This window comes from Blastococcus sp. SYSU DS0541, assembly GCF_054050875.1.
On sequence record NZ_JBJHAD010000007.1, the window covers coordinates 111,461 to 169,131 of the forward strand.

Below are 57,671 nucleotides of genomic sequence, written 5' to 3' on the forward strand. Positions count from 1 at the left end.
CCGAGCTGGGCCGCGCGATGTCGGAGGGCCGGCTGACCGTCGCCGAGTACGACGAGCGGCTCGCCCGGGCCTACGCGGCCCGCACGTTCGGCGAGCTCGCCGAGCTCACCACCGACCTGCCCGCGCCGGCCCCGCAGCCGGCCCCGCAGCCGGCAACGGCGCGGTCGGCGCACCCGGTACCCGCGTGCGGCAGCCGGGGGTACGGGGGCCTCAGCCACCAGCAGGTCGCCTGGGGGTCGTGGTCCAGCACCGCGGTGATCGTGCTGCTCGTCTGGGGGATCACGTCGCTGGCGTCGGGCGAGTTCCTCTACTTCTGGCCGTTCTGGGTGATCGTGCCCTGGGGCGCCTTCTTGCTGATGGGCCAGGCGTTCGCCGGCGGTCGCGGCGACACCGACGAGAAGCGCCCGCACGCGGTGCACGGCCGCTGACGGGGAGCACCAGGTCCCGCCCCGACCAGCCGCCGAGCGTGACGGCGCACGGGATCGTCCTGACCGGCGCACGCCACGGCGGCCGCCCGCTCACCCCTCCGGGTGCCGGAGCCCTCAAGGTCCCCGAGAGTGATCCCGACAGCTCACCCGTGTCCGCTCCACCGAGCTCGCTGACGTCCACCGCCGTATCCGCGCCCGTTGCGGACCCGGCACGCGTGGCCGCGGTCAGCAGCTACCGACTGGCCGGACACGACGCCGTCGCCGAGCTGGACGCCCTCGTCGCGCACATGGCCCGGGCGCTGGACGTGCCGATCGCGACGATCAACCTCGTGAGTCCCGACCTGCAGTGCTACCCCGCCGAGCACGGGGTGGGCGTGCCGCGCACCCATGTGCGTGACGAGGTCTCCTTCTGCGCCCATGTCGTCGCCGGACGGGCGCCGATGACGGTCCCCGACGCCCGGGTCCACCCGCTCTTCTCCGCCAACCCTCTGGTCCGGGCCGGGAGCATCGCCGCCTACGCCGGCGTGCCCTTGATCGACGAGGACGGGTTCGTCCTCGGTGCCCTGGCCGTCTTCGACCACAGACCGCGCGCGTTCACCGACGCCGACCACGACGTGCTGCACACCCTCTCCGGGCTGGTCCGCGTCGTGCTCTCCCTGCGGCGCCGGGCGGCTGCGCAGGCCTGGAACGCCCGGCTGCTGGCCGCCCAGGGCCGTGCCCTGGAAGAGATGACCACCGGTCGGCCGCTCGCGACCACCCTGGACCTGCTCGCGGCCACCGCACGCGATCTCGCCGCGGATGCCGACCAGCAGCAGCTGCAGGTGCTGCGGCGGACCGTCGACCGGCTCTCCGCCCTCGCGACCGAAGCCGCCCAGTGGCGGAGCACGACCGAGCGCATGGCCCGGCAGGACCCCCTGACCGGCCTGGCCAACCGGAACTGCTTCACCGAAGCCGGCGCCGCAGCGCTCGCCGGGGGCGGGGCGGTGCTCTTCATCGACCTGGACCGGTTCAAGGACGTCAACGACCGCGGCGGCCACGCCCTCGGTGATCAACTGCTCATCCGTCTGGCGGGTGCGCTCCGCGAGCGGGTGACGACCGTCGCCCCCGACGCCGTGATCGGCCGCCTCGGTGGGGACGAGTTCGCCGTGGTCCTCCCCGGGACGGACCGCACGGCCGCCAGGCAGCTGGGCCACGACCTCCTCCACGTCCTCAGGGACGAGGTCCGGGTCGGGCGGAGAACCGTCCTGGTCTCGTGCAGCATCGGGGTGGCGATGGCGGCACCGCGTGCGACGTTCGACGACGTCCTCCGCGCCGCCGACAGTGCCATGTACGCGGCAAAGGACGCCGGCCGGGGACGCGTCCACACCGTCAACTGCTCCTGACGGCAGCCGGGACCACCCCGACGACGCCCGGTGCTCGCCCTCCGGCGCCTGCCCCGTCGATCGACGAGGCCGGAGCTCCGCGGGGTCGGGACCGGGCTCCGGCCCGCAGCGCGTCATGACCGCGGCGTGCGGCGGCACCCTTGCGGAGGAGGCCGGCGGCTCAGGGTCTCAAGCAGGAACGCGATCGGCCGATACCGGCTGAGAAGGCCGGAGCCCGGGCTGACCGTCAGCGCCGGGCCGGAGAGGACGGGAGGGCACCGTGGACGAGGCGACACCACTGGCGGGAACCTCCACGATCACCACGCGGCTGCTGCTGCGGGTGGTGGCGGCGCGGGGCGGCGAGGGTGCCGTCGACCGGGTGCTCGAGCGTGCAGGTCTGGCGGACCGGCGGACGTTCCTGCAGGGCCTCCGAGGGCGGGTGTCGTACCCGGAGAAGCTGCGGCTGTTCGACGCAGCCGCCGAGGAGCTCGGTGACCCGCGGATCGGGCTCGCCCTGGGCGAGGCCGCCATGTCGGACCCCGCAGTCATGGCGCTGCGGCGCGTGCTGACGACCTTCGGGACCACCGCGGGGCTGCTCCGACAGGTCTCGCGGATCTCCACCCGCCTCGACACCTCCGCGGTGTTCCGCTGCGAGTCCGCCACGGACGCCGCGGCACGGCTGACCTGGCGGGTGCTGCCGCCGCACCACCCCGGACGCGTGGACTGCGACTACAACATCGGGGTGCTCCGCAAGGCCCCGGTGCTCTTCGGCCTCCCGCCGGCGGTCGTCGAGCACTGGGCCTGCCAGGTCGACGGTGCCCCGCGGTGCGAGTACACGGTCACCTGGCAGGAGCCACCCCTGCCGTCCCGGTGGGGTGGCCGCGGCCGCAGGCGCCGCCCGGCGCCCCACGCGCCGGTCGCGGACGCGGCGGAACGGCTGCACGACCTGCAGGAGGCCACCACGGACCTGCTCAGCGGGGACTCCCTCGAGGAGACCCTCGACCGCGTCGCCGCACGTGCGGACCGCGCCGTGCACGCTCCCGGCTACGTGCTCGACGTCCGACTGCCCCACGGCAAGCGGCACGTGCGCTCCCGTGGCCTGGGCTCCTCGGTGCTGGCCGCGCTCGGGGAGCGACGGCTCGAGGTCGGATGCCGGGAGGTCGGCGGCACGGCCGTGCTGTCCGTGCCGGTCACCTCCGCGACGCGGGACTACGGAGTCCTCGCCGTCGTCGCCTGGCCCGGCCAGGAGCCCTTCCCGGGCGACGTCGAACTGCTCACCGCCTACGCCCGGCACGCGGCAGCCGCCATCGAGATGTCGGCATCGCTGACCGAAGCACGCGAGCAGGAGGAGACCGCACGACTGCTGCTCAGCGTCGCGCGGTCGCTCGCCGGCCGGCGGGAGGCACGTGAGGTCGCCCAGACCGTCGCCGACGCCGTCCCGGCGCTCTGCGGCGCCGACCGCTCCGCGGTCGCCCTGTGGGATCCCGGGATGCAGGCGGTCTGGATCGCCGGCCTGAGCGGCTGGCCGCCGGGGCCGGCCGAACACCTGGCCGGATACGTGACCACCACGGAGGAGAGCCCCGAGCTGTGCGAGCTGATCGCCGTCGGGGCGCCCATGCTGGTCGACCGGTCGAGCTCGGCCTGGGCCGACGAGGTGCTGGGCCACTTCGGCGTCACCGCTCTGGGCGGGGTGCCGATCAAGGTCGACGACCGGCTGGTGGGGATCGTCCTCGCTCACTGGGTCGACAGCACACCGCCGACCGCCCTGGGCGAGGGGACCACCGAACGCCTGTGGGGCCTGGCAGGCCTGGCCGGCGTGGCCCTGGACAACACGCACCTGCTCGACGAGATCCGGCACCGGGCCGCGCACGACCCGCTCACCGGCCTGCCGAACCGCGCCCTCCTGCACGCGCGCACGAAGAGGGAGCTGAGCCGTCCCGGTGACCCGGCCGGCCGCACCGCCCTGCTCTTCTGCGACGTCCGCCGGCTCAAGCGCGTCAACGAGAGCCTCGGGCACGGCGCCGGCGACGAGGTGCTCCAGGAGGTCGCCCACCGGCTGCGGTCAGCGGTCCGCGACCACGACACGGTCGCCCGGTTCAGCGGCGACGAGTTCGCCGTCCTGCTGCCCGGCACGTCCGAGCCCGGCGCCCGGGAGGTGGCCGACCGGGTCCACCGGTCCCTGGCGGCCGCGGTGCGGGTGGGACACGACGAGGTGTTCGTCGACCTGGTCATCGGCGTCGCCGTGGCGGAGTCGTCCGGGGGCGTGCGCGACGGCGCCGCCGACGACATGGCACAGGACCTGCTGCAGCGCGCCGAGGAGGACATGCACCGCTGCAGGACCGGTCCCGCGGCGCCGGAGGAGAACGGGCAACGGACCCGGGAGCGCCTGCGCCTGGAGACCGATCTGCACGGCGCGGTCACCCGCGGGGAGATCGGCGTCCACTTCCAGCCGCAGATCGACCTGGCCGACGGTCGCATCGTCGCCGTCGAGGCGCTGGCGAGGTGGCAGCACCCGGTCCTCGGGAACATCCGGCCCGACGTCTTCGTCCCCCTCGCCGAAGCCAGCGGCCAGATCCAGGACATCGGCGGTCACGTCCTGCTCGAAGCCTGCCGGACGCTCGCGGCCTGGCGGGCCGACGGACTCGACCTCGAGGTCGCCGTGAACGTCTCCACCGTCCAGCTCACCGATCCCGGTTTCGCCGGGTCCGTGATCGGCGTCCTGGCCGAGACCGGGCTGCCCGCGCGGTCGCTGACCCTGGAGGTCACCGAGAGCCAGGTGCTGACCGAGGTGGCCACCCGCCACGGCCACCTGGAGCACCTCCGCGCCCTCGGTGTCGGGATCTCCGTGGACGACTTCGGGACCGGGTACTCCTCGCTGGCCCAGCTCCAGCGGCTGCCGGTGAGCGAGCTGAAGATCGACCGGTCCTTCACCGCTCAGCTCATCGGGTCGGCACCCTCCTCGCCGCTCGTCGCCGGGATCATCGGCCTCGCCCACGGCCTCGGCCTGCGTGTCGTGGCCGAAGGCGTGGAGACGTGCGCCCAGTCCGGGGCGCTGCACGGCATGACCTGCGACCGGGTCCAGGGCTACCTCTACGGCCGTCCTGCCGAACCCGCTGCCGTACGCGAGCTCCTGCTCCAGCAGGCGGGCAGCGTCCCCGTGCTTCGGTGACCGGAAGACCCGCCCCGACACGGCAGCGGCCCCCGGGAGATCCCGGGGGCCGCTGCCGTACGCCTGGTGGGCAAGGGGGGAGTTGAACCCCCACGTCCTTTCGGACACACGGACCTGAACCGTGCGCGTCTGCCATTCCGCCACTTGCCCTGGCGAGGGAAGACAGTAGCAGCCGCGGACGGCTCCGCCGCCGAGGGGGTTCCGACCTCGGCACGCGGGAGACGACGTGCGGGGCGTCGCACCTTCCTGGGCGGTCAGCCGCCTCCGGCCCGGCTACGATCACGGATGGCAGAGTGGGACGTCCGGCGAGCGCAGAGGAGCGACTGTGGGTGTGCTGCAGCGCTTCGAGCGCCGGCTCGAGGGGATGGTCGGCCTCGCCTTCGCCCGCCTCTTCAAGGGCAAGGTGCACCCCGCCGAGATCGCCAAGGCGCTCCAGCGCGAGGCCGACGAGCAGCGCTCGATCGTCGGTGAGGGTCGCGTGCTCGCGCCCAACGTCTACGTCGTCCGCCTCGGCGAGACCGACTTCGAGCACCTGGGCCAGTGGTCCGACCAGCTGGCCGGCGAGCTCGCCGACATGGTCACCGAGCACATCGAGGACGAGGGCTACCAGGTCTTCGACAAGGTCACCGTCGAGCTCGAGAGGGACGACGCGCTGACCACCGGCGTCTTCGAGGTCAGCTCCCAGGTCGCCGACCCGGCGCGCCCCCACGCCCGCGCCGACGCGCCCCCGATGGCCTCCGCGCCGGTGCCGGGCCACCCGCCGCTGCCCCCGCTCCCGGCGCTGCGCGGGCGGATGGCCACCGACACCGGCAAGCAGAACCCCTCCGTGCTCGGCCGCGCCGGCTCGCGCACGTCGACGACGCACGTGCTCCTCGTCGACGGCCCGGGCACGCGCCACGAGCTGACCACCGGGCGCAACGTGATCGGCCGCGGCACCGAGGCCGACATCCGCATCCCCGACACCGGCGTCAGCCGCAAGCACGTCGACGTCGTGCTCGACGGGGACGTCGCGACGGTCGAGGACCTGGGCTCCACGAACGGCACCCTCGTGAACGGCCGGCGCGTCAACCGCCAGGCGCTCAGCGACGGCGACGTCATCCGCATCGGCCACTCGGTGCTCGTCTACCGGCAGGACGGGGCGTGACCGGGTCCGTGCGGTCACAGCACTCCGGCATCCGGGAGCACGCCCTCCGCCGCGGTGCCGGGCAGGTGCCTGCGGGGGTGCGGCCGTGACCGAGCTCGTCGTCCAGATCTTCCGCTTCGGGTTCCTCCTGCTGCTGTGGTTGTTCATCTTCGCCGCCTTCCGCGTGGTCCGCGCCGACCTCTTCGGCGGCCGTCCCGGCCGGGTGGCCACCGTGCCGCCGCGGGCCTCCGCGCCCAAGAAGCGCGGGCACCGCGGCCCCAAGTCCCTGGTCGTGACCGCCGGCCCGCTGACCGGCACCAAGATCACCCTGGGTGACCAGCCGATCCTCATCGGCCGGGCCGACGACTCGACCCTGGTGCTCACCGACGACTTCGCGAGCTCCCGGCACGCCCGCCTGACCAACCGGGGCGGCCAGTGGTACGTCGAGGACCTCGGTTCCACCAACGGCACCTACCTGGACCAGCAGCGCGTGCAGGGCCCGCTGCAGGTCACCCCCGGCCAGCCGATCCGCATCGGCCAGACCGCACTGGAGCTGCGTTCGTGACGCTGGTTCTCCGCTACGCCGCGCGTTCCGACCGCGGCCTCATCCGCGGCAACAACCAGGACTCGGTCTACGCCGGGCCCCGGTTGCTGGCCGTGGCCGACGGCATGGGCGGCCACGCCGCCGGTGACATCGCGAGCAAGGTGGTCATCGCCGCCCTCGAGCACCTCGACGACGACACCCCGACCGGCGACATGCTGCAGTCCATGCGCGCCGCGGTCCACGAGGGCAGCGAGCACCTCCGCGAGGTCATCCGGGAGTCACCGCAGCTCGAGGGCATGGGCACCACGCTCACCGCGATCCTCTTCGCCGGCGGCCGGCTCGCGCTCTGCCACGTCGGCGACTCCCGCGCCTACCTGCTCCGCGACGGCGAGTTCAGCCAGATCACGCACGACGACACCTTCGTGCAGACGCTGATCGACGACGGCCGCATCACGCCGGAGGAGGCCAACCACCACCCGCAGCGCTCCCTGCTGCTGCGCGCCCTCAACGGGCAGGAGGTGGAGCCGGACCTCTCCATGCGCGAAGCCCGCGCCGGCGACCGCTACCTGCTCTGCTCCGACGGCCTCTCCGGCGTCGTCAGCGAGGAGACCCTCGCCGACGCGCTGCAAAACCCGGACCCCGAGGCCACGGCCGACCGCCTGGTCGAGCTGGCGCTGCGCAGCGGCGGACCGGACAACATCACCGTGATCGTCGCCGACGTCCTGGAGGACACCGGCGGCAACGGCCGGTTCGACCCGGTCGTGGACGGCGCCGCGGGCGACAACGTCGGCCAGCGCGAGGTCGACCCGCGCTCCGCCGCCGGCCGGGCGGCCCTCGCCGACCAGGCCTCCGCTCCCCCGCCGACACCCACACTGCCGACGGGCGGCGGCCCCTCCGCCCGCCGCCGCCCGATGCGCATCCTCCTGGTGGCGGGGGCCCTTCTCACCGTGCTGGTGGCAGGGGCGATCGGCATGTACGTCTGGGCGCTCAACAACTGGTTCGTGGGCGTGAACGGTTCCGGCGACGACCAGCAGGTCGCCGTCTTCCGCGGGCTCGACGTCTCCCTCCTGGGGGTGGACCTCCACCGGCTGGACCGGGGCACCGACCTCGCGCTGGCCGACCTGACCTCGGCCGCCCGCAACCGGGTGCTCGGCAGCATCACCGCGGACGACTCCGAGGACGCCGAGCGGATCGTCGACGCGCTCGCCGACCAGCGGCTGCCGCTGTGCCGGTCGACCGACACCGCCGCGGCGCCCCCGGACTCGCCGACGCCCCCGGTCGCCGCACCGACCACCGCCCAGGAGCCCGCCCCCGGCGACGCCGCCCTGCCCGAGGTGCCCGCGCCCGGGGAGACGACGGACACCGCCTCGTCGGCACGGACGGCCTCGTCGCCCGTGCCGGGGGTGGACTGCCGGGAGGCCGACTAGTGAGCGCCGCAGGCACGGGTTCCCCACCGGAGGTGTGTTGATGCCCGGGCCCGTCACCGACCCCGGCGGCACCGCGGCCACGACGCCCACCCGGCGGGGCACCGAGGCGCTGCTGCTCGCCTTCGCCGTGCTCATCACCGTCGTCGCCCAGGTGATCGTCGACCTCACGGTCACCGGCGAGCTGCGCCCGCAGATGGCCGGCTTCAGCGTGTGGATCACCGCGCTCTGGGTCGTGGCCCACCTCGTCGTCCGCAGGTGGGCCTCCTACGCCGACCCGCTGCTGCTGCCGTCGGTCGCCCTGCTCGTCGGGCTGGGGCTGGCGGTGATCCACCGCCTGGACCTGGCGGCCGAGCAGGTCGGCAGCACGGTCACGCGCGAGGACGCCCCCGTGCAGCTGGTGTGGGCCACCCTCGGCGTCACCCTCTTCGTGGCGGTGCTCGTCGTCGTCCGCGACCACCGGACGCTGTCCCGGTTCGCCTACACGCTGGCGCTGCTCGGGCTGGTGCTGCTCGCGCTGCCCGCCGTCCTCCCCGCCTCGATCTCGGAGGTCAACGGCGCGAAGATCTGGATCCGGGTGGCCGGCTTCTCGATCCAGCCGGGCGAGTTCGCCAAGATCTGCCTCGTCGTCTTCTTCGCCGCCTACCTGGTGGACAAGCGCGACGTGCTCGCCCTGGCGAGCAAGAAGGTTGCCGGGCTGGAGCTGCCGCGCGGCCGCGACCTCGGGCCCGTGCTGCTCGCCTGGATGGTGTCGATCCTCGTCCTGGTCTTCGAGCGCGACCTGGGCAGCTCCCTGCTGCTGTTCGGCATCTTCGTGGTGATGCTGTACGTCGCCACCGAACGGGCCAGCTGGCTGTTCATCGGCCTGGGCCTGTTCGCCGGTGGAGCGTTCATCGCGTACCAGATCTTCGGCCACGTGCGGGCGCGCGTGGACACCTGGTTGGACCCGTCGGCGTACTACGACGGCGCCGGTTACCAGCTGATGCAGTCGCTCTTCGGCCTCGGGACCGGCGGGCTGTTCGGCGCGGGCCTCGGCGGCGGGCGCCCCGACCAGGTGCCGGTGGCCAAGAGCGACTTCATCGCCGCCGCCGTCGGCGAGGAGCTCGGCCTCTTCGGGCTCGTCGCCGTGATCGTCGTCTACCTGATCCTCGTCGAGCGCGGGCTGCGCACCTCGCTCGTCGTGCGCGACGCCTTCGGCAAGCTGCTGGCCACCGGCCTGGCGTTCGCCGTCGCCTGGCAGGTGTTCGTGGTGCTCGGCGGGGTCACCGGGCTGCTCCCGCTGACCGGCCTGACCACCCCGTTCCTGGCCTACGGCGGCTCGTCGCTGGTGGCCAACTTCGTGCTCGTGGCGCTGCTGGTCCGCATCAGCGACGCCGCGCGGCGCCCGGCGACGCCGCACGCGGCCCCGGTGCGCCTCGGCGACGCCCCGACCGAGGTGGTGACGCCGTGAACGCACCGCTGCGGCGGGTGGCGATCAGCGTGCTGGTGCTGTTCACGCTGCTGATCGTCAACGTCAACGTCATCCAGGTCGTCCGCTCGGACTCCCTCCGCTCGGACAGCCGCAACACCCGCGTGATCGCCGAGTCCTACGACCGCGAACGCGGCTCGATCATCGTGGCGGGCACCGAGGTGGCCCTCTCGGTCCCGACCGACGGCCGCCTCGAGTACCTGCGCACCTACCCGCAGGGGCCGTTGTACGCGCCGGTCACCGGGTACCACTCGCTGGTGTACGGCAACCGGTACCTCGAGGACGTCATGAACGACGTGCTCTCCGGGGACGACGACCGGCTGTTCGTCCGCCGCATCGCCGACCTGTTCACCGGGCGCGACCCCGCCGGTGGGGACGTCGTGCTGACCCTCGACCCGGACGTCCAGGCCGCCGCCATGGCCGGCCTGGACGGCGTGACCGGGGGCGTCGTCGCGCTCGACCCGCGGACCGGCGCGATCCTCGGGATGGCGAGCACGCCGACCTACGACCCCGGCCTGGTCTCCGGCCACGACCCCTCGGCGATCCGCGAGAACATGGAGCAGCTCACCGGGCAGGACCCCGACCCCCGCGCGAACCGCGCCATCGAGGACAACTTCCCGCCCGGCTCGCTGTTCAAGGTGATCGTCGCGGCCGCCGCGCTGGAGGAGGGGCTGACCCCCGACTCCGTCGTACCGGCTCCCCGCGAGCTGCCGCTGCCGAACAGCACCCGGGTGATCCCCAACTTCGGCGGCTCCGCGTGCGACCCCAGCGGCGAGCAGTCGCTCACCGACGCGCTGACCGTCTCCTGCAACACCGCCTTCGCCCAGCTCGGCCTCGACCTCGGCGAGGGCCAGGTGCGCGAGATGGCCGAGGCGTTCGGGCTGGACGGCGAGGGGTTGGAGATCCCCCTGCAGGTGGCGCCGAGCACCGTGGGCGACATCGTCGACGACGCCGCCCTGGCCCAGACCTCGATCGGCCAGCGCGACGTCCGCATGACCGTGCTGCAGGCGGCCATGGTCGCCGCCGCGGTGGCCAACGACGGCGTGCAGATGAAGCCCTACCTGGTCGAGGAGCTGCGCGCCCCCGACCTGACGGTCATCGACTCCGCCGACCCGGAGGTGCTCAACGAGCCGATCTCCGAGGAGGTCGCCGACCAGCTCACCGAGATGATGGTCAGCGTCGTCGCCCGGGGCTCCGGCCGGGCCGCCCGCCTCAACGGCGTCGAGGTGGCCGGCAAGACCGGGACGGCGCAGGTGCGCGAGGGCGTGCCCGACCACAACTGGTTCATGGGCTTCGCGCCGGCCGACGACCCGCAGATCGCCGTCGCCGTGTTCGTGGCCAACGGCGGCGGTACCGGCGGCGACGTCTCCGCCCCGATCGCCCGCGAGGTCATGGCGGCGTACTTCGACGGGCAGGGCGGCTGATGGCGCTGGGGATCGGCAGCATGCTGGCCGGGCGGTACGAGATCACCGCCCCCATCGCCACCGGCGGCATGGGCGAGGTGTGGAAGGCGCGCGACCGGGTGCTGGACCGGATCGTCGCGGCGAAGGTGCTCAAGACCGAGTACACGAACGACCCGAGCTTCCTCGCCCGCTTCCGCAACGAGGCGCGGCACACCGCGGCGCTGTCCCACCCCAACATCGCCTCGGTCTACGACTACGGCGAGACCACCGACGACAGCGGCGTGCAGACCCTGGCGTTCCTGGTGATGGAGTACGTCGAGGGCCAGCCGCTGGTCACCATCCTCCACGAGGAGGGCCGGCTGCCGGTCGACTGGACGCTGCACGTCCTCGGCCAGGCCGCCGACGGGCTCTCCGCCGCCCACCGGGCCGGCGTGGTGCACCGCGACATCAAGCCGGGCAATCTCATCGTCCGCCCCGACGGGGTCGTGAAGCTGACCGACTTCGGCATCGCCCAGGCCCGGGACGCCGCCCCCCTGACCCGCACCGGCATGGTGGTGGGCACGGCCCAGTACCTCTCCCCGGAGCAGGCCCAGGGCATGGAGGTCAACGCCGCCTCCGACGTGTACTCCCTCGGCGTCGTCGGCTTCGAGTGCCTCTCCGGCGCCCGGCCCTTCGACGGCGCCTCGCAGGTCGCCATCGCGCTGGCGCACATCAACCGGCCGCCACCCCCGCTGCCCGGCGACATCCCCCCGGCCGTCCGGCTGCTCGTCGAGCGGGCCCTGGCCAAGGACCCGGCGGACCGGTTCGCCGACGGCGGTGCGTTCGCCGACGCCGTCCGCCGCGTCGCGAACGGGGACGGCCTGGCCGCCGGGCCCGTGGTGGCACCGGCGACCGCCCCGACCCAGATCGTCGAGGTCGGCGACGGGCACACCCAGGTCTTCGCCACCCCCGCCGCCGGGATGGCCGCGGTGCCGCCCGCCACCGGTGGCCGTCCGATGCCGCCGCTCCAGGCGCCGCCGGACGACGACTGGACCGACGGCGACGAGCCCCCTGCCCGGCGCACCCGGCGCTGGCTCTGGCCGGCCGCCGCGCTGGTGCTGCTGCTGATCGTCGCCGGTACCACCTTCCTGGCCCTGAACGGCTTCGGTGAGGACCCCCGGGACGACGCGGCGTCCACCACGAGCGCGGCGCCCACGAGCGCCGAGCCCGGCGGGATCCTCCTCGACCCGGCGCAGTACGTCGGCCGGGACGCCGACGAGGTGGAGGAGCAGCTGCGGGAGGCGGGGTTCACCTCGATCTCCCGGGAGGACGCGAGCGAGGGTCTGCTGATCGCCGTGGGCCAGGCGCTCGACGAGGGCGACGTCGCGGGCATCGATCCCTCCGGTGTCGAGGCTGCTCCGGACACCCCGATCACGCTGTTCGTCGCCCCGGACGACTTCGACCCGGCGCCCCCGGAGGACGACGAGGCCGGTGACGGGGAGGAGCCGGCGGCCCCCACCACCACGGCACCGCCGACGACCACGGCTCCCCCGGCGGCCGAGCCCACCGAGACGCAGACGACGCCCTCGCCCACCCCCTCGGCCTCGGCCTCCGCCGGGGGCAGCCCCGCCCCGTCGTCGACGACGACGACGACGACGGCGGAGTCGTCGACGGTCGTGCCGCCCCCGGAGCCCGAGGCCAGCGGCAGCGGCAGCGCCACGCCGGGTCAGGATGACGGCCTGTGAGCAGCTCGACACTCGGGTCCCGGGTCGGGGCCGGTTGTGCGGTTAGGCTCGCCGACGGCCAGCAGCGCGCGGCGGCTCCCGCCGCGGGCAGGCTCCGCACCACCGGGCCGCGGAGGCTGCAGGGAACCGCCCGAGAGGACCGTAGATGACCACGCCGCAGGTGCTCGGGGAGCGCTACGAGATCGGCGGAGTCCTTGGCCGCGGCGGCATGGCCGAGGTCCACCACGGACGTGATCTGCGCCTGGGCCGCGAGGTCGCGGTCAAGGTGCTGCGCCACGACCTGGCTCGCGACCCCTCCTTCCAGGTGCGCTTCCGCCGCGAGGCGCAGGCGTCGGCGTCGCTGAACCACCCGGCGATCGTCGCCGTCTACGACACCGGCGAGGACCGCACGCCCAGCGGGGCCACCCCGTACATCGTCATGGAGTACGTCGAGGGCGAGACGTTGCGCGACGTGCTGCGGCGCGAGGGCCGGCTGCCGATCGAGCGGGCGATGAGCCTGGCCGCCGACATCTGCGGCGCGCTCGACTTCAGCCACCGCAACGGCATCGTGCACCGGGACGTGAAGCCCGGGAACGTGATGATCACGCCGCAGGGCACGGTCAAGGTCATGGACTTCGGGATCGCCCGCGCGGTCTCGGACTCCGCGGCCACGATGACCTCCACCGCGGCGGTGATAGGGACCGCCCAGTACCTCTCCCCCGAGCAGGCCCGCGGCGAGGGCGTCGACGCGCGCTCCGACGTCTACTCGCTGGGCTGCCTCCTCTACGAGCTGGTCACCGGGGCCCCGCCGTTCACCGGTGACTCGCCGGTGTCGGTGGCCTACCAGCACGTGCGCGAGGACCCGCGGCTGCCGTCGTCGATCAACCCCGACGTCCCGCCGGAGCTTGACGCGATCCTGCTCAAGGCGATGAGCAAGAACCCGGCCAACCGCTACCAGTCGGCCGCGGACATGCGCAACGACCTGCTCCGGGCGCTCGCCGGGCAGCGGGTCGAGGCGACGCCGGTGATGGGTGACGCCGAGAAGACCGCCATCATCGGCGCGCCCGTCGGCGGCTACGCCAGCGGTTACGGCGACGAGGACTGGGACGACGACGGCGACCGGCGCCGCAAGCGCCGGATCATCGCGATCGTGGCGCTCCTCGGTGTCCTGCTGCTCGGCGGCGCCATCGCCGCCGCCCTCCTGATCAACCAGGACGACGACGTGGCGCCGGTCGCCCAGCAGGTGGAGGTCCCGGTGCTGCTCGACCAGCCGGTGGAGCAGGCCCGTCAGGCGATCACCGAGGCCGGGCTGGTGGTCGGCACCGAGACCGAGGAGCAGACCACCGACCCCGCCCAGGTCGGGACGGTGCTCGAGACGTCACCCGCGGGCGGGGCCGTCGTGGAGGAGGGCACCGAGGTCGACCTCGTCGTCGGCGTCGCGCCGGACGCCGTCACGGTGCCCAACCTGATCGGGGCCACCGAGGAGCAGGCGCGGAACGCGCTCGAGGCGGCCGGCTTCACCGGCAACATCGACACGCGGCAGGAGGACTCCCTCGAGGAGGAGGACACCGTCGCCTCCGTCGAGCCCGCGGTGGGCCAGTCGGTGCCGGCGGACGGGACCGTCACGCTGGGCCTGTCGACCGGCACGATCGATCTCCCGGACGTCACCGGTCAGCCGCAGGCGCAGGCCGTCGCGACGCTCACCGGGGCCGGCTTCACCGAGGCGCAGATCGACGTCGAGGAGGTCGACTCGGACCAGCCCGCGGGCACCGTCGTCGGCACGAGTCCGGGACCGCAGAGCCCCGCCTCCACCGGCACGCGGATCGTCCTGCAGGTCTCCGGTGGGGTCACCGAGATCAGCGTGCCCAACCTCCGAGGGCAGTCCCCCGAGGCTGCGGAGGCGAACCTGCGGGCCGCCGGGTTCACCAGGTTCCAGTTCACCACCGTCGACGAGGCCGACCCGGGCGTGGGGCCCAACCAGGTGGTCGCCACCGAGCCGGCCGCCGGCACCGCTCAGGCACCGGACACGCCCATCACCGTCCTGCTGAACCCGCAGGTCGACGAGCAGGACGCCGACTGACCGGCCTTCTCCCGACGAAGGGCTCCTCCCGCACCGCGGGAGGAGCCCTTCGTCGTCACGGGGTGCCGCTCAGGCGGTGGCGGAGGTGAGCCGCTTCGCCGCGGAGGTGGCGGCGGCGACGACGTCCTCGTCGGGCGCCAGACCGCACGCGGCGAGCCAGGTCGCCAGCATCCGGTGGCCGCCCTCGGTGAGCACCGACTCGGGGTGGAACTGGACGCCCTCGATGGGCAGCTCACGGTGCCGCAGGGCCATCACGAGCCCCGACGGGGTGTGCCCGGTGACCTCCAGCTCGTCGGGCACCGTGGCGGCGTCGACGGCCAGCGAGTGGTACCGGGTAGCGGTGAACGGTGACGGGAGTCCGGCGAGGACCCCGCGGCCCTCGTGCAGCACCTGGCTGGTCTTGCCGTGCAGCAGCTCGGGGGCGCGCACCACCTCCGCGCCGAACGCCTCCGCGATGGCCTGGTGACCCAGGCACACACCGAGGACGGGGGTGCCCTGCTCGGCGGCGGCCCGGACCATGGGCACGGTCACGCCGGCGTCCGCGGGGGCACCGGGGCCGGGTGAGAGCAGCACGCCCGCGACCTCCAGGTCCGCGAGCTCCTCGACCGTGACGGCGTCGTTGCGCCGGACCTCGCACCGCACGCCGAGCTGCCCCAGGTACTGCACGAGGTTGTAGACGAAGCTGTCGAAGTTGTCGACGACGAGGACCGGACGGTCGGCGGCGGTCATCGCGGTCGGGCTCCTCGCTGGGTCGGGGGGGGTGGCACGGGGGGCCGGCCGGCGCTCAGCCGACGGTGGCGTGCTGGAGGGTGAGGCCGCCATCGTAGGCGGGCACCGTGAGCTGGGGCCGCTCGCGTACCTCGAACGTGAGGCCCCAGGACCGCACCGCCTGCTCGAAGACTGCGACCTGCGGCGAGGCGTCGAGCGCGGCCTCGACCTGCGGGGCGTCGACGACGGCGGTGATCACGAACGGTGGGGAGTAGGTGCGCCCCCGCAGCAGCAGGGTGTTCCCGACGCAGCGGACGGCGCTCGTGGAGATGAGCCGCTGGTCCATGATCGCCACCGCGTCGGCGCCGGCGGCCCACACGGCGTTCACCACGCCCTGGACGTCGCTCTGGTGGATGACCAGGTCGTCGGGGCGGGCGCCGGTGGGCAGGCTGCCGTCGGAAGGCTGGGGGGCGTCGTCGAGGGTGATGACCACCCCGGAGCCCACGACCGGCGTGAGGCCCGCCTCCGGGGCGTCGGCCTCGGCGACCGCCTGGACCTCCGCGACGGCGCCGTCGCGGGTCGCCACCTGCGCGGTGAGCCGCTGCAGCTGGTCCTGGAGCTGCGCCAGCTGGCGCTCCTGCCGGGCCACGGCGGCGTCGCGCTCCTCGACCAGCTGGGAGAGCTGGGTGACCTCGCCGGCGCGCAGGTCGCTGCCCTCGGCGGTCCGGCCGGAGGTGGCGAACAGCAGGCCGGCGGCCAGGGCGACGACGGGGACCAGCGCCCCCCAGGCGGACGGGGAGCGACCGGGTAGGGACCAGCGGACCACCGCGCACCCCCTCGGACCTGACGGCGTCGGCGCGTTCGGGTGAGGCACCGGTGGCGACGTCCCCCGGAAGTTTAGTCTGGGAGCAGTTCCGGCCGGGGACGACCAGACCGGCCGCCGGGAGGGAGTCCGCACGTGCCCAAGTCGAAGGTGCGCAAGAAGTCGGTGTACACGCCCCCGGAGGACGCGCTGCGTTCCCGGGGCACCGCGTCCAAGGCCCTGCAGCCCAGCCCCCGCTGGTACGCGCCGGTCATGGTGACGCTGATGCTGCTCGGGCTGCTCTGGATCGTCGTCTACTACGTGGCCGGCGACCGGATCCCGCTGATGGTCTCGCTGGGGGCCTGGAACTTCGCCATCGGCTTCGGCGCCATGGTCGCCGGGCTGATCATGTCGATGCGCTGGCGCTGACCGAGCGTCCACGACCGCCGATCGAGGCCTCCGTCCCGCCGGGACGGGGGCCTTCGTCGTTCCCGGCCCCGTCGCCGGGCTCCCGGCAGCACTCCGCATGCGGCCCCCGGACGCCGGGGAGCCCGGGCTGTTCACCGCTGTGCACAGCGATCGTCTCCGTCCACAGGTCGACATGACGCCCCACCCCCAGGGTTGTCCACCGAGTGTGGAGGGACCGAACGGGTCCGGACCGCTCTGACCTGCGCTTTTCCCGCGGGTGGGGCTCGTGTGACGAGGCGTCCAACGGCGTAACTACAGCCGTGTGAGTCTGTCCCCAGCTGTGTACCCAGCTGTGGACGAGTCGACTTGTCCGCGTGGCGGAGACGGCTGGCTCCGCTCGGTCTTACCCGTCCTGACCTGCGGATACACCGCTCCGCGCGGCCACCGTGGACGGACCCGTCCGGGTCACTGAGCGCACCCGATCACGCACGCAGCGGCAGCGCCGAGCGGTGGACGACGATGCCCGGGACGACACCAGCCCCCGGCCGTGGGCCGGGGGCTGGTGGGGACGGAGCACCGGGGGCGGTCAGGCGTCGAGGAGCTCCAGGATCGTCGCGTTGGCCGTGCCGCCGCCCTCGCACATCGTCTGGAGCCCGTACCGGGTCCCGGTGGCCTGCATGTGGTGGACGAGCGTGGTCATGATCCGGGCGCCGGATCCACCGAGCGGGTGGCCCAGAGCGATCGCGCCGCCGAGCGGGTTGAGACGGCCGGCGTCGCCACCGGTGTCGGCCATCCACGCCATGGGCACCGGTGCGAAGGCCTCGTTGACCTCGAAGACGCCGATGTCGTCGATCGACAGCCCGGAGCGCTCCAGCACCTTCTGGGTGGCCGGGATCGGCGCGGTGAGCATGATGACCGGGTCGTCACCGGCCATGACCGTGGTGTGGATCCGCACGATGGGCCGCAGGCCCAGCTCGCGCGCCTTGTCGCTCGTCGTCACCAGCAGGGCGGCCGAGCCGTCGGAGATCTGGCTGGCGTTGCCGGCGCTGATCACGCCGTCCTCCTTGAAGGGTGTCTTCAGGGAGGCCAGCTTCTCGAGGGTGCCGCCGGGGCGGATGCCCTCGTCGGCGCTGACCACCGTGCCTTCCTCGAGGGTGACCGGGGCGATCTCCTCGTCGAAGGCGCCGTCGGCCTGCGCCTTGGCCGCCTTCTCGTGCGAGGCCAGCGCGAACTCGTCGAGCTCGGTGCGGGAGAAGCCCCAGCGCTCGGCGATCATCTCCGCGCCGATGCCCTGGTTGGGGTAGACGCCGTCGTAGCGCTCGAGGAAGCGCGGGCCCAGCGGCTTGCCCGCGATGCCGTCGGCCCGTGCCGAGCCCATGGGCACCCGGCTCATCGACTCCACGCCACCGGCGACGACGACGTCGGCCTGGCCGCTGATGACGGTGGCGGCGGCGAAGGCGACGGCCTGCTGGGACGACCCGCACTGGCGGTCGATCGTGGTGCCGGGCACCGACTCCGGCCAGCCGGCGGCCAGCGGCGCGTTGCGCCCGATGTTGAAGGTCTGCTCCCCGACCTGGCTCACGCAGCCCCAGAAGACGTCCTCCACGACGGCGGGGTCGATGCCGGAGCGCTCGGCGAGGGCGTTGAGGACGTGCGCGGAGAGGTCGACCGCGTGCACCCCCGAGAGCCCTCCTCCCCGCTTGCCCACCGGCGTACGGACGGCGGCACAGATGACGGCATCGCGCATGGATCGACTCCTCGAGGACGACGGTCGGGTGCGCCGGCCGGCCACCCTGCCCGCGATCGTATGTTCCGCGCCACACCTGGCAGGCTGTGGGCGTGCAGTGGTCCCCTCCGGCGGCCGTGCCGGCCGGTCTCACTGCCGGTGCCGCCGCCCTCGGCGCGGTCAGCTTCCTGCTGGACCCGGCGGGCCGGATCCTCGTCGGCGGGGCGGCCCTCCTGCTTCTCCTGCTGGCCGCGCGCGAGGCGCTGCTGCGGCCCCGGCTCGCCGCCGGCCCCGACGGGGTCGCCGTGCGGACGCTGACCGGGACCCGGGTGCTGCCCTGGGGGCTGCTGCGGGTCCACGTGCGGAGCGCACGGCGGTGGGGGACGACGGTGCGGACGCTCGAGCTCGAGGGGCCGGCCGGCGGGGACGACGACGGGCTGCTGCTGGTGCTGGGGCGCTGGGACCTCGGCGCCGACCCCGCTGCCGTGGCGGGCGCGCTGGCGGAGCTGCGCCCGCGGGGCGGATCGGTCCGCTGAAGCCAGGACGCCGCGGCGTCAGACCGCGCCGACGTGGGAGACGCCGAGGGCGAGCGCGAGCAGCAGCACGGCCAGCGCCCCGATCGCGACCGCCTGCACGGCCGGGCGGCGGCGGGTGCCCAGGAGCAGTCCCGCGACCGCTGCGCCGGTGACGAGCCCACCCAGGTGCCCCAGCAGGGAGATGCCGGGGAGGAAGCTGATGAAGATGTTGATCCCCAGCAGCACGAGGATGCCCCGGACGTCCTGGCGGCGGACGACCATGAGCACGCCGAGAGCGCCCAGGAGGCCGTAGATGGCCGTGGAGGCGCCCGCCACGGGCCGGGCGAAGTCGCCGAACAGCTGGATCGCCGTGGAGCCGCCGAGCGCGGAGACGACGTAGAGCGCCAGGTACCGGAGCCGGCCCAGCTGCGCCTCCAGCTCGGAGCCGAAGATCAGCAGCGCGAGCATGTTGAGGACGAGGTGCAGCAGGCCGATGTGCAGGAAGGCCGCGGTGAGCAGCCGCCACGGCTCTCCCAGCTCCACCAGGAGCGGGTACTGCGCCAGGTCGACGAAGACAGGCGAGCGGTAGTTCTCCAGCGGGGCGTTGCCCACCAGGCCGGCCGACACCGCGGTCACCAGGAACATGACGACGTTGACGGCGATCAGGGTGACCGTGACGCCGCCCCAGCGCGAGGCCGCGGCCTTGAGACCGGAGCTGCGCTTGGGCGCCCGCACCGAGGCCGCGCCCTCCCGGACGCACGCCGGGCACTGGAAGCCGACCGACGCGGGGATCATGCACTCGGGGCAGATCGGCCGGCCGCACCGCGCGCAGGAGATGCCCGTGGGCCGCTCGGGGTGGCGGTAGCAGCCCGGAGGCGGGGGCGGCGGCTGGTCGGCCGCGCCCCCGCCGTGCGGTTCCGTGCTCAGCTGCGCTGCACCTCGACGGACTCGATCACCACGTCCTCGACGGGGCGGTCGTTGCGGCCGGTGGAGACGGCGGCGATGCGGTCGACGACGTCGCGGCTGGGCTGGTCGGCCACCTCACCGAAGATGGTGTGCTTGCCGGTCAGCCAGCTGGTGGGGGCGACGGTGATGAAGAACTGCGACCCGTTGGTGCCCGGTCCGGCGTTGGCCATGGCCAGCAGGTAGGGCTTGGTGAAGGCCAGGTCGGGGTGGATCTCGTCGCCGAACTGGTAGCCGGGGCCGCCGATGCCCTGACCCAGCGGGTCGCCGCCCTGGATCATGAAGCCGGAGATGATCCGGTGGAAGACCGTGCCGTCGTAGAGCTTGTCCGTCGTCTTCTCGCGGGTCGCGGGGTGCGTCCACTCGCGGGCGCCTTCGGCCAGGTCGGCGAAGTTGGCGACCGTCTTGGGGGCGTGGTCGGGGAACAGGTCCACGGTGATGTCGCCGTGGTTGGTGTGCAGGACCGCGCGGCGGGCGGGAGTCGATTCAGTCACGGCTCCACTCTCCCACCGTCCCGCCGGCGGCGTGGCGGTGGGCCGGAGGCCGTGGTTTCACGTGGCACGGGACGCCGGGCGGGGCGTCGAGGGTGGAGACGAGGGGAATCGAACCCCTAACCCCCGCCTTGCAAAGGCGGTGCTCTGCCAATTGAGCTACGTCCCCGGGTGGCCCTGCGCGGGCCGGTGGTTCAGCGGGTGGGCGTGCTGACGGCGCCCGGGCCGCTGGTGGCCTCACGCCACAGGTCGGCCTCGGTCCGGCCGGCGGACCGCTTCCGGACGGCGACGACCGCACCGGCCGCGGCGGCGACGAGCGCCAGCTGCTTGAGCACGCGGAGAACCTCCTCGGGCGCTTCGCTCGCCGCGGGGGCGACGTGCGGGGGAACGCGGAACCGCGAGGCTCCGGTACACGGGTGGGCCTGGGAGGACTTGAACCTCCGGCCTCATCCTTATCAGGGATGCGCTCTAACCGCCTGAGCTACAGGCCCGTGAACCTCGAACAGCATACGTGACACCTACAGCCGTCCCTCACGGGGGTGCGGGCCACGGCGACACCCGGAGGGTCCCGGGATGGCACGACGGCCACGCTCCGCCCCGAGGGGGACGGCACGTGGCCGCGGTGTCGGGCCGAGTGGGGCCCGGAGGGTCCCGGGATGGCACGACGGCCACGCTCCGCCCCGAGGGGGACGGCACGTGGCCGCGGTGTCGTCCGGAGGACGACGGATCACTCAGTCCCGTTCGGAGAGCGTGACCTCGAGCCCGCCGACGAGATCGGAGCAGAGGTTGTAGATGAACGTGCCGACGGTGCACAACGCCGTCAGGAGGACGACGTTGATGGCGCCGATGACCGCCGCGCCCCAGAAGACCACGCCCATGGTCACGACGTCGCCGCTGGACTCCGCACCGGACGCGCTGCCGATCTGGCCGAACAGGTCGTTGACCGCGTCGAAGACGCCCAGGCCGCCGAGCACCAGGTAGAGCAGCCCGACCGCGACCATCCAGATGAAGAACAGGGCGATCGACAGCATCAGCGAGATCTTCAGCGCCGACCAGGTGTCGATGTGGCGCACCTGCAGGCGGGCGCGGCGAGGGCCGCGACCGGCCTTGCCGCGCCCGGTCCGGACGCTGCCCACGCCCACGCCCACCGGTGCGCTGCCGCCGTCGGCGCTGCTCGTGGACGACTCGCCGTCGGCGACCGGCACCCGCTGCTGCGTCGCGCTCTGCGGGGTCGCGCCGGCCGGCGCCGCCCCCTGGGGGGCGGCGCCCTGCTGCGCCGGGCCCGGCTGGGCCGGCGTCGCGCCGGTCTCGGGGTTCAGCGGCTGCGGGACGACCGGCGCCGCGCCCGTGCCCGGGGTCTGCGCGCGCTGGCTGCCGGTGGCGGGGATGGACTGCGTCGGCGCGGGCTTGCCGTCCGTGGGCTTCCCCTCCGCCGCGCTCCCGTCCCCTGCCCGGGAGTCGGTGCGCACCGAACCGTGCGTCCGGTCGCTCATGCCAGTCTCCCGTTCCGCAGCGGCGAACGCCGCTCCTCCAGATCCGGGCGCCGCGACGGCATGGGGCCGCCGCGGAGCCGCAGTCGCTTGCGTGACTGACTACTCACCCTAGGCCGGAGGCTCGTCGTTGTCCGTCGTACGCGCGATCGCCACGATGGAGACGTCCTCGGGCAAGTTCATGAGCTTGACGCCCATGGTGGCGCGGTCCTTGTTGTGCCGGACCCCGTTGACCGGCGTCCGGATGACCCCGCCTCCGGAGGTGATGGCGTACAGCTCGTCGCCGAGGGTCACCGCGAGCGCGCCGACGAGGGCGCCCTTGCGGGCCTTCGGGTCGGCGGTGAGCACGCCCTTGCCGCCCCGGCCCTGGTTCGGGTAGTTCTCGATACCCGTCCGCTTGGCGAAGCCGCGCTCGGTGGCGACCAGCACGTCGACCCCCTCCTGGACGACCATCATCGAGAGCAGGCGGTCGTCCTCGGAGAGGGAGATGCCCCGCACACCCTCGGTGGCGCGGCCCATCGGCCGCAGCGCGGCGTCGTCGGCGGTGAACCGGATCGACATCGCCTTGCGGGTGACCAGGAGCAGGTCCGAGGCACTGTGGATCAGCGCCGCCCCGACGAGCTCGTCGCCGTCGCGGAGGTTGATGGCGATGACGCCGCCCTGGCGCGGGGAGTCGAAGTCGGTGAGCCGGGTCTTCTTCACCTGCCCCTTGGCGGTGGCGAGCACCAGGTACGGGGCGACCGAGTAGTCCTTGATCTGCATGACCTGGGCGATCTTCTCGTCGCCCTGGAAGGCCAGGATGTTGGCCACGTGCGCGCCGCGGGCGGTGCGGTTGGCCTCGGGCAGCTCGTAGGCCTTGGCCCGGTACACCCGGCCCTTGTTGGTGAAGAAGAGGATCCAGTCGTGGGTGGAGCCCACGAAGAAGTGGTCGACGATGTCGTCCTGCTTGAGCTGAGCTCCCATCACGCCCTTGCCGCCGCGGCGCTGCGACCGGTAGAGGTCGCTCTTGGTCCGCTTGGCGTAGCCGGTGCGGGTGATGGTGACGACGACCTCCTCCTCCGCGATGAGGTCCTCCATCGAGACGTCGCCCTCGTTGGGGACGAACTTCGTGCGGCGGTCGTCGCCGTACTTCTCGACGATCTCGGCGAGCTCGTCCTTGACGATCTGCCGCTGGCGCTCGGGCGAGGCGAGGATGGCCTGCAGGTCGGCGATGCGGGCCTCGATCTCGGCCAGCTCGTCCATGATCCGCTGGCGCTCGAGAGCGGCCAGCCGGCGCAGCTGGAGGTCCAGGATCGCGACGGCCTGGATCTCGTCGATGTCGAGGAGCTCCATCAGGCCACCGCGCGCCTCCTCTGCCGACGGGCTGCGCCGGATGAGGGCGATGACCTCGTCGAGGTGGTCGAGGGCCTTGGCGTAGCCGCGCAGGATGTGCGCGCGCTCCTCGGCCTTGCGCAGCCGGTACCGGGTGCGCCGCTGGATGACCTCGATCTGGTGCAGCACCCAGTTGCGGACCAGCTCGTCCAGCCGCAGCGTGCGGGGCACGCCGTCGACGATGGAGAGCATGTTGCAGCCGAACGAGGTCTGCAGCTGGGTGTGCTTGTAGAGGTTGTTCAGCACGACCTTGGCGACGGCGTCACGGCGCAGGGTGATGACCAGCCGGCGGCCCACCCGGTCGCTGGACTCGTCGGCGATCTCGCTGATGCCCTGGAGCCGGCCGTCCTTGACCAGGTCGGCGATGTTCTCGGCGAGGTTGTCCGGGTTGACCTGGTAGGGCAGCTCGGTGACGACGAGCTGCACCCGGCCCCGGGCGTCCTCCTCGACGGTGACGACGGCGCGCATGCGCACCGAGCCGCGGCCGGTGCGGTAGGCGTCCTCGATGCCCTCGCGGCCGACGATGAGGCCGTGCGTCGGGAAGTCGGGGCCCTTGATCCGCTCCATGCACGCGGTGAGGGCCTCCTCGGCCTCCGCCTCGGGGTGGTCGAGCATCCAGAAGACGGCGTCGGCCACCTCCCGCAGGTTGTGCGGCGGCATGTTGGTGGCCATGCCGACCGCGATCCCGGCGGAGCCGTTGATCAGCAGGTTGGGGATGCGCGCGGGCAGGACGACGGGCTCCTGGGTGCGGCCGTCGTAGTTGCCCTGGAAGTCGACGGTCTCCTCGTCGATGCCGGCCAGCATCTCCATGGCCAGCGGCGTGAGACGGCACTCGGTGTACCGCATCGCGGCCGCCGGGTCGTTCCCGGGCGAACCGAAGTTCCCCTGCCCGTCGATGAGCGGGTAGCGCATCGACCACGGCTGGGCGAGGCGGACGAGGGCGTCGTAGATCGCCGAGTCGCCGTGGGGGTGGTAGTTACCCATGACCTCGGCGACCGGGCGGGCGCACTTCACGTACCCGCGGTCGGGGCGGAAGCCCTGGTCGTACATCGCGAACAGGACGCGGCGGTGCACCGGCTTGAGCCCGTCGCGGACCTCGGGCAGCGCGCGCCCGACGATCACGCTCATGGCGTAGTCGATGTAGCTGCGCTGCATCTCCTGCTGGAGGTCGACCGGTTCGACGCGGTCGCGGGGTGGTGTCTCCGTCACGGTTCAGGTCTCCACAGGTCGGTGCACAGAGGTGGATGAATCCGCCGGCCGCGAGCGTGCGAGTGGCCGGCGCATCCATCCACCTCCCGCCGCAGGCGGCGTTCGGATTGGCTAGTCGGTACAGCGAAGCTGTTCGTCTTCGTCACCGAGGTGGGTCAGACGTCGAGGAAGCGGACGTCCCGGGCGTTGCGGGTGATGAAGCTGCGCCGGGCCTCGACGTCCTCGCCCATGAGCACGCTGAAGATCTCGTCGGCCGCGGCCGCGTCCTCCAGCGTCACCTGCCGCAGGATGCGGGTCTCGGGGTTCATCGTGGTCTCCCACAGCTCGCTGGCGTTCATCTCGCCGAGCCCCTTGAACCGCTGGATCATCTCGTCCTTGATCTTGCGGCCGCCCTCGACACCGGCCTTGACCACCGCGTCGCGCTCCCGGTCGCTGTAGGCGTACTCGTCGCCGACCTTGCCGCCCCACTTGATCTTGTACAGCGGGGGCTTGGCGAGGTACACGTACTGCCCCTCGACCAGCGGCCGCATGAAGCGGAACAGCAGCGTCAGCAGCAGCGTGCTGATGTGCTGGCCGTCGACGTCGGCGTCGGCCATCAGCACGATCTTGTGGTACCGGAGCTTCGAGATGTCGAACTCGTCGTGGATGCCGGTGCCGAAGGCGGTGATCATCGACTGGACCTCGGTGTTCTTGAGGACCCGGTCGATCCGCGCCTTCTCGACGTTGATGATCTTGCCGCGGATGGGCAGGATCGCCTGGAACATCGAGTCGCGGCCGGACTTCGCCGAGCCACCGGCGGAGTCACCCTCGACGATGTAGATCTCCGAGGCGCGGGGGTCGGTGGAACGGCAGTCGGCCAGCTTGCCCGGCAGGGAGTTGTTGCTCAGCAGGCTCTTGCGGGCGAGCTTGCGGGCGTCCTGGGCGGCACGCCGGGCGCGCGCGGCCGAGGCGGCCTTGGTGATGATCGTCTTGGCCTCGGCGGGGTTGGACTCGAACCAGTGCCCGATCTGCTCGTTGCAGATGCGCTGGACGAAACCCTTGACCTCGGTGTTGCCGAGCTTCGTCTTCGTCTGCCCCTCGAACTGCGGGTCGCCCAGCTTCACCGAGACGATCGCCGCGAGGCCCTCCCGGATGTCGTCGCCGGTGAGCTTCTCGTCCTTCTCCTTGAGCAGCTTCTTCTCGACGGCGTACCGGTTGACGATCGAGGTGAGCGCCGCGCGGAAGCCCTCCTCGTGCGTGCCGCCCTCGTGGGTGTTGATCACGTTGGCGAAGGTGTGCACCGACTCGGAGTAGGCGTCGGACCACTGCATCGCGACGTCCACGGACATCGCCATGTCGTTCTTGCCGGTGCCCTCGGCGGAGAAGCCGATGACCGACTTGTGGATGGGGTTCCGCCGCCGGTTGATGTGGCCGACGTAGTCGACCAGGCCGCCGTCGTACCGGTAGGTGACCTCGGTGGGCTCGAACGCCTCCTCCTCGGCCTCGACCGGGGTGGCCGCCTCGGCCAGCGACTCCTCGCCGACCCCCGTCTCGACCTTGGCGTGACCGGGGCGCTCGTCGCGCAGCACGATGGTCAGCCCGGCGTTCAGGAAGGCCATCTCCTGCAGCCGGCGGTTGATCGTGTCGAACGAGTAGGTCGTGGTCTCGAAGATGTCGCCGTCGGCCCAGAAGGTGATCTGGCTGCCGCGCTTGTCGGTCGGGCCGACCTCCACCAGCGGGCCCGGCTTGGCGTCCGTGTACTCCTGGTGCCACTCCTTCCCGCGGGTCCAGACGCGGACTTCCAGCCTGGTCGAGAGGGCGTTGACGACGGTGACGCCGACGCCGTGCAGACCGCCGGAGACGCCGTAGCTCTTGCCGTCGAACTTCCCGCCCGCGTGCAGGACGGTCATGATCACCTCGACGGTGGGCCGCTTCTCGACCGGGTGCATGTCCACCGGGATGCCGCGGCCGTTGTCCTCGACGCGGACGCCCCCGTCGGCCAGCAAGGTGACCTTCACGGTGTCGCAGTAGCCGGCCAGCGCCTCGTCGACGGCGTTGTCCACGACCTCCCACACCATGTGGTGCAGACCGCGCTCACCGGTGGAGCCGATGTACATACCGGGGCGCTTGCGCACCGCCTCGAGACCCTCGAGGACGGTGATGGAGCTGCCGGAGTAGGCATTGTCGACCTGGGGTGCTGCGACCACGTGGGGCCTTCCTCTCGAGCAACCGGCGGCTCGCAGCCCCCGGTCGGTGCGGGGGGCCGGAACGGCGCAGGAGGGCGCTCAGCCGGTTGCTGACGGTTTTCGTCTCCCACGATACCGCGAGGTACGACAGGAACCGTGCCGTGGACGCCCTCACGTCGTGTCTGCGCCGCTCGCGGGATGCCCGCCACCATCCTGCTTGCCCCCCGCTCCGACACGCCGTCAGGGGCCCCGCTGGCGGTCGGGCGCCGCGCGCGGTCGCCGACGGGACCGCACACTCGGCCGCATGCCGCCGCCGGACAGCGTCCCCGGGACCGGTCCCGCGGGGTCCCCGCTCACCTGCCTGGTCACCGGGGCGACCGGGTACGTGGGCGGCCGTCTCGTGCCGGAACTGCTCGCAGCCGGTCACCGCGTCCGGGTCATGAGCCGCTCGCCGGAGCGGCTGCGCGACCACCCCTGGGCCGGGGACGTCGAGGTGGTGCGGGCCGACGCGCAGGACACCGCCGCGGTGGCGGGGGCGTGCGCCGGCGTGGACGTCGTCTACCACCTGGTCCACGCCGCGGGCTCGCGGCCGGAGTCCGGGCAGATCGACCGCCGCGCCGCCGGGATCATGGCGCGCGCCGCCCGAGAGGGCGGGGTCGGCCGGCTCGTGCACCTGGGCTGGCTGGCGCCCGACGACGCGGACCTCTCGCCGCACCTGCGCTCCCGCGCCGAGGTCGCCGGGATCCTGCTGGGCTCCGGGGTGCCGACGGTGGTGCTGCGGGCCGCCGTCGTCCTGGGCTCGGGGTCGGCGTCGTTCGAAATGCTGCGCCACCTGACCGAGCGGCTGCCGGTGATGGTCACCCCGCGGTGGGTGCGCAACGAGGTCCAGCCGATCGCGATCCGGGACGTCCTGCGCTACCTCGTCGCCTGCGCCCGGCTGCCGGCGGACGTGCACCGCGGCTTCGACATCGGCGGGCCCGACGTCATGGACTACGCCGCGATGATGCGCCGCTACGCCCGGGTGGCCGGGTTGCCGCCGCGGCGGATCCTGCCCCTGCCGGTCGTCACGCCGTCGCTGTCCAGCCACTGGGTCGGCGTCGTGACGCCGGTGCCGGCGTCGATCGCCCGGCCGCTGGTGGAGTCGCTGCGCACCGCCGTCGTCTGCACCGAGCACGACATCGCGCGGTACGTGCCCGATCCGCCCGAGGGGCTGCTCGGCTTCGACGACGCGGTGCGCCTGGCGATCCAGCGCATCCGCGACTCCGACGTCGCCACCCGCTGGGCCTCGGCCTCGGTGCCCGGCGCCCCCTCCGACCCGCTGCCCACCGACCCCGACTGGGCCGGCGGGAGCCTCTACGTCGACGAGCGGGAACGCACGACGACCGCGCCGGTCGAGGCGGTGTGGCGGGTGGTCGAGGGCATCGGCGGGGACACCGGCTGGTACTCGTGGCCGCTGGCCTGGCGGGTGCGGGGCTGGCTGGACCGGGCGGTCGGCGGGGTCGGCCTGCGGCGGGGGCGGCGCAACCCCGACCGGCTGTTCGTCGGTGACGCGCTCGACTTCTGGCGGGTCGAGGAGCGGGAGGAGGGCCGGCTGCTGCGGCTGCGCGCCGAGATGCGGGTGCCCGGGCTGGCCTGGCTGGAGTTCCACGTGGAACACGACCCGGCCACGGGCGGGGCGGTCCTGCGCCAGCGGGCCACCTTCGCCCCGCGCGGGCTGCTCGGGCACCTGTACTGGTGGGCCGTCGCGGCGTTCCACGGCGTCGTGTTCGGCGGCATGCTCCGCGGCATCGTGCGGGCGGCCGAGCAGCAGGCGGACCGCGCCCGCTGACGCCGCGCCGCCGTCCTCCCTCACCGTGGCGCTTCCTCCCCCACCGCCCACCGCGGGGGAGGACGCGCCGGGATCAGGTCACCTGATCCCGGCGGCGGTCAGACGAGGAGCTGGGCGGCGGCCAGCTCGCGGTAGAGCGGGCTGCTGCCGACCAGCTCGTCGTGGGTGCCCCGCGCGACCACCCGCCCCTGGTCGAGCACCACGATCTGGTCGCTGTCGAGCACCGTGGACAGCCGGTGGGCGACCACCAGCAGCGCCCGCCCCGAGGAGGCCGCGGCCAGGGTGGCGCGCAGCAGGCCCTCGTTGCGCGCGTCCAGGCTCGCGGTCGGCTCGTCGAGCAGCAGCAGCTCCGGGCGGGCCAGCAGCGAGCGCGCGATCGCCAGCCGCTGCCGCTCGCCCCCGGAGAGCAGCACGCCCTCGTCGCCGACCAGGACGTCGAGCCCGCGCGGCGAGCGCCGGACGACGTCGGTGAGCCCGACGTCGGCGAGGACCGCCCACAGCTCGGGGTCGGTGGCGTCGGGCCGGGTCAGGAGCAGGTTGTCCCGCACCGTCCCCGCGAGCACCGGGGCCTCCTGCTCGACGTAGCCGAGACGGGCGCGCAGGGCCGCCCGCGGCAGGTCGCGGACGTCGGCGCCGGCCCACCGGATCGCGCCGCCGGAGTGCGGGTAGAACCCCTCGATCAGCGCCAGGACCGTGGACTTCCCCGCTCCCGACGGGCCGACCAGCGCGACGCGGCCGCCCGCGGGCACCTGCAGGGAGACCCCGTGCAGCACCGGGGTGCCGTCCGGGTAGGCGAAGGAGACGTCGTCCAGCTCGAGCAGCGGCGCCCCCGGCACCGGCGTGACCCGGCCCGGTCGCCCGCGCTGCGGGCGCTCGTCGTCCTCCGGCGGCAGGCCGAGGACCTCCTGGATGCGGGTGAGCGCGCCGAGCCCGGTCTGCAGCTGGGTCCACGCCCCGATCGCCTGCCCCAGGGGCATGACCAGCAGGAACAGGTACAGGATGAAGGCCACCAGGGAGGCCACGGTGATCGAGCCGCTCGCCACCCGGTAGCCGCCGACGCCGAGGACCGCCAGGAAGGCGCCCTGCACGGCGATGGAGCCCGCCGGCGAGACGAGCGCCTCGAGCCGGGCGACCTGGACACCCGCCGTGTAGGCGCGGCGGGCGCTGGCGCCCACGGCGGTGACCTCCCGCGCCGTCGCCCCGCTGGCCCGGATGGTGCGCACCGCCGACAGCGCCCGCTCGACCGCCGCCGTCATCGCGCCGACCTCCTCCTGCGCGCGCTGCGACAGCCGGCGGACCCCGCGGGAGGCGAGGACGGCGGTGATCGCGCCGATCGCGACGGCCAGCACGGTCACCAGCAGCAGCCAGACGTCGACCACGGCCATGGCCACCAGGGCGCCGACCCCGACGACCACCGAGCCGGCGACGTCGACGACACCCGAGGTGACCGTCGCCCGCAGCAGGGTGGTGTCCGAGCCGACCCGGGACATCAGGTCGCCGGTGCGGCGGCGGTCGTACTCGGCGACCGGGAGCCGGAGCAGCCGGTCGACCAGCATCAGGCGGGTGGTGAGGACGAAGCCCTCGGCGGTGCGCTGCAGGACGAACTGCTGCAGCGCCGAGAGGGCCGACCCCACCACCAGGACGACGACGAGCAGCCCGACCGCCGGCAGCAGCGGCTCGCCGGCGCCGACCACCTCGATGACCCGCGCGACCAGGGCCGGCTGCGCGAGCGCGGCGGCGGCGCCGACCAGCGACAGCGCCGCGGCCAGCAGCAGCGGCCGGCGGTGCGGCCGCAGCAGCGGCAGCAGGTCGCGCAGCCGTGCGGCCGGCTCCGCCGCGGCGCCGTCCACCGCGGCGGAGCCGTCCGCCGAGGTCGCTGCGGTCACGGGCCGGGCGACGTCAGGAGCCGGCGGTGAGGCCGACGGTGATCGCCGTCAGCAGCCGGGTGTGGTGCTCGAGCAGCTGCGGCCGGTGCCCGTCGGGCCGGATCGCCGCCACGTGCCCCGCGCCCGACCAGAACTCGTCGCCGTCGTCGCTGCCCAGGAGCAGGCCGTGCAGGGCCGGGTCCTGCACCAGGCGGCGCAGCTGCGGGTCGTCCTCCGCGGCCAGCAGCAGCCAGCGGGCGTCGAAGGCCGGGTCTCCGCTGGGCATCGGCACCAGACCGCCGGTCCGGTGCCGCCAGAAGCGCGCCGGGCTGAGCCGGAAGCCCGGTACGCGGCCCAGCATGGGGACGGCGGTGATCGCGTACTCCGGGACCAGGTAGCGCCCCGAGGCGTAGACGACGTCGAAGGCGACCAGCTCCAGCGAGCCCGCCCGGCCGCGCAGGACGTTGCCGGGGCGGTGGTCCTTGGTCGCCCGGACCGGCGCGCTCGCGATCAGCTCGGCGAGCGGGGCGTCCTGCGGGGCGGTGCCGTCGGAGACGGTCCACCCCTTCTGCAGCGCCCAGCCCTGCGAGCCCACGAGGTCGCCCTCGTAGCGGAACACCTGCTCGACGGCGCCCGGCTTGCGCCGACGACGGCCGAACAGCCCGCGCGGCGCCGGCTGCTCCGGCGGCGGGTACTGCTCCGAGGGGTACTGCTCCTGCGGGGGCTGCGCCGGCGGGTACTGCTGCTCCGGCCGCACCGCCTGCGGCGGCGGGTAGTCCGCCGACGGCACGTCCTGACGCGGCGGTGCCGGGCGCTCGGGCTCCACGGCCGGCAGGTCCCAGCCCGGGGGCTGCCAGGGCTGGCCGGCCGGCGGCTCGTCGCGCGGGGTCTTGCGCCGGTCGGCGAAGTTGGGGCGGTCCTCGTCCTCCGCCCCACCGCCGCCGAGGTGCGGCGGCTCGCGCCAGCCGCGGCCCTCGGCGTCGTCGAAGCCGTCCCGGTCACCGTCGCGGGGGGTGCTCATCCCTGCATCGTCCTCCCCGGCGCCCGCCCCGCGGGGCGGGGCACCTCATCCGTAGGTGTCGCGCGGCCCGCGCCCGCGCACCGAGCGCGGGCCCTTCTTCCAGCTCGGGGCCGTCGGTCCGACAACGCGCAACCTGGTCACGACGTCCCCACCGACCTGCGCGCGCAGCTTCCCGAGGATGGAGGGCGCCAGCAGGCGCAGCTGGGTCGCCCACGCCGTGGACTCGGCGACGACCAGGAGCTCGCCCTCGGTGAGGGTCTGCGGCCGGCAGTGCGACGCGATGTCGGGGCCGACGATCGAGTCCCACCGGCCGAACACCGAGCCGACCTTCGTGCGGGCCGTCCAGTCCTGCTGGTCGACCAGCGCGTTCACCAGGTTGCCCAGCGGCTGGGGGTCGTCGGCGCCCGGCCGCGGGCCGGTCCAGGTGCGGCGCGGCCCGGCGATCCGGCGGCGGGTCGGCCGGGGCCGGGACGCCGATGCGGCGCGGGCGGCCTCGAGCGCGGCCCGCGCGATGTCACTGGGCCGTGCCGGCCGGTCGTCGCTCACGGCATGCCTCCCTCGCCCACCGGGACCGCATCCTTCACCACGAGCGCCATCCCGCCACCCACCTCGACCCGCGTCCCGCGGAGCTCCTCGGGCACGTCGTCGACCACCGCGGCGGTGATGAGCGTCTGCTCGGCCGACCGTGCGACGGCGGCCAGCGCCGCTCGTCGCTCGGCGTCCAGGGTGGCGAAGACGTCGTCCAGCACCAGGACGGGGTCCTCGCCCTCGCCGCGCAGCAGCGCGAAGGTCGCCAGCTTGAGGGCCAGCGCGAGCGACCAGGACTCACCGTGGCTGGCGAAGCCCTTCGCGGGGGCGGGGCCCAGGTGGATGACCAGGTCGTCGCGGTGGGGGCCCACCAGGGTCATGCCGCGGTCGAGCTCGTCCCCCCGGCGCTCGGCGATGCGGGCGCGGATCGCCTCGGCCAGCTCCTCCACCGAGGGGAGCGCCGCGCCGGGGATCAGCGCCGCGCCGTCTCCGGCCAGCGGAACGGTCGAGCTGTAGCCGAGCCCGGCCGCGGCGGCGCCCTCCCCGGCGACACCGGCGTAGGACTCCGCCACGTGCGGGGCCAGGTCGGCGACCAGCCGGAGGCGGGCGGCGAGGACCTGGGCACCGAGGTCGGTGAGGTGGCCGTCCCAGACGTCGAGGGTCTCCATCGCCTTGCCACGGGCCAGCCGGGCGGTCTTGAGCAGGGCGTTGCGCTGCTTGAGCACCCGCTCGTAGTCGCTGCGGACGCCGGCCAGCCGCGGGGTGCGGGTGGCCAGCAGCTCGTCGAGGAACCGCCGCCGCTCGGTCGGGTCGCCGCGGACCAGGGAGAGGTCCTCGGGGGCGAACAGCACCGTGCGCACCAGCCCGAGCAGCTCCCGCGGCCGCGGCAGCGGCGCCCGGTTGACCCGCACCCGGTTGGCCTTGCCGGGGTTGATCTCGATCTCGACCAGCAGCTCCCGGTCACCGCGGCGGAGCGCGGCCCGCACCACGGCCTGCCCGGCGCCGTGGCGGACCAGCGGCGCGTCCCCGGACACCCGGTGGCTGCTCATGGTCGCGAGGTAGCCGACCGCCTCGACCAGGTTGGTCTTGCCCTCCCCGTTGCGGCCGACGAACACCGTCGGCCCCGGGCCCAGGGCCAGGTCGACCCGTTCCCAGCTGCGGAAGTCACCCACCTGCAGGTGCCTCAGGTACACCTCGGCCTTTCCTGACGTGAGCAGCGGATACGGGGCCCTGCAGGGTCCCGCCCGGGAGCCTGCGAGCGGGTGGGGGCAGGGGGTGCCTTCGTCTAGGCGGGCCGCTCGGCCTCCTGGGCCTGGACCGCGCGGACCGCGTGCCCGCCGAACTGGTTCCGCAGCGCGGCGACCGCCTTCATGGTCGGCGAGTCCTCCTGGCGCGAGGAGAAGCGCGCGAACAGCGAGGCGGCGATGGTCGGCACGGGGACGGCGTTCTCGATGGCCTGCTCGACGGTCCAGCGGCCCTCGCCGGAGTCCTCGGCGTAGCCGCTGATCCCTTCGAGCTTCGGGTCCTCGTCGAGGGCTCGGACCAGCAGGTCGAGCAGCCAGGACCGGATGACGGTGCCCTGGGTCCAGGATGCGATGACGCCCGGGACGTCCTCGACGAGGTCGACGGCGGCCAGCAGCTCGTAGCCCTCGCCGTAGGCCTGCATCAGCGCGTACTCGATGCCGTTGTGGACCATCTTGCTGAAGTGGCCGGCGCCCACCGGCCCGGCGTGCACGAACCCGGCGCCCGGCATCTCCTGCCCGGACTCGTCGTGCGGCGTCGGCGGCTTGAGCGCGTCGAAGATCGGCTGCGCCTTGGCGACGTCCTCCTTCGTGCCGCCGACCATGAGCGCGTAGCCGTTCTCCAGGCCCCAGACGCCGCCGGAGACGCCGCAGTCGATGTAGCCGATGCCCTTCTCGCGGCACATGACGTCGTGCAGCTGGTCGTCGGTGTACTTGGAGTTGCCGCCGTCGATGATCACGTCACCGGGGGCCAGCAGGCCGGCGAGCTCCTTGACGGTGGCCCGTGTCGGCTCACCGGCCGGCACCATCACCCAGACGACCCGGGGCTCGGCGAGCGCCTCGACCAGGTCGGGAAGGGTCTCGACGTCCCGCTTGCCCGGCGAACGGTCGTAGCCCACGACCTCGTGACCGGCGCGGCGCAGCCGCTCGGCCATGTTGCCGCCCATCTTGCCCAGCCCGATCAGACCCAGCTGCACGATCCCCACCTTCCGTCGTCGTCCTGGTCCAGCCCATCGTGCTCGCCCTCACGTGACCTGACACCTCGGCCTCCTCGCGACCGACCCGCGGCGAGCCTGCGAGCCGTGGGGGGCGAGGAGGTCCTTCTTCAGCCCGGCAGGCGCACCGGCATGATCAGGTACCGGTAGCTGCCGGATCGCTCCGCGGGCGCCGCCGGCGCGTCGCCGTCGGCCGGCGGCTCCTCGACACCGGAGAGCACGGCGGGCTTGAGCGGGCTGGTGAAGTCCATGCGCGCCCGGTCGGTGTGCACCGCGGCCAGCCCGTCGAGCAGGAACGTCGGGTTGAACCCGATCGTGAGCGGCTCGCCGTCGAAGTCGACGTCGCAGCGCTCCTCCGCCTGACCCTCGTCGTCGCTGCCGCCGGCGCGCAGCGTCACCTGGCCGGGGCTGAACTCGCAGCGCAGCGGCGTCCCCCGCTCGGCGACCAGGGCCACCCGCTTGGCGGCGTCGGTGAACAGGCCGACCGGCAGCGTGGCGTGGGCCAGCGACTCGTTCGGCATGATCGCGCGGTACTTGACGAACTCCGCGTCCAGCAGCCGGGTGGTGGTCTGCCGGTCCTTGCCGGAGAGGCCGAGGATCCCCTCGCCGGAGCTCCCCGAGGACAGCGACAGCGTGATCTCCGGTCCGCTGGTCAGCGTCTTCGCCGCCTCCGCCAGCGTGCGCGCGGGCACGAGCACCGCGGCCGAGAGGCCGGAGGTCTGGGGGCGCCAGGCGAACTCGCGCACGGCGAGGCGGTAACGGTCGGTGGCGGCGAGGGTGATCTGGTCGTCCTCGATCTCCAGCCGGACGCCGGTGAGCATCGGGAGGGTGTCGTCCCGCCCGGCGGCGATGGCGACCTGGGCCACGGCCTCGCTGAAGACCTCGCTGTCGACGATGCCGGCGGACGAGGGCATCGCCGGCAGGGACGGGTAGTCCTCGACCGGCAGGGTGGGCAGGCTGAACCGGGCGTTGCTGCAGGTGATGGCCAGGCGCGGGCCCTCTGCGGTGATCTCCACCGGGTGCGGGGGCAGGGCCCGGGTGATCTCGGCGAGCAGCCGGCCCGGCACGAGGACGCGTCCGCTCTCGCTGGTCTGCACGTCGACCTCGGAGCGCGCCGACACCTCGTAGTCGAAGCCGGACACCGACAGCTGGTTCCCGTCCGCCTCGAGCAGGATGCCCGCCAGCACCGGTACCGACGGCCGTGGCGGCAGGCTGCGCGCCGTCCAGGCGACGGCGTCGGCGAGCACCTCACGTGCCACCCGGAACTTCATCTCTCGACCCACCCATGCTCGGTCCGCCCCCGGTGGGCCACCGCGGAGGGTGGCCGGCCCGGGCACGGAGCTCGTCGTCCGTCCTGCCGCGGGGCGAAGGCTCCGCTGCGGTGCTCATCGTGCCTGTTGCAGCCCCTCGTGGGGAAACCCCGGTCCCTCGATGGGCTGCTGCGCCCCCTGGGGTGCGGGTGGTGCCGTCCGCGTCCCTGGAGCCCTGGTTGGCGGAGCGTCCCCACCCAGACTGTGGTTCGAGAATTTTCCGGGATAAGTACTTCATCCTCGTCATCACTGGTGTGGAAGCTGGGGATCGGGGCCCTTTCCGCAGGTCAGCCTCCGATCGGGGCTGTTGGCCGGCTGTGGGTGGTCAGCGTCCCCCTGTTGTCGACACGTGGACAGATCGACGGTTGTGCACCGTCACCGTCGGCGGTCCACCTGCTGTCCCCTGCGTCTCCCCGCTCCGTCCCCAGGTGGTGCGCACGTGCCGGCGTCGATCCCCGGGGACTCCTCCGCGCGATCCGGCGTCTCACGGCATACCTGCAGGCCAGCGCCGTGCGGCCGGGTCCCGGGGTGTCCGGCTCGACCCGGCGACCGTGCCGGCCCGGTGCGACGCGGAACGGTCCCGGCACGACTTTCCCCCAGCTGTGCACATCCCTGGGGACAACTTCTCGACGAGTCGACGCCGGTCGCCGTCCGCGCGCAGGTCATCGTGCGGAGAACCAGCGATTCCGTCGTCCCCAGGGATCCACACAGGTGTGGACAACGACTTGTCGACCGCGTCGGGACGATGGCCGGGAGGGGTCCGGACGGTGACCGTTCCGGACGGGCACCGTCACCGCCGGCAGCCGTGGATCGCGACCAGGACGTGGACATCCGAGGCTGGCCGGACACAGCGCAGCGCGGCGCGGGCGCCCCCGTGCGGGACCGACCGACCGGTACGACAGATGGGCTCGGGGACGGCACGTGGTGACGTGCTGGCACTGCCTCGGTCCAGGGCTCGCGCCGAGCGTGCCAGGCGTGGGGAGGACCGAGGTCCTTCTACTGCCGGGCGCGGCTCTTGATGCGGGCGGTCAGCTCGGTGACCTGGGTGTACGTGGCCCGCCGCTCGCTCATCAGGTTGGTGATCTTCTTGACGGCGTGCATCACGGTGGTGTGGTCCTTGCCGCCGAAGGACGCCCCGATGCGTGGCAGCGAGAGCTCGGTCAGCTCACGGCACAGGTACATGGCGATCTGCCGCGCGTTGACGAGGGTGCGGCTGCGGTTGGTGCCCTGCAGCTCCTCCATCGTCACGGAGAAGTACTCCGCGGTCGCGGCCATGATGATCGCCGCGGTGATCTGCGGCCCCTGCTCGTCGCTGATCAGGTCCTTGAGCACCAGCTCGGCCAGCGGGAGGTCGACCTGCTGCTTGTTGAGCGACGCGAACGCGGTCACCCGGATGAGGGCGCCCTCGAGCTCGCGGATGTTGGTCTGCACCTTGCTGGCGATGAACTCGAGCACCTGGTCGGGCACCTGCAGCCGCTCCCCCCACGCCTTCTTGCGCAGGATCGCGATGCGGGTCTCCAGGTCCGGCGCCTGGACGTCGGTGATCAGGCCCCACTCGAAGCGGGTGCGGAGCCGGTCCTCCAGGGTCGTGAGCTTCTTCGGCGGCCGGTCGGAGGTGATGACGATCTGCTTGCTGGCGTTGTGCAGCGTGTTGAACGTGTGGAAGAACTCCTCCTGCGTCCGCTCGGCGCGCTCCAGGAACTGGATGTCGTCGATGAGCAGGAAGTCGATGTCGCGGTACCGACGGCGAAAGTCCTCGGCCCGGCCGGAGTGCACCAGGTTGATGAACTCGTTGGTGAACTCCTCGGTGCTCACGTACCGGACGCGGACGTTGGGGAACATCCGCGCGGCGTAGTGGCCGATCGCGTGCAGCAGGTGGGTCTTCCCCAGCCCGGACTCGCCGTAGATGAACAACGGGTTGTAGGCGCGGGCGGGCGCCTCGGCGACGGCGACGGCCGCGGCGTGGGCGAACCGGTTGCTGTTGCCGATGACGAAACTGTCGAAGACGTACTTGGCGTTGAGACCCGGGTCCAGGCCCGCCGGCCGGCCCGCCTCGGGGCGGCTCCTGCGTGATCCAGCCCCTGATCCGCCGCGGCGCTGCTCCGCCGCGGCGGCGTCGACGTCGAACGGGAGGACGTCGGCGGTCTGCTCCGGGCCGGCGCCGCCCCAGTCCTGGCCGGCGGAGGTCGGCGCCGCGTCGCCGCCCCAGGTGGTGGTGCTCCAGTCCTCCGGGGCCCCCCGGTCGGCCGGGGGGCGCGGCGGGCCGTCGGCGGGGTGCAGCTCGCGGACCTCCGGGAAGCCCCGGGCGGCCGGCCGATCGGCGGACGCCGGGCGGTCCCAGGGGGCGGGGATGCCCACGACGTCGGCGCGGACGCCGAACGCGCTGCGCCCGTCGTCGGCGCGGTCGCGGGTGGCCTGGTCCTCCTCGGCGCGCTGCGCCTCGACGGCCGACCACGGACGGCGGGTCGGCTCGTCGTCCCGGCGGTCCGCCGGCGGCGCCGCGGGCGCGTCCTCGAGCTGGACGGCGACGCGGATGTCGCGGCCGAACTGCTCGGAGAGCGCCTCGGCCAGCACCCGGCGCATCCGCGACTCGAGCACCGTCTGGGTGAACTCGTTGGGGGCCGCGAGCACGGCGGTGTCCTCCACCAGGCCCAGCGGCCGGGTCAGGTTCAGCATCGCGTTCTGCTGCGGGGAGAGGCTGGTCGCCAGCCGCTCCCGGATCTGGTCCCAGACCGTCGCCAGGTCCAGCGTGGCATCGGCCATGCCGTCTCGTCCTCCCAGTGCTGTCGACCCCGCGGCCGCTCCCGGTGCGTCCGGACCGGCCGGGCCGCGCCCTCCGTCGACCGCGGACCGTCCACCGGTGGGTGCCCCGGTTGTGGACACACGAACGGGCGTGGTCCACATCGGTGTCCACAGGCTGTGCACGGCCGGCCGAGGGTTGCGCCGGCTCCGCACGGGACGCTGGCCGAGGCAGCAACGTCGCTGGTCACGGCCGTGTTCGGGCGGCTGGAGGGGTGGTTCGGCGGTCGGTCGACCGACGGGGTCGGCCCGCGCGCCGTGACCCTTGCGTCCGACGCGGAGCGACGGCGACGCTAACAGCCCCGTCCACAGCCGGGCAACGCCGCGGTCGGCCGAGCGGGCTCGCCGACCGGCCGGGGCGGGCGCCGCGCGACGTCGTCCCGTCCGGCGCGCCGTCGCCGGTGGCCAGGGGCGCCGGGCGCACCATGGGCGGTCGGTCACCGGCACCGGGTGGTCCTCGGCTATGCTGGCCGGAGTCTGCGGACGGGTATGCCCGTCCCCCGGCCTCGCCAGTCTGCGCGGTCGGGCCCGGGTCCGTCGGTCCGCAGTGCCAGCTTCCGGGGTTCCGGGGACGGCCACCGTGCCGCTCCGACGCCCTGCGCGTGCCCGTCCACCGACGGGGACGCACCGCCGATGCCGTGTAGTGGGAGTACCTCGTGAGCAAGCGCACGTTCCAGCCGAACAACCGTCGACGGTCCAAGACCCACGGCTTCCGGCTGCGGATGCGGACCCGCGCGGGCCGGGCGATCCTCGCCACCCGTCGGCGCAAGGGCCGCGAGAAGCTCTCCGCCTGACGTGCTGCCTGCGCAGGCACGCCTGCGCCGGCGCCCGGAGTTCACTGCGGTCGTCCGATCCGGCCGGCGCGCCGGGCGACCGACCATGGTGCTGCACTACCTCCCCGAACGGCCCGAGCAGCCGGCTGGCGACGCATCGTCGCCGGTGGCTGCGCGGGCCGGTTTCGTGGTGGGCAAGAGCGTGGGCAACTCGGTGGTCCGCCACCGGGTGACCCGCCGCCTGCGGGCCGTCGTCCGGGCCGAGCTCGACCGGCTGCCGGCGAGCGCGGACCTCGTCGTCCGCGCCCGCCCGGAGGCCGCCGACGCCGACTCGGCGGCGCTGCACCGTGACCTGGTCTCGGCCCTGGAGCGGCTGCTCGGCGACCGGGGTGCCCGGCGATGAGCGCGCCGGCCGGGGCGTCCCCGCCCCGCTCCCCCATCGCCCGGCTGCTGCTGCGCGCCGTGGGGTTCTACTCCCGGGCGATCAGCCCGGCGTTCCCGCCGCGGTGCCGGTTCCACCCCACCTGCAGCGCCTACGCGGCGGAGGCGGTCGGCCGGCACGGCGCGGCCCGCGGCAGCTGGCTGGCGCTGGTCCGGCTGGCCAAGTGCGCGCCGTGGCACCCCGGCGGGCTCGACCCCGTCCCGCCGGTCCGCGCGGCGCACGGAACCGAGGCGGGCGCCCGCTCGTCCACCTCAGCGGCACGCCCCGCGGGCGCGCCGTCCGATGACCCCGGCCGCGAGGCCACCCCGCCGGCCCCGTGCCGGACCCCGCAGGAGGAGTCCTCCGTTGCTTGACTGGCTGTACACCGCCATCTCCTGGGTCATGGCCCGGTGGCACTCGCTGTGGAACCTGGTCTTCGGTGAGCCCGCGCCCGAGACGGCCCTCGGTGGGCTGAGCTGGGTGCTGGCGATCGTCTTCCTGGTCGTCACGATCCGGCTGATCCTCTTCCCGCTGTTCGTCAAGCAGGTCAAGTCGCAGCGGGCGATGCAGGAGCTCCAGCCGGAGATCGCCAAGCTCCGCAAGCAGTACGGCAGCGACCGCCAGGGCATGGCGGTGGCGATGCAGCAGCTGCAGAAGGAGCGTGGGGTCAACCCGCTGGCCGGCTGCCTGCCGATCCTGCCGCAGATCCCGGTCTTCCTCGCGCTGTTCCACGTCCTGCGCCGGCTCGCCCCGGACAAGCAGGGGCTCTACTCCTGGACCGACGAGCTCACCGACCAGGCCGCCCGCGCCCAGCTCTTCGGTGCGCCGATCTCCTCGTCGTTCAACATGAGCGGCGCCAAGGAGCAGGCGATCCTCGGGATCGCCGGCGTGAACTACACCAACATCCGCATCGTCGCGTTCGCGCTGATCATCGTCATGTGCTTCACGACGTACTTCACGCAGAAGCAGATCATGTCGCGCTCGGGCCCGGTCGAGGGTCAGGCCGCGATGGTGCAGAAGCTGATGCTCTACGGCGTCCCGATCAGCCTCTTCATCTCCGGCTTCATCTTCCCGATCGGCGTCCTCATCTACTGGATGACGAACAACCTCTGGACCATGGGCCAGCAGTTCTTCATCCTCCGCAAGATGCCGCCGCCCGGCTCGGACGCCGCCAAGGCCAAGGCCGGCGCGGACAAGCCGGCGGTCGACCCCAAGACCCTCGCCCCGAAGCCGGGCGCCAAGCCGGTGCGCCCCAAGCAGGGCCGCCCGTCGGCCACGACCGTGGCGCCGGCGAGCACCGTGGACGGCGACGGCGTCGGTGACGGCCCGGCGGCCGACGTCCCCGCGCCCGACGTCCCCGCCGGCGACGGCCCCACGGCGAACGGCTCCTCGGCCAACGGCTCCACCGGCTCGCGCAACGCGGGCTCGGGCTCCGGGCGCTCCCGCCCCGGAGCGGGTCAGGGACCGGCCAACCGCGGGAAGCGGAAGCGTCGCTGACCTCCGCCCGACCGCTCCCCCGCCGGCCCGCCCGGCACACAGACCACCGGGACGACCCGGCCGCCGCACAGAACTGGGAGGAACACCCGTGAGTGCTCCGCAGCAGCCCGTGACCGACAACCCGCCGGCCCTACCCGACGCGGATCCCGCCAGCGACGACGCCGTCGTGGAGCCCGTCGTCCTCGAGACGGACGGGGCGGGTGGGGCTGGTGCGTCCGGTGACGACCTGCTGGTCCGCGAGGGGGACGTGGCCGGTGACTACCTCGAGCGCCTCCTCGACATCCTCGACGTGGACGGCGACATCGACCTCGACGTGGAGGGCGACCGGGCATCGGTCGCCATCGTCGGGGGCAGGCTGAACGACCTGATCGGGCCGGACGGCGCGACGCTGGAGGCGCTGCAGGAGCTCACCCGCCTCGCCGTCGCTCAGTCGACCGGCGTGCGAAGCCGGCTGATGCTGGACGTAGGCGGCTACCGGGCCAAGCGCCGGGCCGACCTGACGGCGCTCGCCGCGGAGACCGCCCGCCGGGTCTCGACCAGCGGGCAGCCGGAGCGGCTGAGCCCGATGAACCCCTTCGAGAGGAAGGTCGTGCACGACGTCATCGCCTCGGTGGCGGGCGTGCACAGCGAGTCGGAGGGCGAGGAGCCTCGCCGCCGCGTCGTGGTCCTGCCCGACAGGTGAGCGACGGAGGTCGCCCCTCCGGCGCCGCGGGCATGCCGGAGGTACCGCCGGCGCCGCCCCAGGCGGCCGAGGTCTTCGGCGCCGCGCTCCCCGCGGCCCAGCGCTACGTGGCACGGCTCGCCTCCGACGGGGTCACCCGCGGCCTGATCGGGCCCCGTGAGGTTCCTCGGCTGTGGGAGCGGCACGTCCTCAACAGCGCCGCGGTGGCCGAGGCCGTGCCGCGGGACGCCCGGGTCGTCGACGTCGGCAGCGGTGCCGGCCTGCCGGGCATCCCGCTCGGGCTCGCGCGCCCCGACATCGCCCTCACGCTCGTCGAGCCGATGGCCCGGCGGGTGGAGTTCCTGGAGGAGGCGGTCGCCGAGCTGGTGGAGCCGTCGTCCACCTGGCGCGTGGTCCGCGGCCGTGCCGAGGACAGGTCGGTGGTCGCCGCCGTCGGCCGCGTGGACGTCGTCACCGCTCGGGCCGTGGCGCCGCTCCCCCGCCTCGTGGGCTGGTGCCGCGGGCTGCTGCGGCCCGGCGCCCAGCTGGTCGCCCTCGTGGGGTCGCGGGCGCTGGCCGAGCTGCCGGCGCTGCGCCCGGAACTGCAGGCCGCCGGGATGCGGGACATCGAGGCGCGGGCTGTCGGTGCGTCCCTGGGAGACGCTGCCACTACCGTGGTGGTCATGACGCGGGGCGACCGGTGAGGATCCCGGTACACCGTCCCGCGTCCTGTTCCACGTGGAACAGGCGCGGCTACCCGGTCCGTTCCACGTGAAACGCCGGCAGAGGAAGGACGAGCGATGACCGACCCGGGCGAGCGGCTGCGCAGCAGCCTCGCCGCTGACCAGTCGTCGACGGCGTCGTCCTCGGGTGGGCTCGCGGACTTCGACAGCCCCATCGCCATGGAGGCGCTGCGCGCGACCCGGGTGCTGCACGCCGCGGAGCAGGAGCCCTTCCCGGCTCCCGGGCGCATCCGCGTGATCACCATCGCGAACCAGAAGGGCGGGGTGGGCAAGACCACGTCCACGGTGAACCTCGGCGTCGCGCTGGCGCTCTACGGCCTCCGGACCCTGGTCATCGACCTGGACCCGCAGGGCAACGCGAGCACCGCCCTGGGCGTTGAGCACACGGTGGGCACGCCCTCGATCTACGACGCGCTCGTCGGCGACAGCACCCTCTCGGAGGTGGTGCACCCGACGACGGCCAGCCCCAACCTCCTCTGCGTGCCGGCGACGATCGACCTCGCCGGCGCCGAGATCGAGCTCGTCTCCGTGGTCGCCCGCGAGCACCGCCTCCGCCGGGCGATCGAGGCGTACGTCGCGGCGCTGCCGCGGGAGCGCCGACCGCACTACGTCCTCATCGACTGCCCGCCCTCGCTCGGCCTGCTGACGCTCAACGCGCTGGTGGCCGGCGACGAGGTGCTCATCCCCATCCAGTGCGAGTACTACGCCCTCGAGGGCCTGGGGCAGCTGCTCAACAACATCGATCTGGTCCGCCAGCACCTCAACCCGGGGATCGCCGTGCGGACCATCCTGCTCACCATGTACGACGGCCGCACCAAGCTGGCCGACCAGGTGGCCGACGAGGTGCGCAACCACTTCGGCGAGCTCGTACTGAACGCCGTCATCCCCCGCAACGTCCGGGTCTCCGAGGCGCCCGGCTACGGCCAGTCGGTGCTGACCTACGACCCGGGGTCCCGTGGCTCGACCAGCTACGTCGAGGCCGCCCGGGAGCTGGCCCAGCGCGGGGCCGCCCTCCAGCCGCTCGCGGTCGCGCCCGGCAGCAACGGGGCCACCCCGGTCGGTGCGCTCGCCTTCGGCGAGACGGCCGTGCCGTTCGGCCAGGACTCCCAGTGACCACCCCTGCCAGCGAGGAGCAACGATGACGAAGCGAGGCGGCCTCGGACGCGGCTTGGCGGCGCTCATCCCGACGGGTCCGGCGCCGACGCCTCCCCCGGTCGCCCCCGCGCCGGCCCGGGATCGGGACGAGCAGGGCACCGACCTGCCGGCGGCGGCCGCCGGCGGAGCGACCACCGTGCCGGAGCCGTCGTCGCCGGCCTCGGTGAGCCTGGTCCCCTCCCCCGCGCCGACGCCGACCGAGGAGAGCGGCGCGGTCGGCGTCCCCGGGGCGCAGCTGCGCGAGGTCTCGGTCGACGACGTCGTCCCGAACCCGAAGCAGCCGCGGCAGGTCTTCGACGACGAGGCCCTGGAAGAGCTGACGCACAGCGTCAAGGAGTTCGGCCTCCTGCAGCCGATCGTCGTCCGCGAGTCCGAGGGCGGGCGCTACGAGCTCATCATGGGCGAGCGCCGGCTCCGTGCAGCGCGGGCCGCCGGGCTCGGCACCGTGCCCGCGATCGTCCGGGACACCACCGACGACGCCATGCTCCGCGACGCCCTGCTGGAGAACATCCACCGCGTCCAGCTCAACCCGCTCGAGGAGGCCGCCGCCTACCAGCAGCTGCTGGAGGAGTTCGGCGCCACGCACGAGGAGCTCGCCCAGCGGATCGGCCGCAGCCGCTCCCAGGTCACCAACACCATCCGGCTGATGAAGCTGCCGGTGAAGGTGCAGACCCGCGTCGCCGCCGGCGTCATCTCCGCCGGGCACGCCCGCGCGCTCCTCGGGCTGCAGGACCCGGTGGCGCAGGACGCCCTCGCGACCCGCATCGTCGCCGAGGGGCTGTCGGTGCGGGCCACCGAGGAGGCCGTCGCGATGGCGGTCGCCGAGGAGCCCGCGGCGAAGCGGCGCACCCGGCGCATCTCCGCGCCCGGCGTCGAGGAGCTCGGCTCCCGGCTCTCGGACATGTTCGAGACGAAGGTGAAGATCCAGATCGGCCGCTCGAAGGGGAAGATCGTCGTCGAGTTCGGTTCCGTCGACGACCTGCAGCGCATCATCGGCGTCATGGCGCCGGACATCACCGGGCGCCGTCCGGACGCCTGAGACCGCTCACAACAGAGAGCGCGGCCCCTTACGTCACTGACGTATGGGGCCGCGCTCTGTGGCACGGGTACGAGGGGTTCAGCGCGGGTTCTCGGCGCGCCGCGCGAGCAGCCGGCCGAGCACCGCGCCCAGGTCGTACCCGGCCGCCTCCACCGCCATGGGGAACATGGAGGTCTCGGTGAGACCGGGCGAGACGTTCACCTCGAGGAAGTGCACCTCGCCGTCGGCGGTGATGATCGCGTCGGTGCGCGAGAGGTCGGCCAGGCCGAGGACCTCGTGCACCCGGACGGCCACCTCGGCGGCGCGGGCTGCCGTCTGGTCGGGGATGCGGGCCGGTGCGTGGTACTCGGTGAGCCCCGGGGAGTAGCGGGAGCTGTAGTCGAAGACGCCGGACTCCGGCTCGATCTCGACGGCCGGCAACGCGATCGGCCCGTCGCCCAGGTCGACGACGGCGAGCGCGACCTCGACCCCCTCGACGTAGCGCTCGACCATCACGGTGTCGCCGTAGGCGAAGCAGCTGACCATCGCGGCCGGGAGGTCCTCGACGCGGCTGACCTTCTGCACGCCGAGCGCGGAGCCGCCCGAGGCGGGCTTGACCATCAGCGGCAGACCGAGGCGGGCCACCATCAGGTCCAGCACCGCGCCGGCCCCCAACTCGCGGAACGTGCTGTGCGGGAGGGCGACCCAGTCCGGCGTCGTCACGCCCGCCGTGCGCACGACGGACTTGGCGGCCGGCTTGTCCCAGGCCAGCCGGCAGGCGGCCGCGGGGGAGCCGACGTAGGGGACGCCGGCCAGGTCCAGCACCGCGCGGAGGGCCCCGTCCTCACCGGTGGCGCCGTGCAGCGCGATGAACACCGCGTCGGCCGGCGCGGCGGCGAGGCCGGGCAGCAGCTCGGCGTCGGCGTCGCGGAGTTCGGCGTCCAGGCCGGCCCGGGTGAGCTCCTCCACCACCTGGGTGCCCGAGGAGAGGCTGACCTCCCGCTCGAAGGTCAGCCCGCCGGCGAGGACGACGGCCCGCAGCGGGTGACGCTCCTGCGCTGCGCCGGGTTCTGCGGTGGGCGCGGTCTCGCTCATCGGCCGTCCTCGTACGTGTCGCTGTTCGCCGGACCGACCATCGACTCGGCGTCGTGGCCCGAGCCGGGGCGGATCGCCCGGAAGGTACCGGTGTCCACCTTGTCGAAGGTGGAGTGCAGGTCCAGCTCCGCCTCGACGACGCGGGACAGCCGGCGCACCCCCTCACGGATCTGGTCCGGCTCCGGGTAGCAGTAGGAGAGACGCATGTACTCCTGGCCGCTGCCGTCGGCGTAGAAGCCGATGCCGGGGACGTAGGCGACGTGCGCGCCGACCGCGCGGGGCTGCATCAGCTTGGCGTCCAGGCCGGACGGCAGCTTCAGCCACACGTAGAAACCGCCGTCCGGGCGGGTCCACGTGGTGCCCGGCGGCATGAGCGCCGCCAGTGACTCCAGCGTGGCGTCGCGGCGCTCCCGGTAGAGCTCGGTGAAGAGCTTGATCTGCTCCCGCCACGGCTGGGTGTCCAGGTAGCGGGCGACCGCGTACTGGGTCAGCGACGGCGGGCAGAGCACCTGCGCCTCGGTGGCCAGGACCAGCTTCTCCCGGACGGCGAGGGGCGCGAGGACCCAGCCCACCCGCAGCCCCGGCGAGAAGGTCTTGGAGAACGAGCCCAGGTAGATGACCCGCCGGGAGTCCCGGGCGCGCAGCGCGCGCATCGGCTCCCGGTCGAAGCCGAGGAGGCCGTAGGGGTTGTCCTCGATGATCAGCAGGTCCCAGCGCTCGGCGATCGCCATGATGGCCTCGCGGCGCGGCTCGGAGAGGGTGACACCGGCCGGGTTGTGGAAGTTGGGGACGGTGTAGAGGAACTTCACCCGGTCGCCGTTCGCCCGGCAGGCGGCCAGCGCCTCCTCGAGCGCCTCGGGGATGAGCCCGTCGTCGTCCATGGCGACGTGCCGGACCCGCGCCTCGGCGGACTGGAACACCCCGAGGGCGCCCACGTAGGACGGCGCCTCGGCGAGGATGACGTCACCAGGGTCGACGAAGACGCGGGTGACCAGGTCCAGCCCCTGCTGCGAGCCGACCGTCACCACGACCTCGCTCGGCGAGGCGTCGGTGATGCCTTCGAGCGCCATCACGTCGCAGATCCGCTCCCGGAGCCGCGGGTCGCCCTGGCCGGAGCCGTACTGGAGCGTCTGCGCGCCCATGCCGGAGACCAGGTCGCCGATCATCGAGCCGACGGCGTCCAGCGGGAGGGCGGTCACGGCCGGCATGCCACCGGCGAGCGAGACGACCTCGGGCCGGCTGACCACGGAGAAGAGCGCGCGGATCTCCGAGGTCTTCATCCCGTGGGTGCGTGCTGCGTAGCGGTCGGCCAGCGGGTCGAGCCGCGGATGACGCGGCGCGGGATGGGGGTGCGCACCCGGGTGCGCCCCCTGCTGTCCGGGACCGGCGGGGGAGCCGGGCGGGATGGTGGCCACCTCAGGAGTGTAGGCGCGGGCAGAACGGCGTTCGGGGAGACCACCGGAGTCGAGTGGACCGATCGGCCGCCCTGCCCGCCAGGTGCTCTAGGCCTTCTCGGGGAGCACGAAGGTGCCGGTCGCCGGGTCGGCCTCCGCCGGGAGGTAGAGCCGCTGCACGGCCGCCAGGACGCCGTGGGCGATGGCGCTGCGGACGCGCGCGTCCAGCAGCAGCAGCCGGTCCACGGGGTGGGAGAGGTAGCCGCAGTCGAGCCGGACGGCGGGCATGCGCGTCATGCGGAGCAGCTCCCACGTCTTCGGGTGGGAGCCGAGGTCGAGCATGCCGGTGCGGGCGACGATCTCGCGGCGGACCAGGTTGGCGAACTGCTCGCCCACCGTGGAGGAGGCGCCGGACCCGGTGCCGTAGTAGTAGCTGGCCACGCCGCGGGCGTGCTCCGAGCCGTGGGCGTCCAGGTGCAGCGAGAGGAAGAGGTCGCCGCGGGCGTCGTTGGCGAAGGCGGTCCGCTCGGCGAGCGCCGGCCCCTGCCCGCGGCCCCGGGTGAGGTAGACGGTGGCGCCGGCTGCGGCCAGCCGCCCCTCGATGCGCGAGGCGAGGTCGAAGACCAGATCGGCCTCGGTGGTCTCGCCCACGGTGAAACCGGTGTCCTCGCCGCCGTGGCCGGCGTCGACGACGATGCGGCGGCCGATGAGGTGGGGACCGCTCTCGACGAAGGAGGCGCTCTGCCGCAGCAGCTGCGGGCGGCCGCCGGTGACCTTGCGGCCCAGCTGGCGCAGCGCGCGCAGAGTCGCCGGGCCGCAGGTGCCGTCGGAGGTGAGCCCGTAGTCGCGCTGGAAGGCCCGCAGCCCGAGCTCGGTCTCGGGGCCGAGGATCCCGTCGGCCCGTCCGGCGTCGTAGCCGAGCTCGAGCAGGCGCTCCTGCAGGTTGGTGACGTCGTCGCCCCGCATGGGCCGCTCGGGGTCGTAGCGCAGCAGCCGGTCCCCCAGCGACCAGCGGGCCTCGCTGAGCGCCCGGTAGGTCTCGTCCCCCACCCGGCCGTCGACCGAGAGGCCGCGGACCTGCTGGAAGTGGCGCACGGCGAGCTCGGTGGCGGCGTCGTACTCCGCCGACTCCAGCCCGGGGTCGACGCCGTCCGGTGAGGCGGGGAGGAGACCCAGGCTGCGGAGCGCGGCGTGCACGTCGGCCACGGCCGGCCCGCAGTCCCCGCGCCTCAAGGGCTGCATGCGGCTGTCGGTTCCCATCGTGCCGCCGATTGTGGTCCCTCCCCGCCGGGACGGCGCACCGGGGGCGGGGGCGCGCCCTCCGGTACGACGCAGGCCCACCCGTCCGGTGGGACGGGTGGGCCTGGTGACGTGCTGGAACGGTCGCCCTTCAGGGGGAAGGGTGGTCCTCAGAGATAGTCGGCGAGGTCGTTCAGGATCGCGCCCTTGGGCTTGGCGCCGATGATGCTCTTGACCGGCTTGCCGCCCTGGAAGACCGTCATCGTCGGGATCGACATGACCTGGTAGTCACGGGCGATCTGCGGGTTCTCGTCGATGTTCAGCTTCGCGATGGTGAGCTTGTCGCCGTGCTCGGCGGCGATCTCCTCCAGCACGGGGGCGACCATCTTGCACGGCCCGCACCACTCCGCCCAGAAGTCGACGAGCACGGGCTTGTCGCTGCCCAGCACGTCGGTGGCGAAGCTGGAATCGGTGACCGTCACGGTGTTGCCTGCCATGGTCGTTCTCCCTCTCGGTCGACTGGCTCGTTGCTGGCGCTGACGAGATTGCCTGCCGGGACAACCGGCCGGACGGGCGGGTTATGCCCGGATCCGGCGCGCTCCCTGCAGGGCCTGGCTCAGCGCTCGTCGAAGGTTTCGGCGAGCCACCGCTCGGCGTCGATCGCGGCGGCGGCACCCGTGCCGGCCGACGTGATCGCCTGGCGGTAGATGTGGTCGACGACGTCGCCGCAGGCGAAGACGCCGTCGATGTTGGTGCGCGTGGTGGGGTGGTCCACCTGGATGTAGCCCTCGTCGTCCAGCTTGAGCTGGCCGGCGAAGAGCTCGCTGCGCGGGTCGTGGCCGATGGCCACGAAGAGCCCGGTGACCGGCATCGTCTCGGTCGCGCCGGTGGTGGTGTCGGTGAGCTGCACCGCCGAGACGGTGGTGTCGCCCAGGACGTCGGTGACCTGCTTGCCGAGGGCCCAGCGGATCTTCTCGTTGTCCTGCGCCCGCTTCTGCATGATCTTCGAGGCGCGCAGCTCCTCGCGGCGGTGGACGACGGTGACGCTCTTGGCGAACCGGGTGAGGAAGGTGGCCTCCTCCATCGCCGAGTCACCGCCGCCGACGACGACGATGTCCTGGTCGCGGAAGAAGAAGCCGTCGCAGGTGGCGCAGGCGGAGACGCCGCGGCCGAGCAGCCGCTGCTCGTTGTCCAGGCCGAGGTAGCGGTACTTGGAGCCGGTGGCGACGATGACCGCGTGCGCGAGGTGCACCTCGTCGCCGACCTTGACGATCTTCGGCTCGGCGGTCAGGTCGACCTCGGTCACGTCCGACGGCACCAGCTCGGCCCCGAAGCGCTCCGCCTGGGTGCGCATGTCGTCCATGAGCTGGGGGCCCTGGATGCCCTGGGGGAACCCGGGGAAGTTCTCGACCTCGGTGGTGGTCATGAGGGCGCCACCGAACTGCGAGCCCTCGAACACCAGCGGGTGGAGGTTGGCCCGCGCGGCGTAGGTGGCGGCGGTGTACCCGGCGGGCCCGGAGCCGATGATGATCAGGTCACGGACGCCGTCGTGCTCGGCGGGCGGGATCACCGGCTGCGTCACCTCGCCGGTGGTCACGGCGGGGCCGGGGGTCGGCTGGTCTGCAGTCACGGGCGGCACAACCACGATCCTAGGGGCGCCATTCCCCGCGGCCTGTCCCGGCGGGGAGCAGGGTCCGCTCAGCCGGCGGTGCTGATCCCCACCTCGGCCAGCTGCGCGGAGAAGCCGTCCGGGCTGTCGGCCAGGCCGGTGATCCAGAGGAGGACGTACCGGGCGGTCACGGGCTCGTCGAACGCGAGCTCGGTGCTCGGCTCCAGCGTCCCGGCGGCGGCGACTGCGAAGTCGTCGAGCGCGCCACCCTCGGCCTCGGCGGTGCGGATCTCGACGGTCGGGCCGGGCAGCGCCGTCTGGACGGTGACGCCGGAGAGGTCCTGGACGGAGCCGAGGTCGTAGAGGACACCGACGCCGGGCTTGAGGTTCCCGAAGGCAGGGGTGCCGCGGTAGGTGACGGTGGACCAGTTGGTGGCGGGGTCGCCGTCGTAGGAGAGCGGGACGTCACCGTCGTTCTCCGGCTCGCCGTCGCCGAACGGGTCGAACACCTCCGCGGCGGTGATCGGGGCGACCGGTCCGGGTGCGGCGGCCGGGTCCTCGGCCGGCTCCCCGTCCGCGGCGGGGGCGCTGCTGGCCGGCGGGGTGGAGCCGCCGAGGTCCTCGTCCACCGCGTCGGTCACCGACAGGACGCTCGACCCGAACCACCACGCCAGTGCGATCACCACGAGCAGGGCGAGCAGCGGCAGGCCCACGACGACCAGCCGGTGCTTGCGGGCGCCGTCCTCCTCCTCGTCGTACAGGGAGGCAGGCTCGGCGTACGGGTCGTCGTCGGAGCCCCCGCGGGCGCGCAGCACGCCGAAGGGCTCCTCCTCCTCGCCGGTGGGCCGGGCCGGGGGGAGCGCGTGGCCGGCCGCGATCGTGTCGCGGGCCGTGGGGGCCGCCGATGCCCCGTCGTCGGCGACCGGGCGCACCGGAGGGACCGGGGGCAGCGTGCCGGGCTCGCGCCGCACGGGTGCGGCGCCCTCTCCGCGGCGGTCCCGCGCGCGGCGGGCGCGCCGCCCGCCGTCGGGCTCCTCACCGCGGAGCGGCGCAGCCGAGGAGGTGGGCCCCGTCCGCGGCCGCTCGGCGAGCAGCGAGGCCATGGCGGCGACGCTGGACAGCCCCTGGCCCGGCTCGGTCGAGCGGGCCCGGCGGGCGAGCGCCACCAGGTCGGAGGGGCCGGTGACCGGCCGGGCGCCGGGACCGACGCCGGTGAGGCAGGCCTCGAGGAGCTCGCCGAGCGCGGTGATGTCGCCGTGCACCGTGCCGGAGGCCGCGGGCACCGCCCGCAGGCCGACCAGCCCGTTGGGGCGGAGGACGACGTTCTCCAGCGTCAGGCCGCCGACGGCCAGGCCCACGCGGTGCGCCTCGGCGACGCCCTCGGCGAGCCGGCGGAGCACCAGCCGCACGTCGCGCTCGGGCATCGGCCCCGAGCGCAGCCGCTCGGCCAGCGTCTCGCCGTCGATCCACTCGTTGACGACGTAGGCCGCGCCGCCCGGGGCCTGCGGGTCACCGCTGCCCTCGGAGGCGTCGTAGACCATCGCCAGCGCCGGGGTGGCCAGGCCGCCCGCGGTGAGCGCCCGGGTGATCCAGGCGTGCGCTGCGGGCCCGGCGGGGACGTGCACGCGGATGGCGACGTCGCGGTTCAGGACGCGGTCCTTGGCCCGCCAGCTCTGAATGACGCCGGTCGGGGTGGTCTCGTCGGGGCCGATCTGGTCCAGCGGGCGGTAGCGGTCGGGCAGTCCGGTGGTCGTGGACGCCATCGACACTGTCGACTCCCTGTGCTGCTCCGGCCGCCGAGGCGGACGCTCCGGCACGGTCGGCCCACCTGGCCGGTGCTCGGTCACCTGCGCCCCAGCCGGGCCCGCAGCGCAGCGACGGGTTCCCGGACCTCCGGAACGCGGGCCACCACCAGACCGGTCAGTGCGACGCCGCCGACGACCACGGTACCGATGACGACTTCGGCGAGCGAGCCTGCCGTCGAGCCTTCGCCCAGGTCGCCGGTCACGATCCGGACAAGACCGCCGGCCAGCCCGGCCGCGATCGCGACCGCGGCGATGCGGGCCAGCGGCAGGAAGGTCTCGCGGGTGCGCAGCCCACCGAGCCGGCGGCGCAGCGCCAGGTCGCCGATGACCCACCCGGCGACGTAGGTGAGGCTGGTGGCGAGCATCAACCCGGCCAGCACCAGGTCCGGGTCGACGACGACCGGGACGAGCAGGAGCAGCGGCACCCGGACGGCGACCATGCCGAGCTGGATGAGCGTCGGCGTGCGGGCGTCCTTCATGGCGTAGAAGACCCGCAGCTGCAGCAGCGTCACCGCCATCGGCAGCAGGCCGAAGGCGCCGACCGCCAGCGCGGTGCCGATGGCCCGGGCCTCGTCCGCCGACGTGTTGCCCCAGGCGAAGACCAGGACCCCCAGGGGAGGGCCGAGGACGGTCAGCGCGGCGGTCACGGGGAGCAGGCCGAGGGCCGAGAGCCGCGTGCCGAGGGACAGGTCCTGGACGACGCCCGGGACGTCGGAGCGCGCGGCGGCGCGGCTCATCCGCGGGACGAGGGCGGTCAGCAGCGCGACGCCGATGATCCCGTAGGGCATCTGGAAGAGCAGGCTCGCGTAGCCGAAGGCGGCGGAACCCAGGCCACCTTCGCGACCGGCCTCGTTGGCCACCCGGAGCGCCACCAGCACACCGGCCTGGCTCACGGCCACGTAGGCGATCACCCAGAGGCCGAGGGTGCCCGCCTCGCGCAGCCCGGTGTCGCGCAGGCCCCAGCGGGGTCGCAGCGGCACCCCGGCACGGCGCATGAGGGGCAGCAGCACGACCGCCTGCACGGCGATGCCCAGCACCGTGCCGGCGCCCAGCAGCCACACGAGGCCGGCGGGGATGGTCGCCGGCGCCAGGGCGCCCGGACCGCTGGCCGCGAGGAACAGCAGCCCGGTGGCGATGACGACGACGTTGTTGAGCACCGGCGCCCAGGCCGGCGGGCCGAAGACCCCGCGGGAGTTCAGCACCGCCTGGGCGAAGGCGCCGAGCCCGTAGAAGACGATCTCGACCAGCAGGATGCGGGCCAGCCAGTTGGCCAGCCGGTACTGCTCGGGGTCCTCGTCGAGCCCGTACAGCGCGGTGAGCAGGGGTGCGGCGAGCACCGCCAGCACGGTCATCACCAGCAGGCCCGACAGCGCGATCGTGGCCAACCGCTGGGCGTAGGCCACGCCGTCGTCGCGGTCCCGCTCCTGCGCGTGCACGAGCAGCGGGACGATCACCGACGTCAGCACGCCGCCCAGGAGCAGCTCGTAGACGATGTTGGGCAGCGTGTTCGCGGTGTTGTAGGCGTCGGCGACCAGCCCGACACCGAGCGCCGCGGCGAGCACGATGGTGCGCAGCAGGCCGGTGATCCGGGAGACCAGGGTGGCGATCGCCATGGTCCCGGCGGCCCGCAGGATGCCCCCGCTGGCGCCGGGTGCGCCCTCGCGCCGCTCGACGTCCTCGTCGGTGTCCTGCTCGGCGCGCGGCACCGGGGGCAGGAGCGGCATGGGGAAGACCTGGGTGTCGTCCGCGGCCGGCACCCAACGGTGCCGCAGCGGTGGCAGCGGCGGCACGGGCGTGGCCGGGCGCGGCGGCCGTGCGGGCGGCACGGGGGGCAACCGGGGCGGCGACGCCGCGGGGGCGGCGCTGTCGACGACGGCCTCCGCGGGCCCGCCCTCGGCGGTGGGGGGCGCGGCGAAGACGGCGTCGCTCGGCGGCGTCGCCAGGTAGGGGGCCGGTGGCAGCGGCGCGGGCGACCCCCAGCTGCGGCGGCCCGGCGTCGCGCGGGTGGGCGCGGGCGGCGGGGGCAGCGGCAGCGGGCGGGGACGCTCGCCGTCCTCCGCGGCCTCGGGTCCGCCCTCGGTGGTGCCGGGTCGATCGCTCACACCGGGCTCCGGGTGGGTGCTGCGGAGAGACCGGGCGACGACGGGCCGGCGCCGGTGTCAGCCGGGACCGCGCCCCGCCGCCGGCGGAGCAGGAAGTGCACGAGCCGGCGCAGGAACAGCAGCGCGAGCAGCGACGCGGCACCGATGGTGATCGACAGCGAGATCGGCCCGTAGGCGGTGCTCTTCACCTGCATCTCGACGCGGTCCCCGAGGGGGCTGCCGGACGGGGTGGTGACCTGCGCGGTCACCCGGAACCCGCCCGAGCGCCGCAGCTCCGTCGGCACCTGGAGCGTCGTGCGCTGCTCGGGCGCCAGCGTCTGCACCCCGATGTCGCCGACGGTGAGGCCGCCGTTGGCCGGGGGGGCCACCTCCAGCCGGACGTCGACCGGGAAGGGCAGGGGGTTGTCGACAGTCAGCACCAGCGGGGCGTCGCTCGAGGCGAGGCTGTAGGTGCCGTCCGCCGGGGCGACCACGCTGACCCGGTCCCGCAGGCGGTCGAAGGTGTCCTGCGCGTCGGCGGCGGCCGCCAGGAACTCCTCGGGGTCGTCGCGGTGCAGGACCGACGCGGCCCGGGCGATGCCGGCGTCGTAGGACTGCAGCGCCAGGTCGGCGTCCGCGGGGATCGCGCCGGCGAGATCCTCCCGGGCGGCCACGGCCTGGGATAGGACGGCCAGCCCCGCGGGGTCCAGCGCGGTGTCCCGGTCCGGCTCGGCGAGCGTGCCGGCGTCGGCCGGCGGCGCGTCGCCGAGCGCGGCCACGCTGCCCGCCTGGAGCCAGGGCAGACCGGCCGTGTCGGCGATCATCGCGCCGGCGCCCTCCACCCCCACGTCGAGGTCGCGGGGCGGCGCGACGAGGACGGTCTGCCCGCTGCCGGGCGGCGCCTGCAGGGTCAGGGCGGCCAGCTCCGCCAGGTAGCGCTGCTCGGCGATCCGCGGGCCGCCCTCCACCACCTCGGCGGTGCCGACGACGGCGCTCAGCGTCGGGTCGGCGACGAGCACGTCCAGCGCGCCGTCGCCGACCGGGACCGAGCTGCGGGCGATCGCGTCGGAGCCGTCCAGGCCCACGGCGGAGGCGCCGTCGGTGAGCGCGCCGCTGCCGAGGACGACCTGGTCGACGCCCCCGGCGCGCAGGGTGTCGAGGGTGGCGGCGTCGTAGGAGCCGTCCGGGGACCAGGCCAGGTCGGTGATCGGGGTGACGTCCAGGACGTCGGCGAGGATCGCCGCGCCGGCTCCGGTGCCGGAGGCGCCGGCGGGCTCGGCGGGTGGTGCCGGTGCGTCGACTGCCGGGTCGCCGGTGACCGGCGGGGGGCCGGGCGGGTCGTGCGCCGTTCCCTCCGGGGTGCCCGGCAGGCTGCGGGTGACGACGGCGGGCAGGCCGGCGGCGTGGAGGCTGTCGGCGTCGACGTCGCCGTAGGGCAGCGCCACCACCGGGCGCGTCGCCACCACCGCGCGCAGCCGGTCGAGGAACGCCCGCGCCGCCTCGGTGCCCGTCCCCGCGCCGGCCACCCCGTCGACGGCGTAGGGCCCGTCGGCCATGCGGGCCAGCTCCTCGACCAGGGCAGGGTCGATCGCCAGCGTGACCGGCAGCGGTGCGGTCGGCGTCACCCCCGGCTGGACCACGGGCTGCCCGCCGGGCAGCCGCTCGATCACGGCCAGCGCGCGGTCGAGCCGGCCGCCCTCGCGCACGGCGCCGGCGAGCCCGTCGTCGAGGAAGGCGCCGGAGGCGTCGCGGTGGCTCGGCTCGGAGAGCGGCCACAGCCAGGCGACCGTCGTGCGCGAGGAGGGGACGACCGGCTGCTGGACCAGGAACGTGGCCAGTTCGCCGACCCGGCGCTCCTGGTCGCCGTCCACGGTGCCGTTGACGTTGAAGAGGACCGGGTAGACGCCGTCCTGGTCCAGGCGCAGCTCGGCGGAGTCGACGGTGTAGCTGAACTCCACGCTGCCGCCGGGGGCGAGGACGCCGTCCACGGGGGCGAACTCCGGCTGCACGGTGGTCGCGGTGCCGGGGTCGCTGACCGCGGCGGCGAGGTCGGGGCGGTCGGTGAGCACGTCGCCGCGCTGCAGCCGGGCCCGGAGGCCGGTGATCGGGTCCGGGCCGGTGTTGGTCAGCGTGCCCGTGACCGTGATCAGCGAGCCCGGGGTCACCGTGCGGGGCTCGAAGCGCGCCACGTCGATGCGGACGGGCCGGTCGGCGGAGGTGGCCGCGTCCGAGGCGGTCGGGTCGGGGGCGGCTGCCGCGGGGGGAAGGGTGGTCGAGGGTGCGAGGAGCGGTCCGCCGAGCACCAGGGCGCCCGACAGCAGGGGGACGAGCGCGGCCGCACGCCGGACGGCGCCCTGCCGGGCGGGGGCGGCGGGGCGGCCACCGGCTCGGGTGGCAGCCGGCCGGGTCACGCGCTGTCGGCCAGGAGTCCGGGGGCGCGCTCGACCAGGGCGCGCTCGTCGGCGTACGCCAGCCGGGTGCTGAGCTCCTCCAGCGGCACCCAGGCGACCTCGGTGACCTCGACGTCGGCGTCCGAGAGCGCACCGCCGACCGCACGCAGCAGGAAGTGGTGCACGGTCTTGTGCACGCGGCGGCCCTCGGCGACGAACCAGAAATCGATGATCCCGAGCGGGGCGACGACCTCGCCGATGATGCCGGTCTCCTCGGCGACCTCCCGGACGGCGGTGTCCTCGGGGGTCTCCCCCGCCTCGATGTGCCCCTTCGGGAGCGACCAGAGCAGCCGGCCGCGGCGGTCGGTGCGGCCGATCAGGGCGGCACGGGGCCCGGTCACGCCGTCGTCGGCCACCACCAGGCCCCCGGCGGAGGTCTCGTCGACCCGGCGCAGCCGGCGGCCCGGGCGCCCTCGCCCGCCCGTCCCAGCCATGTCAGGAGGGTAGCGCGCCCCCGGCGTCGGCTCCGGGAGCATCGCGCCGTGAGGGCGCCGACGGGATGGAGCCCGGCCGGGTCGCTCCTCCGCCCGCACTAGGCTGGCTCGTCGTGTCCGCCACCCCGCCGAGCCGGCCCGAGCCCGGGCCGGTGCCCCCGGCCGTCCAGGAGACCGTCCGCACGCTGGTGGACGTCTCGCCCGTGCTGATCGAGCTCGGGCAGCGGTTCGCCGCCGCCGGCTTCGAGGCCCACCTGGTCGGCGGCTCGGTGCGCGACGCCCTGCTGGCCGCCGCGGCCGGGGGCGGCCAGGTGGCCGGCGTGGTCCCCGGCGACCTCGACGTCACCACGGACGCCCGCCCCGAGCAGGTGCTCGAGGTGCTGCGCGGGTGGGCGCGTTCCACGTGGAACACGGGCATCGCCTTCGGGACGGTGGGCGCCGATCTCGGCGGCGCGCGGGTGGAGATCACCACCTTCCGGGCGGACCGGTACGACCGCACCTCCCGCAACCCGGAGGTCGCGTGGGGCGACTCGCTCACCGACGACCTGGCCCGCCGGGATTTCACGGTCAACGCGATGGCGGTCTCCCTCGGCCCGGACCGCACGGTGACCGACCCCTTCGGTGGGCTGGGTGACCTGCTCGCGAAGCGGTTGCGCACCCCGGGCCCCGCGGTCGAGTCCTTCGCCGACGACCCGCTGCGCATGCTGCGCGCGGTCCGCTTCGTCGCGCAGCTCGGGCTGACGCCGGACGAGGAGGTGCTCGACGCGATGTCCTCCCTCGCCGGCGAGCTCGCCCGGATCACGCCCGAGCGCGTGCAGGCCGAGCTGTCCAAGACGCTGCTGCAGGACGCGCCGCGCGCGGCGCTGGAGCTGTTCACCGCGACCGGCCTGGCCGACGTCGTGCTCCCGGAGCTGTCGGCGCTGCGCATGGAGATCGACGAGCACCACCAGCACAAGGACGTCTACGCCCACTCACTGACCGTCCTGGACCAGGCGATCGACCTGGAGAGGGCGGATCCGGAGGCCCCGTCGCCCGACCTGGTGCTCCGGCTGGCCGCGCTGCTGCACGACATCGGCAAGCCCGCGACCCGCCGGCACGAGCACGGCGGGCGGGTCTCCTTCCACCACCACGAGGTGGTCGGCGCCAAGCTGGTGCGCA

Annotated in this window: 47 protein-coding genes and 3 tRNA genes (2 of these 50 running past the window's edge); 22 read left to right on the forward strand and 28 right to left on the reverse strand. The window is 74.1% G+C overall.

Going from position 1 to position 57,671, the window contains the following annotated elements; translation table 11 throughout:
- From ACI794_RS10090 to ACI794_RS10100, 3 genes are all read left to right on the forward strand, one after another.
- Window positions 1–428, forward strand: the 3' portion of a protein-coding gene (locus ACI794_RS10090; protein ID WP_456604114.1) for a DUF1707 SHOCT-like domain-containing protein. 52 nt of this gene lie to the left of the window's left edge; 428 of the gene's 480 nt are visible here — the last part of the coding sequence; its start codon lies beyond the left edge, outside the window; it ends in the stop codon at window positions 426–428.
- 215 nt (window positions 429–643) lie between these two features.
- Window positions 644–1,810: a diguanylate cyclase domain-containing protein gene (locus ACI794_RS10095; protein WP_456604113.1), complete on the forward strand. Its 1,167-nt coding sequence runs from the start codon at window positions 644–646 to the stop codon at window positions 1,808–1,810.
- Between the two features lie 259 nt (window positions 1,811–2,069).
- Window positions 2,070–4,958: a putative bifunctional diguanylate cyclase/phosphodiesterase gene (locus tag ACI794_RS10100; RefSeq protein ID WP_456616304.1), complete on the forward strand. Its 2,889-nt coding sequence runs from the start codon at window positions 2,070–2,072 to the stop codon at window positions 4,956–4,958.
- 64 nt (window positions 4,959–5,022) lie between these two features.
- Here ACI794_RS10100 and ACI794_RS10105 read toward each other — a convergent pair.
- Window positions 5,023–5,108 (reverse strand) — tRNA-Leu (locus ACI794_RS10105).
- Between the two features lie 175 nt (window positions 5,109–5,283).
- Between ACI794_RS10105 and ACI794_RS10110 the strand changes: the two genes are divergently transcribed.
- The 7 genes from ACI794_RS10110 (at window position 5,284) to pknB (ending at window position 14,703) form a co-directional block, all read left to right on the forward strand.
- The gene (locus ACI794_RS10110) at window positions 5,284–6,102 is read left to right on the forward strand and encodes an FhaA domain-containing protein (protein ID WP_456616305.1); all 819 of its coding nucleotides are present in this window, start codon (window positions 5,284–5,286) and stop codon (window positions 6,100–6,102) included.
- 85 nt (window positions 6,103–6,187) lie between these two features.
- Window positions 6,188–6,646: an FHA domain-containing protein FhaB/FipA gene (locus ACI794_RS10115; protein ID WP_456582184.1), complete on the forward strand. Its 459-nt coding sequence runs from the start codon at window positions 6,188–6,190 to the stop codon at window positions 6,644–6,646.
- Window positions 6,643–8,052 carry a protein phosphatase 2C domain-containing protein gene (locus ACI794_RS10120; RefSeq protein ID WP_456616306.1) on the forward strand — a complete coding sequence of 470 codons (1,410 nt, stop codon included), beginning with the start codon at window positions 6,643–6,645 and terminating at the stop codon, window positions 8,050–8,052. The genes ACI794_RS10115 and ACI794_RS10120 overlap by 4 nt, the downstream gene beginning before the upstream one ends.
- 40 nt (window positions 8,053–8,092) lie before the next feature.
- Window positions 8,093–9,499, forward strand: coding sequence for an FtsW/RodA/SpoVE family cell cycle protein (locus tag ACI794_RS10125; RefSeq protein WP_456604000.1), 1,407 nt, complete (start codon window positions 8,093–8,095; stop codon window positions 9,497–9,499).
- Window positions 9,496–10,941 carry a peptidoglycan D,D-transpeptidase FtsI family protein gene (locus ACI794_RS10130; RefSeq protein WP_456604001.1) on the forward strand — a complete coding sequence of 482 codons (1,446 nt, stop codon included), beginning with the start codon at window positions 9,496–9,498 and terminating at the stop codon, window positions 10,939–10,941. Before ACI794_RS10125 ends, ACI794_RS10130 begins: the two co-directional genes overlap by 4 nt.
- Window positions 10,941–12,644 (forward strand): protein kinase domain-containing protein, encoded by a 1,704-nt coding sequence (locus tag ACI794_RS10135; RefSeq protein ID WP_456604002.1) that lies wholly within the window; start codon window positions 10,941–10,943, stop codon window positions 12,642–12,644. The genes ACI794_RS10130 and ACI794_RS10135 overlap by 1 nt, the downstream gene beginning before the upstream one ends.
- 145 nt (window positions 12,645–12,789) lie before the next feature.
- A complete protein-coding gene (gene pknB, locus ACI794_RS10140; RefSeq protein ID WP_456604003.1) occupies window positions 12,790–14,703 on the forward strand; it encodes a Stk1 family PASTA domain-containing Ser/Thr kinase in 1,914 nt (637 codons plus the stop codon).
- Window positions 14,704–14,772: 69 nt separating this feature from the next.
- On the opposite strand, the gene ACI794_RS10145 is transcribed toward pknB, so the two are convergent.
- Together ACI794_RS10145 and ACI794_RS10150 are read right to left on the reverse strand one after the other, a co-directional pair.
- Complete coding sequence (locus tag ACI794_RS10145; protein WP_456616307.1) at window positions 14,773–15,432, reverse strand: aminodeoxychorismate/anthranilate synthase component II; 660 nt, start codon at window positions 15,430–15,432, stop codon at window positions 14,773–14,775.
- Between the two features lie 55 nt (window positions 15,433–15,487).
- Entirely contained in the window at window positions 15,488–16,237 is a 750-nt protein-coding gene (locus tag ACI794_RS10150) for a DUF881 domain-containing protein (protein ID WP_456616308.1), read from the reverse strand.
- A 132-nt stretch (window positions 16,238–16,369) separates the two neighbouring features.
- Here ACI794_RS10150 and crgA point away from each other — a divergent pair, with 132 nt between their 5' ends.
- Entirely contained in the window at window positions 16,370–16,642 is a 273-nt protein-coding gene (crgA, locus tag ACI794_RS10155) for a cell division protein CrgA (protein ID WP_456582994.1), read from the forward strand.
- A 565-nt stretch (window positions 16,643–17,207) separates the two neighbouring features.
- Here the strand turns inward: crgA and ACI794_RS10160 are convergent.
- The gene (locus ACI794_RS10160; RefSeq protein ID WP_456616309.1) at window positions 17,208–18,368 is read right to left on the reverse strand and encodes a thiolase family protein; all 1,161 of its coding nucleotides are present in this window, start codon (window positions 18,366–18,368) and stop codon (window positions 17,208–17,210) included.
- A 92-nt stretch (window positions 18,369–18,460) separates the two neighbouring features.
- On the opposite strand from ACI794_RS10160, the gene ACI794_RS10165 reads away from it, so the two are divergent.
- Window positions 18,461–18,883: a PH domain-containing protein gene (locus ACI794_RS10165; RefSeq protein ID WP_456616310.1), complete on the forward strand. Its 423-nt coding sequence runs from the start codon at window positions 18,461–18,463 to the stop codon at window positions 18,881–18,883.
- Between the two features lie 18 nt (window positions 18,884–18,901).
- Here the strand turns inward: ACI794_RS10165 and ACI794_RS10170 are convergent, their stop codons facing one another.
- From ACI794_RS10170 to gyrB, 8 genes are all read right to left on the reverse strand, one after another.
- Window positions 18,902–19,657 (reverse strand): rhomboid family intramembrane serine protease, encoded by a 756-nt coding sequence (locus ACI794_RS10170; protein WP_456604008.1) that lies wholly within the window; start codon window positions 19,655–19,657, stop codon window positions 18,902–18,904.
- Between the two features lie 128 nt (window positions 19,658–19,785).
- Window positions 19,786–20,319 carry a peptidylprolyl isomerase gene (locus ACI794_RS10175; protein ID WP_456582990.1) on the reverse strand — a complete coding sequence of 178 codons (534 nt, stop codon included), beginning with the start codon at window positions 20,317–20,319 and terminating at the stop codon, window positions 19,786–19,788.
- Window positions 20,320–20,412: 93 nt separating this feature from the next.
- Window positions 20,413–20,485, reverse strand: a tRNA-Ala gene (locus ACI794_RS10180).
- A gap of 25 nt (window positions 20,486–20,510) precedes the next feature.
- On the reverse strand, window positions 20,511–20,651 hold the full coding sequence (locus ACI794_RS10185; RefSeq protein ID WP_456582989.1) for a DLW-39 family protein: 141 nt from the start codon (window positions 20,649–20,651) through the stop codon (window positions 20,511–20,513).
- 82 nt (window positions 20,652–20,733) lie between these two features.
- Window positions 20,734–20,807 (reverse strand) — tRNA-Ile (locus ACI794_RS10190).
- A 240-nt stretch (window positions 20,808–21,047) separates the two neighbouring features.
- Window positions 21,048–21,809, reverse strand: a complete 762-nt coding sequence (locus ACI794_RS10195) for a DUF3566 domain-containing protein (RefSeq protein WP_456616311.1) — start codon at window positions 21,807–21,809, stop codon at window positions 21,048–21,050.
- A gap of 108 nt (window positions 21,810–21,917) precedes the next feature.
- Entirely contained in the window at window positions 21,918–24,386 is a 2,469-nt protein-coding gene (gyrA, locus tag ACI794_RS10200; RefSeq protein WP_456582987.1) for a DNA gyrase subunit A, read from the reverse strand.
- A gap of 155 nt (window positions 24,387–24,541) precedes the next feature.
- Window positions 24,542–26,572, reverse strand: coding sequence for a DNA topoisomerase (ATP-hydrolyzing) subunit B (gyrB, locus tag ACI794_RS10205; protein ID WP_456582986.1), 2,031 nt, complete (start codon window positions 26,570–26,572; stop codon window positions 24,542–24,544).
- Between the two features lie 283 nt (window positions 26,573–26,855).
- On the opposite strand from gyrB, the gene ACI794_RS10210 reads away from it, so the two are divergent.
- Entirely contained in the window at window positions 26,856–28,379 is a 1,524-nt protein-coding gene (locus tag ACI794_RS10210; RefSeq protein WP_456616312.1) for an SDR family oxidoreductase, read from the forward strand.
- Between the two features lie 98 nt (window positions 28,380–28,477).
- Here ACI794_RS10210 and ACI794_RS10215 read toward each other — a convergent pair whose 3' ends face one another.
- From ACI794_RS10215 to dnaA, 7 genes are all read right to left on the reverse strand, one after another.
- On the reverse strand, window positions 28,478–30,265 hold the full coding sequence (locus ACI794_RS10215) for an ABC transporter ATP-binding protein (protein ID WP_456616313.1): 1,788 nt from the start codon (window positions 30,263–30,265) through the stop codon (window positions 28,478–28,480).
- A gap of 13 nt (window positions 30,266–30,278) precedes the next feature.
- Window positions 30,279–31,265 carry a hypothetical protein gene (locus tag ACI794_RS10220; RefSeq protein WP_456616314.1) on the reverse strand — a complete coding sequence of 329 codons (987 nt, stop codon included), beginning with the start codon at window positions 31,263–31,265 and terminating at the stop codon, window positions 30,279–30,281.
- A 45-nt stretch (window positions 31,266–31,310) separates the two neighbouring features.
- Window positions 31,311–31,811 (reverse strand): DUF721 domain-containing protein, encoded by a 501-nt coding sequence (locus ACI794_RS10225; protein ID WP_456582982.1) that lies wholly within the window; start codon window positions 31,809–31,811, stop codon window positions 31,311–31,313.
- Window positions 31,808–32,986 (reverse strand): DNA replication/repair protein RecF, encoded by a 1,179-nt coding sequence (gene recF / locus ACI794_RS10230; protein ID WP_456616315.1) that lies wholly within the window; start codon window positions 32,984–32,986, stop codon window positions 31,808–31,810. Before recF ends, ACI794_RS10225 begins: the two co-directional genes overlap by 4 nt.
- A 92-nt stretch (window positions 32,987–33,078) precedes the next feature.
- Window positions 33,079–34,011, reverse strand: a complete 933-nt coding sequence (gene gnd, locus ACI794_RS10235; protein WP_456604015.1) for a phosphogluconate dehydrogenase (NAD(+)-dependent, decarboxylating) — start codon at window positions 34,009–34,011, stop codon at window positions 33,079–33,081.
- A gap of 128 nt (window positions 34,012–34,139) precedes the next feature.
- A complete protein-coding gene (gene dnaN / locus ACI794_RS10240; protein ID WP_456604016.1) occupies window positions 34,140–35,300 on the reverse strand; it encodes a DNA polymerase III subunit beta in 1,161 nt (386 codons plus the stop codon).
- A gap of 1,035 nt (window positions 35,301–36,335) precedes the next feature.
- Window positions 36,336–38,102: a chromosomal replication initiator protein DnaA gene (gene dnaA, locus ACI794_RS10245; protein WP_456616316.1), complete on the reverse strand. Its 1,767-nt coding sequence runs from the start codon at window positions 38,100–38,102 to the stop codon at window positions 36,336–36,338.
- Window positions 38,103–38,794: 692 nt separating this feature from the next.
- Here dnaA and rpmH point away from each other — a divergent pair.
- The 8 genes from rpmH (at window position 38,795) to ACI794_RS10285 (ending at window position 44,427) form a co-directional block, all read left to right on the forward strand.
- Entirely contained in the window at window positions 38,795–38,932 is a 138-nt protein-coding gene (gene rpmH / locus ACI794_RS10250; protein ID WP_091930872.1) for a 50S ribosomal protein L34, read from the forward strand.
- A 1-nt stretch (window position 38,933) separates the two neighbouring features.
- Complete coding sequence (rnpA, locus tag ACI794_RS10255; protein ID WP_456604018.1) at window positions 38,934–39,314, forward strand: ribonuclease P protein component; 381 nt, start codon at window positions 38,934–38,936, stop codon at window positions 39,312–39,314.
- The gene (yidD, locus tag ACI794_RS10260) at window positions 39,311–39,706 is read left to right on the forward strand and encodes a membrane protein insertion efficiency factor YidD (RefSeq protein ID WP_456604019.1); all 396 of its coding nucleotides are present in this window, start codon (window positions 39,311–39,313) and stop codon (window positions 39,704–39,706) included. The genes rnpA and yidD overlap by 4 nt, the downstream gene beginning before the upstream one ends.
- Window positions 39,699–40,829, forward strand: a complete 1,131-nt coding sequence (gene yidC / locus ACI794_RS10265; protein ID WP_456604020.1) for a membrane protein insertase YidC — start codon at window positions 39,699–39,701, stop codon at window positions 40,827–40,829. The genes yidD and yidC overlap by 8 nt, the downstream gene beginning before the upstream one ends.
- A gap of 88 nt (window positions 40,830–40,917) precedes the next feature.
- On the forward strand, window positions 40,918–41,511 hold the full coding sequence (locus tag ACI794_RS10270) for a Jag family protein (RefSeq protein WP_456604021.1): 594 nt from the start codon (window positions 40,918–40,920) through the stop codon (window positions 41,509–41,511).
- A complete protein-coding gene (gene rsmG, locus ACI794_RS10275; protein ID WP_456616317.1) occupies window positions 41,508–42,194 on the forward strand; it encodes a 16S rRNA (guanine(527)-N(7))-methyltransferase RsmG in 687 nt (228 codons plus the stop codon). The genes ACI794_RS10270 and rsmG overlap by 4 nt, the downstream gene beginning before the upstream one ends.
- 96 nt (window positions 42,195–42,290) lie before the next feature.
- Window positions 42,291–43,346 (forward strand): ParA family protein, encoded by a 1,056-nt coding sequence (locus ACI794_RS10280; protein ID WP_456616318.1) that lies wholly within the window; start codon window positions 42,291–42,293, stop codon window positions 43,344–43,346.
- 25 nt (window positions 43,347–43,371) lie between these two features.
- Window positions 43,372–44,427 (forward strand): ParB/RepB/Spo0J family partition protein, encoded by a 1,056-nt coding sequence (locus tag ACI794_RS10285; protein ID WP_456616319.1) that lies wholly within the window; start codon window positions 43,372–43,374, stop codon window positions 44,425–44,427.
- A 78-nt stretch (window positions 44,428–44,505) separates the two neighbouring features.
- Here the strand turns inward: ACI794_RS10285 and ACI794_RS10290 are convergent, their stop codons facing one another.
- From ACI794_RS10290 to ACI794_RS10330, 9 genes are all read right to left on the reverse strand, one after another.
- The gene (locus tag ACI794_RS10290) at window positions 44,506–45,501 is read right to left on the reverse strand and encodes a D-alanine--D-alanine ligase family protein (protein ID WP_456616320.1); all 996 of its coding nucleotides are present in this window, start codon (window positions 45,499–45,501) and stop codon (window positions 44,506–44,508) included.
- Window positions 45,498–46,916, reverse strand: a complete 1,419-nt coding sequence (locus ACI794_RS10295) for an aminotransferase-like domain-containing protein (protein WP_456603665.1) — start codon at window positions 46,914–46,916, stop codon at window positions 45,498–45,500. Before ACI794_RS10295 ends, ACI794_RS10290 begins: the two co-directional genes overlap by 4 nt.
- A gap of 87 nt (window positions 46,917–47,003) precedes the next feature.
- Complete coding sequence (locus ACI794_RS10300) at window positions 47,004–48,155, reverse strand: N-acetylmuramoyl-L-alanine amidase (protein ID WP_456603666.1); 1,152 nt, start codon at window positions 48,153–48,155, stop codon at window positions 47,004–47,006.
- A 149-nt stretch (window positions 48,156–48,304) separates the two neighbouring features.
- Window positions 48,305–48,631 carry a thioredoxin gene (gene trxA, locus ACI794_RS10305; RefSeq protein ID WP_091930864.1) on the reverse strand — a complete coding sequence of 109 codons (327 nt, stop codon included), beginning with the start codon at window positions 48,629–48,631 and terminating at the stop codon, window positions 48,305–48,307.
- Window positions 48,632–48,750: 119 nt separating this feature from the next.
- Window positions 48,751–49,764: a thioredoxin-disulfide reductase gene (trxB, locus tag ACI794_RS10310; protein ID WP_456616321.1), complete on the reverse strand. Its 1,014-nt coding sequence runs from the start codon at window positions 49,762–49,764 to the stop codon at window positions 48,751–48,753.
- A 68-nt stretch (window positions 49,765–49,832) separates the two neighbouring features.
- Entirely contained in the window at window positions 49,833–51,506 is a 1,674-nt protein-coding gene (locus ACI794_RS10315; protein WP_456616322.1) for a hypothetical protein, read from the reverse strand.
- A gap of 80 nt (window positions 51,507–51,586) precedes the next feature.
- Window positions 51,587–53,650, reverse strand: a complete 2,064-nt coding sequence (gene murJ / locus ACI794_RS10320; protein WP_456616323.1) for a murein biosynthesis integral membrane protein MurJ — start codon at window positions 53,648–53,650, stop codon at window positions 51,587–51,589.
- Window positions 53,647–56,040, reverse strand: coding sequence for a DUF6049 family protein (locus ACI794_RS10325; RefSeq protein ID WP_456616324.1), 2,394 nt, complete (start codon window positions 56,038–56,040; stop codon window positions 53,647–53,649). The genes murJ and ACI794_RS10325 overlap by 4 nt, the downstream gene beginning before the upstream one ends.
- Complete coding sequence (locus tag ACI794_RS10330) at window positions 56,037–56,513, reverse strand: NUDIX hydrolase (protein WP_091930860.1); 477 nt, start codon at window positions 56,511–56,513, stop codon at window positions 56,037–56,039. The genes ACI794_RS10325 and ACI794_RS10330 overlap by 4 nt, the downstream gene beginning before the upstream one ends.
- A gap of 113 nt (window positions 56,514–56,626) precedes the next feature.
- On the opposite strand from ACI794_RS10330, the gene ACI794_RS10335 reads away from it, so the two are divergent.
- Window positions 56,627–57,671, forward strand: partial view of a CCA tRNA nucleotidyltransferase gene (locus ACI794_RS10335; RefSeq protein WP_456603671.1) — the 5' portion only. The gene runs 455 nt beyond the window's last position; only the first 1,045 of its 1,500 coding nucleotides appear in the window; the start codon lies at window positions 56,627–56,629; its stop codon lies beyond the right edge, outside the window.

Coding starts and splice junctions, on each gene's coding strand:
- ACI794_RS10160 (WP_456616309.1), bottom strand. CDS start 18,368: ATGCGCGATGCCGTCATCTGTGCCGCCGTCCGTACGCCGGTGGGCAAG.
- ACI794_RS10285 (WP_456616319.1), top strand. CDS start 43,372: ATGACGAAGCGAGGCGGCCTCGGACGCGGCTTGGCGGCGCTCATCCCG.
- ACI794_RS10280 (WP_456616318.1), top strand. CDS start 42,291: ATGACCGACCCGGGCGAGCGGCTGCGCAGCAGCCTCGCCGCTGACCAG.
- ACI794_RS10300 (WP_456603666.1), bottom strand. CDS start 48,155: ATGGGAACCGACAGCCGCATGCAGCCCTTGAGGCGCGGGGACTGCGGG.
- dnaA (WP_456616316.1), bottom strand. CDS start 38,102: ATGGCCGATGCCACGCTGGACCTGGCGACGGTCTGGGACCAGATCCGG.
- ACI794_RS10315 (WP_456616322.1), bottom strand. CDS start 51,506: ATGGCGTCCACGACCACCGGACTGCCCGACCGCTACCGCCCGCTGGAC.
- ACI794_RS10145 (WP_456616307.1), bottom strand. CDS start 15,432: ATGACCGCCGCCGACCGTCCGGTCCTCGTCGTCGACAACTTCGACAGC.
- ACI794_RS10330 (WP_091930860.1), bottom strand. CDS start 56,513: ATGGCTGGGACGGGCGGGCGAGGGCGCCCGGGCCGCCGGCTGCGCCGG.
- ACI794_RS10170 (WP_456604008.1), bottom strand. CDS start 19,657: ATGATCCCCGCGTCGGTCGGCTTCCAGTGCCCGGCGTGCGTCCGGGAG.
- ACI794_RS10290 (WP_456616320.1), bottom strand. CDS start 45,501: ATGAGCGAGACCGCGCCCACCGCAGAACCCGGCGCAGCGCAGGAGCGT.
- yidD (WP_456604019.1), top strand. CDS start 39,311: ATGAGCGCGCCGGCCGGGGCGTCCCCGCCCCGCTCCCCCATCGCCCGG.
- ACI794_RS10195 (WP_456616311.1), bottom strand. CDS start 21,809: ATGAGCGACCGGACGCACGGTTCGGTGCGCACCGACTCCCGGGCAGGG.
- dnaN (WP_456604016.1), bottom strand. CDS start 35,300: ATGAAGTTCCGGGTGGCACGTGAGGTGCTCGCCGACGCCGTCGCCTGG.
- ACI794_RS10220 (WP_456616314.1), bottom strand. CDS start 31,265: ATGAGCACCCCCCGCGACGGTGACCGGGACGGCTTCGACGACGCCGAG.
- trxA (WP_091930864.1), bottom strand. CDS start 48,631: ATGGCAGGCAACACCGTGACGGTCACCGATTCCAGCTTCGCCACCGAC.
- ACI794_RS10125 (WP_456604000.1), top strand. CDS start 8,093: ATGCCCGGGCCCGTCACCGACCCCGGCGGCACCGCGGCCACGACGCCC.
- ACI794_RS10135 (WP_456604002.1), top strand. CDS start 10,941: ATGGCGCTGGGGATCGGCAGCATGCTGGCCGGGCGGTACGAGATCACC.
- ACI794_RS10210 (WP_456616312.1), top strand. CDS start 26,856: ATGCCGCCGCCGGACAGCGTCCCCGGGACCGGTCCCGCGGGGTCCCCG.
- pknB (WP_456604003.1), top strand. CDS start 12,790: ATGACCACGCCGCAGGTGCTCGGGGAGCGCTACGAGATCGGCGGAGTC.